Below are 54,560 nucleotides of genomic sequence, written 5' to 3'. Positions count from 1 at the left end.
CACTCGCGCCACGTCACCGCGGTGAGCTGCCTCGCGTCCTGCGCGTCCCGGCCTCCGCGGCATTCCGCTCTGCGCCCACCCGAGCCATCCCCGCGGCGGGCGCCAAGCAACCGGACACTCGCCCCGCACCACCGCGCCGAGCTGCCTCACCGTCCGCGCTGCCCCGCCTCCGGCATCCCCGGCGCTTACCCGAGCCGCCCCTGTGGCGGGCGCCAAGCAACTGCACACTCGCCCCGCGCCACAGCGCTGAGCTGCCTCGCGTCCCGCGCGTGCCCGGTCACCGCGTCGAGCTGCCTCACGGAACGCGCTGCCTGGTCGCGGCGGCATTCGGTCTGCGCCTACCCGAGCCGACCCGTGGCGGCGCCAAGCAATCGCACCCCTACTCCGCGCCGACGCGGAGTTCCTGCTCGTCTCGCGGGCTCGGGTTCATGACACCGCGCGGAGTTGGCCCACACCTCGCGCTGGTTCGGCCGGGGACACCGCGCCGAGCTTCCGCACGCAGGCAGGAGCTGCCCTGCGCGGCACCTGGCTGTGCTGGCCAAGGAATGCTGACGCGGTGCGTGGGCGGTACGGCCCCGCCCAGCGCGACGACGACGGCTCCCGCGCCAGTACGGCGTACCGCCCCATCCCGAGCCGATCGGCCTGGTGCAGACCCGGCTGCATCGGTCAGGTTGGGGTCGCGCGGAGACCGTCGGTGATGACCGCGGCGACCTGTTGTGCTGAGACTCCGTCGCGTGAGGCCGACGCACTCGCCGCGGAGACGAGCGCGAGCAGATCCTCCAGGCCGAGGTCGCCTCGTACGGCGCCGGTCTCCTGTGCTCGTGCGAGTAGATCGCCGATGCGCTGCCGGAACCGGGTCGAGGCTTCGGAGATGTCGTCCGCGCTCGTGTAGCCGGCTGCTTCGAGCGCGACGACGAGGTCGTGTTTGCGGCGGGATCCCGTGATCGCGTCTCTGACGAATCGCAGGACCGCCTCGGCGGCATCGCCGTCGCTCTCCACGGGTTGCGTCGCGAGCTCGTCGAGTTGCTGGGCGACCAGTGCGCTGAGCAGGGCCGTCTTGGTCGGGAAGTTCCGGTAGAACGTCCCGGTCCCGACGCCGGCCCGGGCGGCGGCCTCATCGACCGAGAACGCGGCCCCTTTCTCCTCGAAGAGCTGCGCCGCGGCCGCCAGCAGTCGCTCGCGATTTCTGCGCGCGTCGATCCGCAGGGCCGGACTGGGCGTCGACAAGCGGAACCCTCCCTCCGTATGGTGATGCGGAACCAGCGTTCCGCTACTGATCCTAGGAGTTCTTCATGTCCGAAGCCACCGAAGCCGCGCAGCGCTTCATCGAGGCGACCGTGACCGATCTGAACCGGCTCGCCGATGTCTACGCGGACCGGGTGGTGATCGAGATGCCGTTCGCGGCTCCGCTCTTCCCCGTTGTGCGTGAGATGACCCGCGATGAGTTGCGCACCCAGTTCACTCGCGCGGGCAGGCCGCGGTATACGGGAGTGAGCGACGTCCGCCTCCATGAGACCGCCGCGGCCAACACCGCCGTTCTGGAGTACCGCCTGCACGGTGTCACGGCTGAAGACGAACGGGAGTTCACGCTCGACTACGTCATGGTGATCACGACGCGCGACGGTCAGATCGTGCACTCTCGCGACTACTCGAACCTCGTCCAGGCTGCGCAGGCCATGGGAACGACCGAGCAGCTGATCGCGGCCCTCAGCTCCACCAACTGACTACCTTGCAACCGCGTGAACGCAACTGTTGACCGCAACGCGACCGCTACCAGCAAGAGACTAGTCAGAGCAACGCCCAACCCGCGCCGCCGTGCCAGTGGCGGCCGGCGTTCAGGTGGTCGGCGATGGCTCGTTCGAGGGTTGTACGGCGGGGGAGATCACCGCGATCGGCGCGCGGCCCACCCACCACGAACCTCAGCATCGTCTCGTTGTCGGGCTCCGGTTGGTAGGCCACCTGGAAACGCCGCTGGAACTGGAGGATGTTCGCGTCGGCGGGCAGATACTCGCCGAGTTGCTCGTCCAGCAGCCAGGAATTGCAGACCGCGACGCGGTAGGTCTCCTCGGGGAAGTGGCGCGCGAAGAATTCCCGGGCGGCGGCGAAGGATCGCGAGCACGCCTCAGGGCTCAAAGGCCCGTGGCGCCCGGGGACATGGACCGACAGCGCCGGGTCGCCTGGTCCGTAGGGATGCCCCGCGGCGGACACCGCGCGGCCGGTGCGGTTGCCCAGTCGGGCCCGCTGAAATTGCAGCCGGCCCAGCTGATAGATCTCCCCGCTGAAGTGCAGCGTCAGCCAGGACGTCAGCTCGGCATCGAGACCGCCTTCGCCGTGCCGACCGCGGTGGTCGGCGAGGACTCGGCCCAAATCGGTCAAGGTGTGCCAGGAGATTTCGTCGGAGACTCCGCGTGCGTGGTGGAACGCCGTGACGTGGGGGTACGCCGCCAAGAAGACGTAGACGGGGAAACAGGCCGGCGGGATGGTCGACCCGGCCGGCAGCTCGGGCCGGACCGGAGGGCCGGCGACCTGGCCAAGGTTCTGCACCAGCAACCGGGTGCACCGCTCCAGTTCGCGCCACGACGGAGAATCCCTGGCCGGCAGGTGCGCGATCAGCGGATCGATGTCCTCGTGCGACACCGCCAGCTTCAGCAACAGCGCCGGAAGCTCCTCGGGCGTGGGGAGTACGACGTCCAGCTCTTCAGCGGCCATCAGCCGAGTATGGCGTTGATCGCGCACCGCTGAGCGGATCGGTGACGGTACCGAGTCCATTGCGCGTGGGGCAGCGGCAGCAAGAAGCCCCCGACCGGAGTGGTCGGGGGCTTCTCGGGGGATCAGCGCAGGGCGTCGACGGTGAAGTCGATGGCCTGGGTGAGCTTTTCCACGTCGTCGGGGTCGACGGCGGGGAACATGGCGACGCGGAGCTGGTTGCGGCCGAGCTTGCGGTAGGGCTCGGTGTCGACGATGCCGTTGGCGCGCAGGGTCTTGGCGACCGCGGCGGCGTCGATGGAGTCGTCGAGGTCGATGGTGCCGATCACCAGCGAGCGGGCGTCGGCGTCCTCGACGTACGGCGTGGCGTAGTCGGACTTCTCGGCCCAGGTGTACAGCCGGTTGCTGGAGTCGGTGGTGCGGGCGACGCTCCACTCCAGGCCGCCCTGGCTGTTGATCCAGTCGGTCTGCTCGGCCATCAGGAACAGCGTGGACAGCGACGGCGTGTTGTAGGTCTGGTTCTTGCTGGAGTTGTCGATCGCGGTGGCCAGGTCCAGGAACGCCGGGATCCAGCGGCCGCTCGCGGTGATCTCCTCGACCCGGGCCAGCGCGGCCGGCGACAGGATCGCGATCCACAGGCCGCCGTCGGAGGCGAAGCACTTCTGCGGGGCGAAGTAGTACGCGTCGACCTCGTTCAGGTCGACCGGCAGACCGCCCGCGCCGGAGGTCGCGTCGATGGCGACCAGCGCGCCCTCGTCGGCACCCTCGACCCGCTTGACCGGCGCCATCACACCGGTGGAGGTCTCGTTGTGCGGCCAGGCGTACAGGTCGACGCCGGCCTCGGCGACCGCGACCGGACGGGTGCCCGGGTCGGCCTTGATCACCGACGGCTCGCCCAGGTGCGGCGCCTGCTGGGACGCCTTGGCGAACTTCGAGGAGAACTCACCGAAGCTCAGGTGCTGGCTCTTCTCCCGGATCAGCGCGAACGTCGCGATGTCCCAGAACGCGGTCGAGCCGCCGTTGCCGAGCACCACCTGGTACCCGTCGGGCAGCTGGAACAGGTCGGCCACGCCGTCCTGCACGCGCTTGACCAGGTTCTTCACCGGGGCCTGGCGGTGCGAGGTGCCGAGCAGCTTCGCGCCCTCGGTCGCCAGCGCGGCGACAGCCTCGGGGCGGACCTTCGACGGCCCGGCGCCGAACCGTCCGTCGGCGGGCTTGAGCTCTGCGGGAATGACAATGTCGCTGGTCACCAGCGGTGTCCCTTCGTCGTCTGGCTGGTTCTCGCCGACGACGCTGTCAGCACTTTCCAGTGTTCCACACCGCCGACACGCGCCTCCACCCACCCCAGATCCCGGACAGCTCACTTCGTCGTACGCCGAAACAACCGCGGCTTACCGTGCAGGCATGAGACAAGAGGCGGTACGACGGCGGTATCTGGAGATCAACGGCACCCACCCGATGACGGAAACGGACGACGCGTACGTCACCCGCCAGTACAGGGTGCTGGATGAGCTGTGCCACGAGACCGGCCGCGACGTGGACGAGGTTCGCGGCTGGATGCTGGACGGGCGGCTGCCGATGCCGAGCTACCTGCGCTCGGACGGCGCGGAGATGGTGCCGGCGGATCTGTTCGAGCCGGCGGCCAAGTTCGGGCTCGACCACGTGCGCGAGTGGTTCGTGGCGCACTGGCAGGATCCCGCCGCGGGCCAGGAGGAGTGGGAGTCGTACCTCAGCGGCCAGTACGTGTGTCTGCACTCGGTCACGCCGGCGACGATCCAGCGCAAGGCCGAGCTCGTCCAGGCCATCGACCGGACGACCGATCCGATCCAGCTCGCGCCGCTGGTGGAAGAGCTGGATGCGCTGGAGCCGGAGTTCACCGGCTACGACCGCCTGCGATTCGGCGGTCCGGTCTCCCGGGACACCCACATCACCGCCGTACGGCAACGCCTGGCGTGACCCGCTGCGGAGCGGTCCATGAGGGCTCCGCGCCCTAGAGTTGGTGGATGGTGTTCTTCGGTGGGCTGCTCGCGTTGATCGGGCTGGTGACGCTGGTCTTCAGGGACGGCGACGTCGCCGGCGTACCGGCGGTCGGCCTCGGGGTCGCGCTGCTGGTGATCGGCGCGGTTGCGGTGGGGCTCGGGGTGTGGCGGAAGAAGGTCGTACGGCGACGCCGGCGCGAGCGTGGTGAGCCGGAGCCGGTGGGGGACGTGTTCGAGCGGGCGAAGGCGTTGCCGCGGTTGATCCGGGCGGCTCGGCGAGGGGAGTACCCCGGGCTGCCGACGAGCCGGATGGCGCTCTGGGGATTCGCGCTGCTGTACCTGGTGTCGCCGATCGACGTACTGCCTGAGCTGCTGCCGATCATCGGGGTGGCCGACGACGCCGGTGTTGCCGCGTGGTTGTTCACCAGCGTGTCGACGGCCGCCGGCCTGTACCTGCGGCACGAGCGGGATCAGCAGAAGGGCCTTCGTCCCTGACCTACTCGTGCTTGCGGCTGATCGACTCGGTGCCCGTCAGTACGGCGACCGGCCCGTCGTCGGTCTCGATCCACTCGCCGCAGGAGCCGCCGCCTTCCGAGACGCCGAGCTCCAGCGCCGTACCGTCCATCCGCAGCGCCGGGTGGTAGTACTCCGCGACCTGCTCGGCCTCGCCCTGGATGTAGTGGCCGATCAACGCGCGGCGGAAGCGGTCCTCGGTGACGTTCGGCGCGCTGCCGTGGACGAGCGCGCCGTGGAAGAACAGCACGTCGCCCGGCTCCATCTCGACCGGTATGGCGGCGTCCGGCGCGGGCAGCGGCACGGTGACGTCGGTGAAGCTGACCTTCGTGTCCGCCTTCTCCGTGCACAGGATCGGCCAGCGGTGACTGCCGGGCACGACCTGCAGGCACCCGTTCGCGACGTCGACGCGGTCGAGCGCCATCCACGCCGCGACACACGTCCCCGGCTCGGCCTTGAGGTAGAAGTTGTCCTGGTGCAGGGCTTGCCCGCGCGAGCCGGGCGGCTTGAAGTAGATCATCGTCTGCACCGCGTACGGCGACCGCCCGAGGATCGCGGTCATCACCCGGTCGAGCCGGTCGTCGATCATCCACTGCAGCGAGAGCTCGTCCCAGCGGTGCATCTGCGCCATCCGCGGGTACCGCTTCAGCGGGTCGCGGCTGCCGGCGTCCACGCCGACGACGTCGTTGGCGTACCGGTCGCGCTTGCGCAGGACCATGTAGTGCTCGCGCAGCTGCTCGACCTCCGCGGCGCCGAACAGCCCGCGGGCCAGCGTGTACCCGTCGCGCTCGAACTCGTCCTTGAACGAATCGCTCATCCCAACCTCCTCGGTTGCCTTTAGTCTGTAAACCGGTAACGCGAACGGCGATGCACGAACGACGCAAGAGGTTGAACTTTTGACGCAACCGATCGGGCTCAGGAGCAGCGTGCGTCTGCTGTCGCCGCCGACCTTCTGGCGGTGCGAGCCGAGCTGGACGTGGGTGTCGCGACCCCTGGGCGACCACCTGCTGTGGTGCGTGCTGGACGGGATCGGCCGGCTGGAGCTGGACGGCCGGGTGAAGGAGCTGACGCCGGGAAGCTGCGCGGTGTTCGCGCCGGGCGACGCACCGACAGCCGGCCACGACCCGAAGCGCCGGCTGCTGGTCTTCGGCATGCACTTCGAGCCAGTGGACAAGGCCTGGCGTACGGCGGACGTCGTGCCGGTAATCCGATGGGGAGAGGTGCAGGACCGAGTACTGCTCGGCGCACTCGCCAAAGCCGCTGATGCGGCGTACAGACGGCAGGACGCTCTGGGCACCCGGCAAGCGGAACTTTGCCTGGAGCAACTACTCGCCACCGTCTGGGAAGCCGCGCACGACAGCGGACGGACAGCCGGCGACCAGACGGTCGACGACGTCGCGCAGGCGATTCGCCAGGACCCCGGAAAGGACTGGTCGGTCGCCGAGATGGCGCAGGCAGCGGCTTTGTCACGCGCGCAGTTCACCCGCCGGTTCGTCGCGAGGCACGGCAGGGCGCCGGCGCAGTTCCTGATCCAGGCGAGGATCGACCGCGCTCACCAGTTGCTGGCCGAGAGCGGGATGACCGTTACGCAGACCGCCGCAGCGCTGGGCTACACGGACGTTCCGTACTTCAGCAGGCAGTATAAGCAACGCACCGGCCGGTCGCCGAGCGACGACCGACCGGTGCGATGAACGACTGTGCGGACGACCGGGTCCTAGCGGCCAGCAGGCTGCTGTGGCTGATCGAGCTGGCTGACGGGGAAACTGCGCCGCCGCCCGCCGCCCCGTTCTTCCATGTTGAGGATACAAGCGGTGGGCTGCTGACGACCGAAGTTATCCACAGGCGTCCCCGGAGCCAGCGTGCGCGAATGCAACTGCTGTCGTCAGCAGGAACTGCTAGGCGTCACGCCGCGAGTTCACTCAGGCCCAGTTGTTGTTCCAGCCTTCGATTTCTGTGGCGGGGCGGGTGGCCGGGCCCGAGTAGATCGCCGACGGGCGGATCAGGCGGCCGGTGCGCTTCTGCTCGAGGACGTGGGCGCTCCAGCCTGCCGTCCGGGCGCAGGTGAACATCGACGTGAACATGTGCGGCGGGACCTCTGCGAAGTCGAGGACGATCGCGGCCCAGAACTCCACGTTCGTCTCGAGGACGCGGTCGGGGCGGCGTTCGCGGAGTTCGGCGAGGGCGGCCTTCTCCAGGGCCTCGGCGACCTCGTAGCGGGGCGCGTCGAGCTCGCGGGCGGTACGGCGAAGTACGCGGGCGCGCGGGTCCTCGGCGCGGTAGACGCGGTGGCCGAAGCCCATCAGGCGTTCGCCGTCGTCGAGCAGGCCCTTCACGTACGCGCGGGCGTCGCCGCTCTTCTCGACGCCCTCGATCATCGTCAGCACCCGGGCCGGCGCGCCGCCGTGCAGCGGGCCGGACATGGCGCCGACCGCGCCGGACAGTGCCGCGGCCACGTCCGCACCAGTGGACGCGATCACGCGGGCGGTGAACGTCGAGGCGTTCATGCCGTGCTCGGCGGCAGAGGTCCAGTACGCGTCGACGGCCTTGACGTGCTTGGGGTCGGGCTCGCCGCGCCAGCGGATCATGAACCGCTCGGTGATCGTCGTGGCCTTGTCGACCTCGCGCTGCGGGACCATCGGCTGGCCGATGCCGCGCGCGGCCTGTGCGACGTACGACAGCGCCATCACCGCGGCGCGGGACAGGTCGTCGCGGGCCTGGACGTCGTCGATGTCGTACAGCGGCCGCAGGCCCCAGGCGGGAGCGAGCATCGCCAGCGCGGACTGGACGTCGACGCGGACGTCACCGGTGTGCACCGGCAGCGGGAACGGCTCGGCCGGCGGCAGGCCGGGCGTGAAGGCGCCGTCGACCAGCAGGCCCCAGACGTTCTCGAACGGCACCCGGCCGACCAGATCCTCGATGTCCACGCCGCGGTAGCGCAGCGCCGACCCTTCCTTGTCCGGCTCGGCGATCTGAGTGTCGAACGCGACGACTCCCTCGAGGCCGTGCTGGACTTCGGTCTTCGGATCTGACATCAGCCTGTGACTCCCTTGTCTCGATAGGCGCTCCGGCAGCATAGTTCGCCGCCTCGCCGCGCGGACAGATCTGTGACCGGTTCGGCGCCTAGGCTCGAAAGATGAACCCCAAGGCGTTGATCGGCGTGGTGGCCGGGATCCTGCTCGGCTGGTTGATGGTGGCACTCGGCTCGTACGCCGGGACCGAGCTGTACACGCGGCGGCTGCAACGGTTCGACGACGCGCAGTCCGAGACGCTGCCCTGGCTGCTCCTGCTGATCGCGATCGGGTTGGTGCTGGGCGGCCTGATGGCGATCCGGTCGTTCGGCGCGGGCGTGATGGCCGGCACGGGTCTGCTGATGACGGTCGCCGGGGTCGCGGTCCAGGTGCTGCCGATCAGGTCGGTGATCGACCTGATCAAGCTGTTCGAGCTGCCGGGCGTGAGATACCGCGGCGGAGGGGGTCTCCTGCTGGTGGACGGCGCGCTGGTGGTGCTCGGGATCGTGCTGCTTGTGGTCGGCGTACGGCGGATGGCGACCGACTCCAAGCGGGAGATGCCGCGGGCCTACCTGGACAGCCAGGCTCGGCCAGGCCTCCACCCGGGCCAGTACCAGCCAGGTCAGTACCAGCCCGGCCAGCAGCCGCAGGGCCAGTACCACCCCGGCCAGCAGCCACCGAGCGAGTACCAACCCGGCCAGTACCACCCGGGCCAGCAGCCCCCGGGCCAGACCTTCCCGAGCCAGCAGGACCGCCCGCACTAGTCTCAGCTGTGTGGACCTAGCAGAGATGCGGCAGACCTACGGCCTCGGTGAACTGATCGAGGACCAGGTCGACGCCGATCCGATCAAGCAGTTCGGCCTCTGGCTCGCCCAGGCGACCGAGGCCGGGCTGGCCGAGCCCAACGCGATGGTGCTCGCCACAGTCAGCGGTGACGGCCGTCCGTCGGCGCGGACCGTGCTGCTGAAGGGCCTGGACGAGCGCGGCTTCGTCTTCTACACCAACCAGCAGTCCCGCAAGGCCGACGACCTCGCCGCCAACCCGGCCTGCGCGCTGGTCTTCCCGTGGCACGCGATGGAGCGCCAGGTCCGCGTCGAGGGCACTGCGACCAAGCTCCCCGCCGAAGAAGTCGACCCGTACTTCGCCAGCCGCCCGCGCGGCTCGCAGCTCGGGGCCTGGGCCTCCCAGCAGTCGCAGCCGGTCGAGTCCCGCGAGGAGCTGGACCTGCAGTACGCGTCGTACGAGCGGCAGTGGCCCGAGGGCACCGAGATCGCCACCCCGTACTTCTGGGGCGGCTACCGGATCGAGCCGACCGCCTTCGAGTTCTGGCAGGGCCGGACCGGTCGCCTGCACGACCGCCTGGCCTACCGCCGGAACGAACAGACCTGGGACCTGGTCCGGCTCCAGCCCTGACAGCGGAGTCGGCGGCGCCGAGCTCGGTCTCGGGCTGAGCCGCGCTACCGGTTGGCGAACTCCGGCTGGGCCGGCTCAACAGCAGCCGGTTCCTCCCGGAAGCCGTGCCGCTGCCACCACCTGGCCAGCGGCGCCGGCGCCCACCAGTTCGCCTTGCCCAGCAGGCGCATCGTGGCCGGCACCAGCAAAGCCCGGACGACGGTCGCGTCCAGCAGGATCGCGATCACCAGCCCGACGCCGATCATTTTGACGAACACGATCCCCGACGTCGCGAACGCCGCGACCACGATGATCAGCAGCAGCGCGGCGCTGGTGATGATCCCGCCGGTGCGCTGCAGCCCGAGCGCGACCGCCTGCGTGTTGTCACCGGTCCGGTCGTACTCCTCCCGGATCCGGCTCAGCAGGAACACCTCGTAGTCCATCGACAGCCCGAACAGTACGGCGAACAGCAGCACCGGGTTGGTCGCGTCGAGGAAGCCCGCCGGGGTGAAGTCGAGCAGCCCCGACAGGTTGCCGTCCTGGAAGATCCAGACCATCGCGCCGAACGACGCCGACAGCGACAGCACGTTCATCAGCAGCGCCTTGGCCGGCAGCACCAAGGAGCCGAAGGCAACGAACAGCAGCACGAACGTGACCAGCACGATGAACCCGGCCATCCACGGCGCCCGCTCGGCCAACACGTCCAGCAGGTCAACCAGCGCAGCGGTCTCGCCACCAACCTCCACCGACGTACCCGGCGGCGCGGCGACAGCACGAACCCCGTGCACCACGTCCCGAGCCGGCAGCTCCTGAGCCGTGTAGTGCGTGTGCACCACCACCGATGCCACCCCGTCGGCGTACCCGCCGACCCGGGCACTGTCCACGTCATCGATCTGCTGCAACGAGGAGACATACCCACTCAGCGCGGCAGCAGGATCGGCAGGCGGCGAAGCGAACCGCACAGCCACCAGTACGTCGGACCCGCCGGCCCCCGCGAAGTCGCGCTGCAGGGTCTCCGTCACCTCGCGGCTCGACGCGCCGTCCGGCAGCGCCCGGTGGTCGACCCCGCCCAGTTGCGCCTGCAGGAAGGGAATCCCGAGCACCAGCATCAGCGGCACCAGGACGACGACGTACCGCACCGGACGCCGCATCACGCTCCGCGCGAGCCGGTACCAGGCGCCGTGGTCCGAGACGCCGACGTGGCGACGGAAGATCGGCAGCCGCAACTTGTTCACCCGATGTCCCAGTACGCCGAGCAGCGCGGGCAACGCGGTCAGCGCCGCGATCATCGCGACCGCGACGGCCGCCGCGCCGCCGTACGCCATCGAGCGCAGGAACATCACCGGGAACAGCACCAGGCTCGAGATCGCCACTCCCACGGTGATCCCGGAGAACGCGACCGTCCGCCCGGCCGTGCCCATCGTCCGGACCAGCGCCGCCTCGACGTCGTCACCGGCCGCGAGCTGCTCGCGGAACCGCGTCACCACGAACAACGCGTAGTCGATCGCGAGCCCGAAGCCGATCATCGTCACGATGTTGATCGAGAACACCGACACGTCGGTGACCAGGCTCAGCCCGCGCAGCACCACGAACGCGCCGAGGATCGACAGCCCGCCGACGAACAGCGGCAGGCTCGCCGCGACCAGACCGCCGAAGACCACCACCAGCAGCACCAGCACGATCGGCAGCGAGATGGTCTCGGCCTGGACGATGTCGTGCTCGGTCTGGGTGTTCACCTCGTCGAACACCGCGGTCTCGCCGCCGACCTGCACGTCCAGCCCGGCCGGAGCCGTCCGGACCGCGGCGGCGATCTTGTGGAAGGACTCGAGTCGCTGCTCGGGATCCGCCCCGGCCAGCGTCAGTACGGCGTACGTCGTCCGCCGGTCTGATGCGACGAAGGCCGGTGAACGAGTCGACCAGTACGTCGCACTGCTGACCACGTCCTCCCGCGGCAGCCCGTTCAGGTGCTTCTCGACGCTCTGCCGGTACGCCGGGTCGGCGACCGTCAGGTCAGCGCTGCGGTAGAGCACGATCACGTCGGTCCCGGTCCGCCCGACGGTCTGCTCGATCGTCTTCACCGCCCGGGCCGCCTCGGTGTCCGGGGCCTCGAACCCGCCGTTGGCCAGCGAGCCGAAGACGCCGGTGCCCCAGACCAGGGCCGCCAGCACGAACACGCTGGTCAGCGCCAGGATCAGGCGGCGGCGCCGATACGTGAGCCGTCCGAGCGTCTCGAACACAGGACCCCTCCCGAGGGCGTACATTGAACAGTGGTCGCGATGGTGAACACCGTTAACTGTTAACGGTGTTAGCTGCGTTGTCAAGGGAGTCGGGTGTGGAAACGAGACGGGATCGCCAGCGGGCCGCGACGGTCGCCGAGATCAAGGCGGCCGCCCGCAAGCTGCTGGTCGCCGGTGGCGTGAGCGCGGTCGGCCTGCGCGCGGTCGCCCGCGAACTGGGCCTCAGCGCGCCGGCCCTCTACCGGTACTTCGCGAGCCACGAGGACCTGATCTCGGCCGTCGTCGCCGACCTGTACGACGAGCTGACGGCGTACCTGGTCGCCGAACGCGACACCAGCGGCGACCTCGGCGAGCAGCTGTTCCTGGTCGCGGGCGGGCTCCGGACCTGGGCGCTCGAGCACCCGGCCGAGTTCGGGCTGCTGTTCGGGGCGCCGGTCCCGAACCCGAACGCCGACGACCACGAGCTGACGCCCGGTCACCAGGCGGCGATGCGGTTCGGGGCCGTGTTCAAGGACCTGGTCGCGAAGGTCTACCGGCAGCAGCCGTTCCCGAGTCCGCCGGAGGAGTTGCTCGGTGCGGAGCTGGTCGCGCAGCTGACCCAGAAGTCGGAGTTCTTCGACGGGATGCCGCCGGGCGCGGTCTACTTGTCGCTGACCTACTGGACCAGGCTGTACGGCCTGATCTGCATGGAGGTCTTCGGCCAGCTGCACTGGGCGCTGGACGACGCCGGAGCGTACTTCGACGCGCAGCTCCGGGAGATCGGCGAAGCGCTGGGGCTCGACTGCCCGCCCGCAGAATGAAAAAGACCCGCAGACACTTCCGAACGACCCGACCGGGTGGCCGGACGCTGGGCCAGGCGGACTTTCCTGGCTGTCTGCGGGTCCGGTGGCAGGCGTTGGATTGCCTGACCACATAGCCCACGTACTGCTAGTGGTTGACGGTCAGACCGCCGCCACCTCACGAGTCCGGTTGCAATTCATGCGTTGGACCACCTCCCTTCGCGTGTACTCAGAACCTACGTCGCGATCGACCGCCGTTCAACCACTTTTCGTGATCCCATGAGGGCATGGTTTTCAGGCTCGGACTGCCCGTACTGATCCTGCTCGTCGGAACCGCCTGGTTCGCCTGGGCGTCGTACCGCCGGGCCACCCTCGCGGAGCGCTCCGTGATCGAACTGACCGGCGAGACCAAGGCGCTGGTGCAGGAGGTCCGGGCGCTCGAGAAGGCGGTCGCGGCGGCGGAGCAGGGCCTGCGTACGCTCAGCTCCCACCCGTCGGTGCCGCGCGATGTCGCGGTCACCGCAGACCTGACGCTCGCCGACATCCGGCGGCTGACCGAACGCAAGGAGCTCGACACCTGATGGCCAAGCTGGGGACCACCACCGTCACGAAGAAGGGCGGCGTCGCGGGCAAGCTGGTCGGCGGAGGCATCGTCCTCGTCCTGCTGATCATCGTGCTCGCCAACCTGTTCAACTTCGCCGACACCGACGCCAACAAGATCGGTCTGCACTACGGCGGCGGCGTGGTCGAGGACAAGAAGTTCAAGTCGATCATCCCGCCGGGTGCGACGAACAAGCTGATCGGCCCCGGCGACACGGTCTACAGCTACCCGATCGACCAGCGCTCGTACATCATCGGCGGGGCCGGCGCGGACACCGACAACGCCGACGAGGTGACCGTCGTCAGCAAGGACAACGTCCGGCTCGGCGTCCGGGTCCAGGTCTACTTCACGCTGAACCGCGAGCAGGCGGTCCTGCAGTCGTTCCACGAGCGGATCGGCCTGAAGACCGAGGCGTACGAGGACCACGGCTGGAACGACATGCTGCAGTCGTACTTCCGGCCCCAGATCGACCGGGCGCTGGCCGCGGTCGGCACGAACTACAACTGGGCCGAGCTGTACAACAACGAGGCGAAGAAGTCCGCCTTCCAGACCGCCGCGGCCAAGGAGTTCACCCGGCTGCTGCCGGCCGCCGTCGGGGGCGACTACTTCTGCGGCCCGTCGTACACCGGCAACAACGCCTGCGGCGAGCTGTCGTTCACGATCCAGAAGCCGAACCCGCTGGACAAGGGCATCATCGACGGCCTCGAGGCCAAGCAGCGCGCCGAGCTGGCCAAGCAGGCCCAGGAGCAGAAGAACCAGCAGGTCAACGTCGAGCTGCAGTCGGTCAAGCAGCAGGTCGCGATGCTGGGATCGAACGGCTACCTGCTGAAAACCGCGATCGAATCGGGCAAGATCCAGTTCATGGTGATCCCGCAGAACGGCAACGTCAGCATCCCGGTGCCGACGCCGACCGCGCCGACCCCGCGCTGACCCGATGTCCGCGCTGCCGTCCCACCTCGAGCTCGTCCAGGGCGTCGTACTGCCGAAACCGGTCGGTGCGGATCCCGTCCTGGACTTCCTCAACACGCGGTCGGACTGGACCGACCGGGGGCCGGCCCGCACGGAGTGGCTGACCAGCTTCGAGACGCTGGTGATCTGGACCGGGTACGTCGGCCTGCTCTCCGACGCCGGAGTGTTCCGGCTGATCGAGCAGGCCGCCGGCCGCCCGACCGACGCGGCCCGGCGGTTCGACGCGGCCCTGGAGTTCAGGGCCGACCTGTACGACGTACTGACCGACTCCACCGCGACGTCGTCGTTCGCCGCGGTGGAGCGGGTGATCGCCCGGGCCGCCGCGCACCGGCGGCTGCTGCCGATGCCGACCCTGCACGGCCTCAGCGCGAACTGGGACCTCCCGGAGGATCTCAACCTCCCGCTGGATCACCTGGCCCTGCTGGCCGCCGACCTGCTCACCGGCTCGTCGCGGGCCCACGTCCGGCGTTGCCCGGGCGACGCGTGCGGCTGGCTGTTCCTCGACGCCCGCGGCCGCCGCCGGTGGTGCTCGATGGCCACCTGCGGCAACCGCGCCAAGGTCCGCGCGCACGCCGCCCGCACGCGCTAGGGACGCCCGTAGGTCTCCAGCAGGCGCAGCCAGATCTCGTTCACCGTCGGGTACGCCGGTACGGCGTGCCAGAGCCGGTCCAGCGGGACCTCGCCGACCACCGCGACCGTCGCGGCCTGCAGCAGGTCGCTGACCTCGGGCCCGACGAACGTGACGCCGAGGATCACCTTGCGGTTCTCGTCGACGATCATCCGCGCCTTGCCCTTGTAGCCGTCCTGCCGGACGCTCGCGCCGGCCACGTTGCCGATGTCGTAGTCGACCGTCCGGGTGGTGTAGCCGGCCTCGCGCGCGGACTTCTCGGTGTGCCCGATCGACGCGACCTCGGGGTCGGTGAACGTCACCTGCGGCACCGCCTCGTGGTCGGCCGTCGAGACGTGGGTGCCCCACGGCTTGTCCGACACCGGCTTGCCGTTGGCCCGGGCCGCGATCACGTCGCCGGCGGCGCGCGCCTGGTACTTGCCCTGGTGCGTGAGCAGCGCGCGGTGGGTCACGTCGCCGACCGCGTAGAGCCAGTCGAACCCCTCGACCAGCATCGTGTCGTCGGTCGTCAGCCAGTCGCCGGGCTTCAGCCCGATCGTGTCGATGCCCAGGTCGTCGGTCCGCGGCTTGCGCCCGGTCGCGACGACGATCTCGTCGGCCTCGATCGTCTTGCCGTCCGCGGTCTCCACGGTCACCGTGTCGCCGGACCGCGTGACCTTGCTGGTGGTGGTGTCGAGCAGCACGGTCGCACCGAGCTCCCGCAACGACTCCACGACCATCTCGCCCGCGAACGGCTCCAGCTGGGACAGCACCTTCCCGCGCACGATCACCGTCACCTCGGAGCCGAACCCGGCGTACGCGGTCGCCATCTCCACGGCGACCGTTCCACCGCCGATGATCACCAGCCGGTCGGGCACCGACTTCGCGCTGGTGACCTCGCGGCTGGCCCACGGGTTCGCCTCGGCCAGGCCCTCGATGTCCGGGATCACCGGGTCGGACCCGGTCGCCACGGTCACCGCGTGCCGGGCCGTCAGCACCGTCGTCCCGCCGTCGGGTCCGGTCACCGTGACCTGCTTGGGCCCGCTGAACCGCGCGTGGCCGCGGACCAGCGTGATGCCGGCCCCCTCGACCCACTCGACCTGCCCGGCGTCGTCCCAGTTGCTCGCGAACGAGTTCCGGCGGTCCAGCACCGCCTGGACGTCGAGCTTGCCGGTCACCGCCTGAGCCGCGCCCGCGACGTTCTGCGCGGCGCGCAGCGCCTGGCCCGGCCGAAGCAGCGCCTTCGACGGCATACAGGCCCAGTACGAGCACTCGCCCCCGACCAGCTCACTCTCGACCAGCGCGACCGTCAGCCCACCCTGCACGGCGCGGTCCGCCACGTTCTCGCCCACAGCTCCGGCGCCCAGCACGATCAGGTCGTAGTCCGTCGTCTCCATGGCTCCTGCATATCACCCGCCCGCAGCGCCGATCGGTAACTTCCGCCTGCCCGGCTGCATCTAGTTCGTAACCGGTAATCCAAGAGGGGTGTGTCCCGTGAGAAGTGTCGCCACGGCCGTAGTGGCCGGACTGGTCCTGACGCTCGGCCTGGCGAGTCCCGCGGCCGCCGCCGACCCCGCACCGACGAACGTGAAGGTGGCGTGGTCCAGCACCGCGCACACCCACGTCCGGGTCACCTGGAACGAGGTGGGGTCGCTGCCCAACCGGGTGTTCCCGCAGTACCCGTCCGGCCTCGGCACCGAGACGGCGAGCACCGCGGCCGCACCGAACCAGGTGGACCTGCCGGTCGGGCTGTTCAGCAGCCAGCCGTCGGTCCGGATCGCGGTGTACGCCGGTACGGCGGCCGGGGGCTCCACCAGCCCGGCCGGCCTGTCGGTTCCCTTCGACACCCTGGCCACGAACGCCCCGGTGGTCGACCAGGTCATCGCCGGAGCGGACAACCACTTCGCCATGACGTGGCACGCCGGCCCCGCCAAGACGGACCCCAACGCCGGTGACCCGCTCGACCTGCCCACCGCGCCGCACACCTTCCAGGTCTACGCGAGCCTGGCGACCGTGACGATCTGGGACGTCGTGGTGCCCTGGACGACCGCGACCACGGTGACCTTCCGGACCACCGACAAGCCGCCGATCACCGTCAACGTGTACGAGCGCAACGAGTGGATGGTGACGTCGCCCGGAACCTCGCTCGCCTTCGACACCGAGCGGTTCGGCGCCGTGACCGTCCCCGCCTCGACTACGTACGGGCAGCCGACGGTGATCAGCGGCGTGATCGAGCGGCTGAGCCGGTTCTGCGACCCGGGGCCGTGCTGGGCGGACCGTGTTGGTGAGGCGCCTCGGCCGGTCGTCCTGCAGGCGCGGGCGAACGCCGCTTCGCCCTGGTACGCCGTCGGCACGGTCCAGAGCGGGACAGACGGCCGGTTCCGGTTCGCGCCGGTGGCCTACGGAACGCGGGACTACCGGATCGCCGTACCGGACAAGCTCGGCGCCGACAGCTTCGGTCTCGGCGTCATCGGTCCGGCGTACACCACGCTCACCCGGCCGAAGGTGCTCGCTTCGTTCGCCGATCCGACCGTGACGCTCGGTCAGCCGGCCCGGGCGCGGATCTCCGTCTCGCCCGCGGCGAACGTCAGAACCACCCTGCAGCGCTGGGACGGCACGGCCTGGCGTGACCTCAAGTGGGTCGACCTGACGAGCGGCTGGGGCGACTACACGTTCGTCGCGACCCAGCGCGGCTCACACGCGTACCGGTTCCTCGTGCCGTCCTTCACGTACGGCGGCCGCCCCTTGGCCTGGCAGGTGTCGCCGACCTTCGTCCTGACTGCTAGTTGAACAAGGCCGGGTCGACAGCGATCCAGGTGTGCCGGGCGCGGGCCAGGATGCGGCCGTCGGAGTCGTACAGCGTGGTCGCGGTGAAGGTCTTGCGGCCGGACTCGCCGAGGTTGCGGCCCATGATCACGCACGGTTCACCGAGCTGCGGCTGGGCGTCGACGCAGGCGGTCATCCGGCCCAGCACCGAAGGCCGCCCGTCGAGGTCGATGCTCCAGCCGCCCGGACAGTCGAGGGCCGCCCACAGGTGCACGGGCGCCACCAGGTCGTCCTCGGCCGCGGCCAGGTCGGCGGCAGGCGTCCACGTGCACGCCGTCCGGCCGTCCTCAAGCGCACCCGGCCGGAGCCGCAGCCCGGCTTCGTTCTCCGGCCCGCACACGAAGCATCCGGGGAACGGGTGGTTCCGCAGCCCCCGGTACGACGACTCGGCGGCGCGCGCTTCGTCGTACCGGACCGGGTCGATCGCCGCGTCGCCCAGGACGTCGGCGGGCACCGGCTCGGCCTCCGCGACCACGGTGTCGCCCGGCGCTCGCAGGAACGCGCTGCCGTCGCCGGTGCTCAGGCCGAGGTCGGTCTCGAGCGGCGGCGGCATCCGCAGGGTCACCTGCGGGACGGTCTCACCGGATCCGCCCAGTCGAGTCCCGACCAGACCGGCCGTGTAGCCGCCGTTCGCGGACTTGTCCGGACCCCGGAACCGCCGCTCGATCCGCAGCAACTCGTGCGTCGTCATGCCCACCGATCCTACGTGCGGCACCGCGCCGCCCGACCGCGGCCGGGTCGGCACCCGCCGCACACCGAAGCGTCCTGACGGGTCAGGAAACGTAGCGCCGGGCCTTGCTGTGCAGCTGCATCTCCTCCAGCAGGCGGTATCCGCGCTCGACGTCGTCCGGTACGACGTCCCGCTCGCGCAGCACCCAGGGCACACCCCGGACGGCGTCGGCGAGCGCCAGGGCGGTGACGCGGTCCCGCGGCAACTGTCGGACGAGCCGCACCGTACGGCGGGTCGCGCTGCCGGCCGGCCGCCGCAGCCAGGTGAACCAGAGCGTGTTGCGGATCCCGTGCCGTCGCCGGAGGTGGGGATCGCGCAGCGTCGAGGCCCGGTGGTGCGCGACGACCTCGGGCACGTACGCCATCCGCCAGCCCCGGCGGGCGAGGTCCGAGGCCAGCAACTCCTCCTCGCCGCCCAGCCACAGCCGTTCCGAGAACCCGCCGACCTCGACGAAGGCACTCCGGCGGACGATCGACACTCCGGCCAGGAAGCTGAGCAGCGGATGCCCGGGCAGACCGTCCGGCCGGTCCAGCGGGCTGGCTGCCATCTCCTCGCAGATCGCGTCGAGCGTTCCGCGCGGTTCCACCACGATGCCGGCGTTGACCACGGCCAGCGTGGGGTGGCGGTCGAGCAGGTCCGCGGCCAGCGACAGCGCGCCCTCGTCGTACCAGGTGTCGTCGTCGCAGAACGCGACGTACTTGGTCGTCGTCGCGCGGACGCCGAGGTTGCGGCCGACCGCGCCCAGGTTCCGGCCTGGTGAGATCAGCGTGGCGGCGGGGTGCCGCTCCCGGACCATCGCCGACGTGCCGTCGACCGAACCGTTGTCGACGGCAACAATCGGTGGCTTCTCCGGCAAGCGTTCCAGCGCGGTCAGTGAGCGGTCCAGCTCGGCGCACCGGTTGTAGCTGATCACGACCACGGAGATCCGGTCGTCCCCGGCCGCGGGTGAGCGGTTCATGCCTGCCACCACTCGAGCAGTCGGAGCTGGGTCTCCACCTCGGCGGGCACCCGGCGCCGGGCCTGCAGTGCGGCAGGGATGCGTGGCAGCGCCGACGCGACGGCGCCGGCACCACCGGGCGCCGTCAATGTGCCCGTGGCCTGCTTCAGTACGACGGGCCAAGGACGCCGCATCACCGCGGTCAGGATCGCGTTCCGCGCGATCAAGGCCGTCCGGCCGTTGCGGCGCCGCTGGGTGGACGGGTGGTGATGCACCACCAGTTCGGGCACGTACCGCATCGCCCAGCCCTCGGCCGCGAGGTCCAGCGCCACCCTGGCTTCCTCGCCGGCGAAGAAGATCACCTCGTCGAAGCCGCCGACGGCCAGGAACGTCTCCCGCCGTACGACGGCGCCGCAGGCCGCGAACCCGAGGATCGGCCGCCCCGGCAGCTCGTCGTCCCCGGCGAGCGGGGACAGCGCCATCACCGCGCAGAGCGGGTCCTCGACCTCTTCCGCGCGCAGCAGGATCCGCCCGGCCAGCAACCCGATCCTCGGGTGCGTGTCGAGGATCTGCTGGGCGGTTGCCAACGCGCCGGGCGCCCACCACGAGTCGTCGTCGGCGAACGCGACGTACGGCGTCCGCGCCCGCTCGACGCCGAGGTTGCGCGCCTGCGCGCCGGCGTTGGCGGGCAGCGCGACCAGGTCGACGTCCGGGTGGTCACGAGCCACCATCTCGGCCGTGCCGTCGGTCGACCCGTTGTCGACCAGCACGACCGGCCGCTGGTGGCGCGGCAGGCTCGCGCGCAGTTCCTCCTTGCGGTTACGGCTGATCACGACGGTCGTCACCGCCGCCGCCTTCGCCGGATCTGAAATGGCCATGGGAAGAGGTACCCGAGCACCGGGGGCAGCAATCGGCCGCGAGAACCCTGGACCGCCGCTGCGATCACCGGCCGTACGCATGGCGTGACCCTTCCGGTGGGTACCGGGGGAACACCTCAACAGCGCGTACCGAAGGAGTTGCCATGAAGAGCCGGGCTCGCGCGATGGGCCACGCGGTCCATCCGGTGATGATCGTCTTTCCGCTGGGACTGCTGAGCACCGCCGTGGTCTTCGACATCCTGCACCTGATCACCGATCGGGCCGGCTTCGCGCTGGCGTCGGGGTACCTGATCGCCGCCGGCGTCATCGGTGGACTCCTGGCCGCGCTGCCGGGCACCGTCGACTATCTCGCGATCCCGTCGGGCACCCGCGCCAAGCGCGTCGGCGCGCTGCACGGGATCGGCAACGTCGTGGTGCTGCTGCTCTTCGCCGTCAGTTGGCTGCTGCGCAAGGGCGCCGACCAGTGGGATCCGCCGGTCTTCGCCGTCGTGCTCGGGTTCGCCGGTGTCGCGCTGGCCGGTGCCACCGGTTGGCTCGGCGGTGAGCTGGTCGAACGCCTGGGGATCGGCGTCGACGAAGGCGCTCATCCTGACGCTCCCAGCTCGCTGTCGCGGTCCGAGGTCCGCCCGACGAGCTGAAAACACGTCCGCAGAACTGCACCATCAAGGGTTTTCCCGCGTTCCCAGAGATTTACTGCTCCGAGCACTCTCATTCAAACGTCCGTTTGAACTATGCTGACTGCAGGCTACGGCGCGTAAGCAGGTGGGGTGCCTGCGCGAGCGGTGGCCGGGGGGAAGGAGAACTCTGTGGAAACACCACCCGTGGAATCGACCCGGGAGCGGTTGCTCAACATCGCCGAGCAGCGGTTCGGCGAGGGCGGCTACGAAGGGACCTCGCTGCGCGCGATCACGGTCGCGGCAGCCGCCAACATCGCGGCGGTGAACTACCACTTCGGCTCGAAGGAGGCACTGCTCCGGGCCGCGGTGGCGCGCGCGATGGCACCGGTCAACACCGAACGCCGGCGCCGGCTCGACCAGCTGGAGGCGGCCGGGCAGCCGACCGCCGAGCAGCTGATCAGGGCGTTCATCGAGCCCGGGCTGGACCTCGTCCTGCGCCGGGGGGAGCGGGGCGCGATCGTGGCCCGGTTCATCGGCCGGGTCGCGTTCGACCCGAGCCGGCGGATCCGCGAGCTGTACGCCGCGGAGGCGGACCCGGTCGAGGCCCGCTACCTGGCGGCGCTGCAGCAGGCGCTGCCGAGAGCGGCACCGGAGTCGGTCGCGTTCGGCTACGTCAACATGCTCGGTCTGCTCGCGCTGCACCAGTCGCAGGCGCTGTCGCGGGCCCCGGGCACCGAGGACGTCGACGACGCCAGTAGGTTGGCCGAGAACCTGATCGCCTTCCTGGTGGCCGCTTTCGACCGCGGCCTGCGCGCCTGACGCGACGTACCGTGTCCGACAGGCCCGTCGCAGCCTTCGAAGCGGCGGGCCAGTAGGTCAACTGGTCTGGCGAATACTGTCCACCGATTGCTCACGGATGTTCGAACCCCTGGGTAACGCTGCATAATGGCGCTCCGTGGAGCCCTGTGAAGTCGTGGTTGCCGTCGATCTCGGTGGAACCCGGATGAAGTGCGGCCTGGTCGCCGCCGACGGTGCCGTGCTGCACCGCGAGACCAGGTCGACGCCCCGGGCTCTGCCGCCCTCCGGAGGCGGTGGCCGCGCGGTGCTGGACGCGCTGCTGGAGACCGTCGTCGAGCTGAGCCAGAAGGCCGCTGCCGACGGGCACCGGGTCCGCGCGGTCGGCGTCGTCGTACCGGGCATCATCGACGCCGAGCAGGGCACGGTCAGCGCCGAGAACCTGCTCTGGGTGAACACCCCGGTCCGCGCCGAGATCCAGGCCGCGCTCGGCCCCGACCACCAGGTCCACCTCGCCCACGACGTCCGCGCCGGCGGTTACGCCGAGCTGCGCCAGGGCGCCCTGCGCGGCACCACGAACTCGCTCTTCCTCCCGCTCGGCACCGGCATCGCGGCCGCGATGGTCGTCGACGGTTCCCTGGTCAGCGGCGACGGGTACGCCGGTGAGCTCGGCCACACCCGCTTCGTGCACGGCGAGGCCGCCGAGCTGTGCGCCTGCGGCCAGTACGGCTGCCTGGAGACGGTCGCCTCCGCGGCCGCGCTCGCCCGCCGGTACGGCGCTCGCACCGGTCGCGTCGTCGACGGCGCCCGCGAGGTCCTGGAGCTGCTGGCCGAAGGCGACGCCGACGCCGCGATCGTGTGGGACGAGGCGCTGACCGCGCTGATCGACGCGCTGGTGCTCTACACGACGCTGGTCGCGCCGACCCGGATCGCGATCGGCGGCGGACTGGTCGGAGCCGGGGAGACCCTGCTCGCGCCGTTGCGCGCCGGCGTGCACGAGCGGCTGACGTTCCAGCGCGAGCCGGAGATCGTCGCCGCGGAGCTCGGCGAGGAGGCCGGCTGTCTGGGCGCCGCCTTGCTGGCGTGGGATCGGGTGACTGTGGACGAGAGCGGAGAGCAGACCGAATGACGACGTACAAGGTGGGCCGGCTGGTGACGCCGGACGACGTCCTGGAGAGCGCCTGGCTCCAGATCGAGGACGGCGACATCCTCGCCTTCGGCCGCCGGTCCGAGGGGATGCCGGCCGACGGGCAGCGCCCGCAGGACCTCGGCGACGCCACCGTCGTCCCCGGGTTCGTCGACATCCACACCCACGGTGGCGGCGGTTCGACGTACTCGACGACCGACCCCGAGGAGGCGCGCAAGGTCGCGGCCTTCCACGCCCGGCACGGGACCACGACGACGATGGCCAGCCTGGTCACCGGGCCGCTCGACGAGCTCGTGTCGCAGACCGCGTGCCTGGCCGACCTGGTCACCGACGGCGTGATCGCGGGCGTCCACCTGGAGGGCCCGTTCCTGTCCGAGGCGCGCTGCGGGGCGCACGAGCCGACCTTGCTGCGCGACCCGGTCGAGGGTGACGTCGCCAAGGTGCTCAGCGACGCGGTGAAGATGGTGACGATCGCGCCGGAGCTGGAGCACGGGCTGGACGCGATCCGTCAGGTCGTCGACGCCGGCGTGGTCGCCGCGCTCGGGCACACCGACGCGACGTACGAGCAGATGATCGCGGGGGCGGACGCCGGGGCGACGGTCGCGACCCACCTGTTCAACGGGATGCGGCCGTTCCACCACCGCGACCCCGGTCCGGTCGGTGCCGCGCTCAACGATCCGCGGCTGCTGCTCGAGGTGATCAACGACGGCATGCACCTGGACCCGCAGGTGGTCCGGGTCGCGCTGGCCGCCGCCGGGGTGAACCGGATCGCACTGATCACCGACGCGATGGTCGCCACCGGCATGCCGAACGGGCGGTACAACCTCGGCAGCCTCGAGGTCGACGTGAAGGACGGGCTGGCCACGCTCGCCCACGGCTCGCACTCGATCGCGGGCAGCACGCTGACCATGGATGTTGCCTATCGCAACGCCGTGAACGCCGGAGTCTCGCTGGTGGACGCGTCGCGGATGGCGTCGACGACGCCGGCCGAGGCGTTCGGGTGGTACAACGTCGGGGGCATCGAGACCGGCAAGCGTGCCGACCTGGTCGTGCTCGACGACGACTACACCGTCCAGAAGGTGATGCGCCGCGGCGAGTGGCTCGAGACGTCGTGATCGGCACCGTCACGCTCAACCTCGCGCTCGACGTCACGTACGCCGTCGACGAGCTCGTGGTCGGCGCCAGTCACCGGGTCGACGCCGTGCGGACACGGGCCGGCGGCAAGGGAGTCAACGTCGCCAGGGTCGCCGCCACGCTCGGCCACCAGGTGCTGGTGCTCGGCTTCGTCGGCGGAGTCACCGGCGAGCAGGTCGCCGAGGAACTCTTCGACGCCGGACTGACCTCGCTGCTCACCCCGATCAAGGGCGAGACCCGGCGCACCGTTGCCATCGTCAACGGTGTCGACGGCGACGCGACGATCTTCAACGAGACCGGCCCGGCGGTCGCGGCCGACGAGTGGCGCGCGCTGACCGAGCGGATGCCGTGGCAGCGGCTCGGCGTACTGGCCTGCTCGGGCAGTTTGCCGCCCGGTCTGCCGGCCAACGCCTACTCGGAGCTCGCGACGCTCGCCTGGCAACGCGACGTACGGACCGTCATCGACACCGGTGGGCAGGCCTTGCTCGCCGCGGCCGAGGCCGGCGCGGTCGTCCGGTCGAACGCGGCCGAGCTGCACGAAGCCCTCGGCGACGACATGACCGTCGAGGACGGCGCGCGCCGGCTGGTCGACTTCGGCGCCACCGCCGCCGTGATCACCGACGGCCCGCGCGGCATGGTCGCCGCGAGCCGGACCGGCGTCTGGCGCGCCGACCCGGTCGAGCGGGTGGCCGGAAACCCGACCGGTGCAGGGGATGCGTGCACCGCCGTCGTCGCCGCCGCGATCGCCGAGTCGGCCCAGCCGGACTGGTCGCTGGTGCTCAAGTCCGCGGTGGCCGCGTCGGCCGCCGCCGTCCTCACACCGGTTGCCGGTGACATCGATCTTGCGGCGTACCGGCGGTGGCAGCCGCAGGTCGTCGTCCGATAAGGAGAAGCTCATGCCGTTGGTGTCCGGAGCCGAGGTCGTGCTGGCCGCAGCCCAGGCGGGCCGTGGAGTCGGCGCGTTCAACGTGATCCAGCTGGAGCACGCGACCGCGCTGATCGCCGGGGCCGAGCAGGTCGGCGCACCGGTGATCCTGCAGATCAGCGAGAACGCCGTGAAGTACCACGGCGCGCTCAAGCCGATCGGCGTCGCCACCCTGGCGGCCGCGGCCGCGGCGAGCGTGCCGGTCGTCGTGCACCTCGATCACGCGATGGACCGCGACCTGGTCACCGAGGCGGTGTCGCTCGGCTTCACCTCGGTGATGTTCGACGCGTCCAAGCTCGAGTACGCCGACAACGTCACCGCGACCAGCGAGGTGACCGCGTACTGCCACGAGCACGGCGTGTTCGTCGAGGCCGAGATCGGTGAGGTCGGCGGCAAGGACGGCGTGCATGCGCCCGGCGCCCGGACCAGGCCCGACGAGGCGCTCGCCTTCGCCGAGGCGACCGGCGTCGACGCGCTCGCGGTGGCGGTCGGCTCGTCGCACGCGATGACCGAGCGGACCGCGGAGCTGGACTTCACGCTGATCGGTGAGCTGCGGGCCGCCGTACCGGTTCCCCTGGTGCTGCACGGTTCGTCCGGTGTCGCCGACGAGGACCTGACCCGCGCGGTCGAGGCCGGGATGACCAAGGTGAACATCGCGACGCACCTCAACAACGTGTTCACCGGGGTCGTCCGCGAGATCCTCGCCGACCAGCCGACGCTCGTCGACACCCGCAAGTACCTCGGCCCCGCCCGTACGGCGGTCGCGTCCGAGGTCGCGCGGCTGCTGACGATCCTGAAGGCGGTCTAGCCAGGTCGCGGCGGCGCTCGCCTTCCATCGCCCGGGCTCAGAGCGAGGCGTTGCCGCGGACCCAGCCACGGCGGAGTTCGTCGTGCGCGGTCTGGGCGCGGGCGCGGGCCGCCGGGTCCGGGACCTCGAAGTCCTCGAGCAATCGGCGCAGCGCGAGCTCGAGCGCCGCCACCACGGCCTGCTCCTCGGTCACCGGGGACTCGCAGACGCCGGCCACGCCTTCCGCCAGCGCCGCCAGCGCGGTCGCCTCCGGCCCGGTGAGCTGGAGCCGGACCTCGGTTCGTGATTCCACCTGGACCTCCTGGTGCCTTGGTACAGTCATCGTGGATGCAACGCCGGCGTTTCACAAGGGGCCCGGTAGTGAGGAGTGCGGCGCGATGACGGTCACGGTCGACGAGACGCTGCGGGCGGCGACGGTCGCGGTGCTGGCCGAGCACGGCTGGGACGGTGTCACGCTGGAGCGCGTGGCCGAGCAGGTCGGCCGGTCCCGGGTCACGCTGTGGCGGCAGGGCTTCACGGTGGAGGCGCTGCTGAACTCGCTGCTCGACGCGCTGGCGACCGACTACCGCGACGCGATGTGGCCGGTGCTGACCGCCACCGGGTCCGGCCGGCAAGGCCTGGTCAAGGCGCTGAACGCCTTGTTCGACGTACTGGATCGGCATCTTCCGCTGATGATGTCGTCGGACCTGGTCTTCCACCGGGAGCAGGAACGCAACGGCTCGGTGGTCTACCTGGAACCGTTCGAGCGGTTCCTGCGCGAGGGCGCGGACGACGGTTCGCTGCACCCGCGGGGCCGGGTCGACGACGTCGCGGAGATCGTGATGGTGAGCGCGACGACCACCTACGTGCACATGCGCGGCCGGCACCACTGGTCCAAGGCGCGGGTCCGCGGACTGACCCTGGACCTGATCCTGCGCGGCCTGGTCGAACCGTGAGCGTGCAACAAGGCTGTTGCAATTTCTGCAACAGAGGCGTTACATGGAGATCGACCTGACCATGCTGCCGAGGGGAACCGCCATGACACTGCCGTACGCCGAACCGCTCACCCGGCTGACGCCCGGACCGCGGGTGATCCCCGAGCCGCCGCGCGTCGGTGAGCCCGGCGGAGCTCCCTGCGGGCTCTGCGCCTGGATCGCCGACCCGGCCGCGTCCGGCCATGAACCGCCGTTGTGGCAGAACGACGACTGGGTGCTGTGCCGGGCGACCGAGGTCACCATCCCGGGCATCGTCTGGCTGACCACGCGGGAGCACCACGACTCGTTCGCCGATCTGCCCGACCGGGTCGCCGCCGGGTACGGCGGTGTGGTCGCCCGGATCGAGCGGGCCATCCTCGCGCTCGGCGACATCGCGCGGGTGCACGTCTACCGCTGGGGCGACGGCTCGTCGCACTTCCACATCTGGTTCTACCCCCGCCCGCTCGGGATGCTCGAAGCCCGTCGCGAGATGCTTCCGCTCTGGGCGGACCTGATGCCGGCGGCCCCGGCTGCTGTCGCGGCCGAGGCCGAACAGAAGATCGCCGCGGCCTTGAGAGCGGGCGACCCGCAGACATGAAGTCCACGGAGCAGCAGGTATGAACCCGGACGAGCCGACGCCGAGCGCGGGTGACCCGCAGCCGGGCCTGGTGCGCGGGCTCGGGGTGACGGACGCGGTGGTCATCGGGCTGGGCTCGATGGTGGGCGCCGGCGTGTTCGCCGTCTGGGCGCCGGCTGCCCAGGCCGCCGGCGGCGCGCTGCTCGTCGGCCTGGTGATCGCCGCGATCGTTGCCTACTGCAACGCGGCGTCCTCGGCCCAGCTGGCGGCGCAGTACCCGGTGTCCGGTGGTGCCTACGTCTACGGCCGCGAGCGGCTCTCACCCACCGTCGGCTTCCTGGCGGGCTCCTGCTTCGTCCTCGGGAAGACCGCTTCGTGCGCGGCCATGGCGCTGACCTTCGCCACCTACGCGGTCCCGGATCCCGGCTGGCTGCGCCGCGGCGTCGCGCTGCTCGCGGTGATCCTGCTGGCGGCGGTGAACTACCGCGGCGTCACCCGGACAGCGCGCCTGACCCGCGTCCTGGTCGTCTGCTCGTTGGCCGTCCTCGCCCTGGTCCTGGTGCTCCTGCAAGCCTCGGCCGGCACCGATCCGCTTCCGTCGGTGTGGCCCGGGGGAACCAGTGTGTACGGCGTGCTCCAGGCGGCCGGCCTGCTGTTCTTCGCCTTCGCCGGGTACGCACGGATCGCGACGATGGGGGAGGAGGTCCGCGACCCGGCCCGGACCATCCCGCGCGCCGTCTCGATCGCGCTGCTGATTGCCGTAGGCATCTACTTCGTGATCGGCCTGATGCTGCTGAGGTCCGTCGGAGCCCCCGGCCTGGCGGCTTCCGGCGCGCCGCTGACGACAGCGGTCCGCGCCGCCGAGGCCGCGTGGGCGGTCCCGATCGTCCGGGTCGGCGCCGCGCTGGCCAGCCTGGGTGCGTTGCTGGCGTTGATCGCCGGGATCAGCCGGACCGCCTTGGCGATGGCTCGCAACGGCGACCTACCGGGCTGGCTCGCGGCAGTTCATCCACGCTTCCGTGTCCCGCACCACGCCGAGGTGGCGCTCGCCGTCGTGGTCGGCGTCCTGGTGCTGACCGTCGACTTGCGCGGCGTGATCGGCTTCTCGTCGTTCGGTGTCCTGCTGTACTACGCGGTCGCCAACGCGGCCGCTTTCACCCAGACCCGGGACCAGCGTCGCTGGCCCCGGGCTGTCAATGTCCTCGGACTGCTGGGATGTGTCGTACTCGCCTTCACCTTGCCGCCCGCCTCGGCGATCGCCGCCGCCGTCGTACTGGCGGTGGCGCTGCTGGCGCGGTGGCTGATCAGGTCAGGTCGCGTCGGATCCGCCAGAAGCTGAAGCCGGTCAGGCCGAGCGCGAGCAGCAGGAACAGCCCGAACTCGCGCCACTGCAGGCCCCAGAAGTGACTGGCCGGGTGGTAGCTGATCTGCTGCCGGTACCCGTCGTCCGCGAGGCGCTGGAAGCAGGCACTCAACGGCTGCCGGCTCCTGGCTTCCTCCTCGGTGGCGTTCGGTGGAGGCGGCCCGCACTCGGCGACGTAGCTGGGCAGGGTCTTCTGGACCTGCCCGGCCGAGTTGACCGTGTTCTCGGACAGCTTCCAGTTGCCCTCGCCGGGGATCTTTGCCTCGACGCGCATCACGACCGCGTTCTCCTCCGGACCTGACAGCTGCAGCCCGCGCATGTTCTCCGGCGTGACGACGACGGTGGTCTCGACCGGCGTCATCAGGTGCGGCCGGATCAGGATCGGCGACAGGATCTGGATCGCGATCACCCCGGCCAGGGTGATCGCGATCGCGACCACACTGCGCCGGACGAGCAGGCCGACCGCGACCCCGAGCGCGAAGGCGAACGCCGCGTAGCCGATCGGCACGACCCCTCGCGCGCCGAAGACCGCGGGCAGCAGCCGGGGAACGTTGTAGACGCCGGCCGCCTGGCCCGTGTCGATCGCGTCGTCGATCGGGTCGGACCACCACGAGACCGCGAGGCTGAGCAGGCCGGTGACGACCATCGCGCCGACCCCGGTGATCAGCAGTTTCGCGACCAGCCAGCGGGTCCGGGTGATGCTCTGGTTCCAGACCAGCCGATGGGTTCCCGCCTCCAGCTCACGGGCGATCAGGGGCGCGCCCCAGAAGGCGCCGATCACCGGCGGAGCGGCGTACACGAGTGCTTGGCCGGCGATGTACAGGTACTGGTTGATCCGGTCGAACTGGATCTGCTTGAGGAACTCGTCGGGCCTGAGCTTGTAGGTGTCCAGCAGCCCGGGCCCGGTCACGGCCAGGAAGACGCCGAGCAGCACGATCGCGCCGACGACCACCAGCGCCTGCAGGCGGAACTGCCGCCAGGTCAGCCAGATCATCGCTGCACCTCCAGGACGGGTCGGTCGTTGGACTTGTGCTTCGTCGCCGCCGAGCGGCCCATGTAGGCCAGGACGATGTCCTCGAGGGTGAGCTGCGAGACCGACCAGGCCGGGTCGAGGACCGGTTCGTCGGTCCGGATCAGGAACGTGGACTGGCGATCGGTGTGACTCGCCGAGATCACGTACTGGTTCTGCGGCATCGACTTCTCGTCGCGCCGCGGACCGACCAGCCGGTAGTGCGTGGCCAGCAGGGTCTCGATGTCACCGCTGATCTGCACCCGCGAGTCGACCAGGACGACCAGGTAGTCGCAGGACCGTTCGACGTCGGAGACCAGGTGCGAGGACAGGACGACGCTCAGCTCCTGCTCGGTGACGGCCTCCATCAGGTCCTGCAGGAACTCGCGCCGCGCGAGCGGGTCGAGTGCCGCGACGGGCTCGTCGAGGATCAGCAGCTCGGGTCGTTTCGCGATGCCCAGCGTGAGTGCGAGCTGTGCCCGCTGACCGCCGGACAGCCGGCCCGCCCGCTGCTTCGGGTCGAGGCCGAGGCGCTCGATCCGCTGCTGTGCAAGGGAGTCGTCCCAGCCCGGGTTGAGGTGCTTGCCGAGCTTGAGGTGGTCCGCGATCGACAACCGGCTGTACGTCGGGGTGTCCTGGGCGACGAACCCGATCCTGGCGAGCTGGGGCCCGCCGGTCGGCGCGTCCAGCACCTCGATGCTGCCGGTGGTCGGCGTCAGCATGCCGACGGCGAGGTTCAGCAAGGTGCTCTTGCCGGCGCCGTTCGGGCCGACCAGGCCGACGACGCGTCCGGCCGGGAGGTCGAGCGTGCAGTCGGTGAGCGCCCAGCGGCGCCCGTACTTCTTGCCCAGTCCCTGGGCTCTCAACGCGGCGGTCATGCTATGTCCTCCTGAGCGGCGGACCGAAACGTGGCCTTGAACAACGCCTCGATGCTCTCGTCGTCCAGTCCCGCTTTACGGGCCTTCGACAACCATCGCTGCAGGTCCGCACGCAGTGGACCGTGAGCGGCGAGGCTGTGGTCGGTCAACGTCCGCGTCACGAACGTCCCCCGCCCCGGCCGCGCCGCGACCAGTCCTTCGTGCTCCAGCTCGCGGTAGGCCTTCAGCACCGTGTTCGGGTTGATCGCGAGACTCGCCACCACGTCCTTCACCGTCGGCAGCTGATCCCCTTCGCGCAGCAGCCCGAGCCGCAACGCGTTGCGGACCTGCTGCACGACCTGCTGGTACGGCGAGACCCCCGACCGCCCGTCCAGATGGAACTCAATCATCTGTCACCCCATTGATCTAGTTACCTAGCACTATAGGGGTACAGGAGATCCGGCGGTCAAGGCCTTGGCGAACTACTTGATCGCGGCGTAGCGGCGCAGCGACTCCTGCCGGGCCTCGGCGTGGTCGACGATCGGCGCCGGGTAGCCCGCGGGCGGGTCCGGCAGCAGCCACGGCTCGTGGACCGCTTTCCCGGCGATCTCGGCCAGCTCGGGGACCCAGCGCCGGACGTACGCGCCGTCGGGGTCGAACTTCTTGCCCTGCGTCGTCGGGTTGAAGATCCGGAAGTACGGCGACGCGTCGGCGCCGCAGCCGGCGACCCACTGCCAGTTCAGGCTGTTCGACGCGAGGTCGCCGTCGCGCAGCCGCTGCATGAACCAGCGGGCGCCGTACTTCCAGTGGACGTGCAGATCCTTGACCAGGAAGGACGCGACGACCATCCGGATCCGGTTGTGCATGAAGCCGGACTCCGCGAGCTGGTGCATCCCGGCGTCGACGATCGGATAGCCGGTCCGGCCCTCGCGCCAGGCCGTGAAGGCGTCGCCCGGTTCGTCGTACGCCATCGTGGTGAACTCCTGGCGCAGCGGGTTCCAGGCCGCTTCCGGGTAGCGGGCCAGGAGGTCCGCGCAGAACTCGCGCCAGGCCAGCTCGCGCCGGTACGCCTCGGCGCCCTTGCTGCGCAGCCGGGCCAGGTCGGCCAGCATCGTGCGCGGGTGGATCTCGCCGTACTTCAGCGGGACCGACATCCGGGACGTGCTGTCCAGGTCCGGCCGGTCGCGCTCGTCGTCGTACGCCGCGACGCCCTCGAGCCACTCCTGCCAGTGCGCCCGGGCCGCGGCCTCGCCGGCCTCCTCGACGAGCGAGACCTTCGGCAGCGCGTCGCTCCGCTTGCCGACCCAGTCGACCTTCGCCGGCGCGTCGACCGGCTGCCGCCAGCCGTGCTCGAGCCAGGCCCGGAAGTACGGCGTGAACACCTGGTACGGATTGCCCTGTCCGTTCAGGACGCGGCCCGGCGCCACGGCGTACGGCGAACCGGTCGCCACCAGCGGGCAGTCGAGGGCCTTCTCCACCGCGGCGTCGCGGCGTCCGCCGTACGGGCCGTGGTCGGCCGAGACGTGCACGCTCGCCGCGTCGATCTCGGCGGCCAGGGCGGGTACGACGTCCGCCGGGTCGCCACGGCGTACGACGAGCTTGCCGCCCATCGCGTCGGACAGGCTCTTCAGCGAGCTGACCAGGTGGTCGCGCCGCGGGTCGCCGGCCGCGTCCCACAGCGCCGGGTCGAGCACGAACAGCCCAGCGACCTTGCCGTCGCCCGCCGCCACCGCGTCGAGCAGCGCGGGGTTGTCCGTCAGCCTCAGATCACGTCTGAACCACATCACCGCAGTCATCCGGCCCAGTCTTGCCGATGAACAACTTCGAAGTGAGCTCGAACCCTCAACGACCAGATCGGCCCGCCGATTGGGTAAGGCTTGCCTGAGTAGGCGAGAATGGTTGTCGTGAGCGAGCTGATCGATACCACCGAGATGTACCTGCGGACCATCTACGAACTGGAAGAAGAGGGCATCCTGCCCCTGCGCGCGCGGATCGCCGAGCGCCTGCACCAGTCCGGACCGACGGTCAGCCAGACGGTGGCGCGGATGGAACGCGACGGCCTGGTCACGGTCGAGGGCGACCGCCACCTCGAGCTCACCGACGTCGGCCGGATGCAGGCCACCCGCGTGATGCGCAAGCACCGGCTGGCCGAGCGGCTGCTGGTCGACGTGATCGGCCTCGAGTGGGAGGACGTGCACGCCGAGGCCTGCCGCTGGGAGCACGTGATGAGCGACGCCGTCGAGCTCCGGCTGATGAAGATCCTGGACAACCCGACCGAGTCGCCGTACGGCAACCCGATCCCGGGCCTGGAGGAGTTGCAGAAGGACAGCCTGGCGACGCCGATCGGCGAGTTCCGCGACGGGGTCGAGCCGCTGGACAAGGTGCTCGACCAGTCGACCGGCACGGCCGTGCGGGTCCTGGTCCGGCGGATCGCCGAGCCGGTGCAGACCGACGACTTCGCGATGTCCGTACTGCGCCGGGCCGGCGCGCTGCCGGGCCGCGAGGTGGACTCGATGCTGGACGCCGAGGGGGTCCTGGTCGGCAGCCGAGACGCCGGCGGTGTGATCAGCGACGAGACCGCGGGCCACATCTTCGTCAGCCTGGTCTGAATCCGGGCACGCCGGATCAGTTTCGCGTCAAGTTTGCGGCCACTGCCTGCGCTCGATGATGTACGGGCAGTGGCCACGGGGTAACGTCTGTCCGCGATGTCAGAGAACCAGATCGACTGGCCCGGGTACCTGCGGGAGTTCCACTCCGCCACCCCGGGCAGTACCGAAGCCCTGCTGTCCCGGGCGGTAGCAGGCGACCACACGCCGTACCGCTGGCTTGTCCGTGCCGTCTCCGGCGAGGCCAAGCGGGTGCTGGACCTCGCCTGCGGCAACGGCCCGGTCGCCCGCGAGCTGTACGGGCGCTGGGTGGTCGGCGTCGACAGCAACGCGATCCAGCTCGACGGCGCACCCGGTCCGAAGGTGCAGGCGGACGCGCTGCACCTGCCGTTCGCGAACGAGGCCTTCGACGTCGTCACCTGCTCGATGGGCCTGATGGTGCTGCAGCCGTTGCCCGACGTACTGGCCGAGGCTGCTCGCGTTCTACGGCGTGGGGGAGTGCTGGCCGCGACGATCCCGGCGGTGCGCCCGCTGCGTCGTGGCGACCTGCGGACGCTGACCGGGCTCACCACGCGGCTGCGGTCGCGGCCGCAGTTCCCGGCCGGTGGGGAGATCACCGGACTGAAGGAGCAGTTGCGCGGGGCCGGCTTCATCGTGATGGAGAGCCAGCGCGAGCGGTACGTCTACACGGTCCGCAGCATCGACGACGCCCGGCGGATGGTCGGCGCGCTCTACCTGCCCGGTACGTCGGAGAAGCGGCGCGAGCACGCCGCCGCCTGGATGGCGCAGCGCGCCCACGACCGCGACGGCCTGGAGGTCGCGATCCCGATCCGCCGCATCACCGCGATGCGCACCACGCTCGCGCTGAGCTGAGAGCTCCGCCCGCGCCCCCGCGTCCGCCCGGGCATCTCCGCGGCGAGACCGGGCCGCGGTCGGCCGGGCGAGTAGGTACCGTTCTGCTGTGCCCGCTCTGACCTGGTCCGTTCGCTCGGTCGACCACGCGCTCGGTGGCGAGTCGGTCTACCGGGAGCTGTTCGCCGCCGAGCCGGTGGCGTTCTGGCTCGACGGGAGCCTCACCGACCGGTCGCTGCGGCGGATCTCCGTGCTCGGGACGAGCGCCGGGCCGGACGCCGAGGTGATCGTCCGGGACGTCGACGACGGTGACTTGTTCGCCGAGCTCCAGGCCCGTCTCGCCGCCCGCCGGACCGATGGACCGGCCGAGCTCGCCGAGGTCTTCAACGGCGGCTATGTCGGCTACTTCGGCTACGAGCTCAAATCCCTCACCGGCGGCGTCGCGGCTCACGCAGCGCAGACTCCGGACGCCTTGTGGATCTGGGCCAACCGGTTCGTGGTGATCGACCACGACCAGGATCGCTCGTACCTGGTCGCCGTCCACACCGCTGACGACACCGGTGCGCTCAACTGGCTCGACGAGGCAGAAGCGACGACGGCGTCGTGGTGGATGGGCTGGGTGGATCCGCCGGCAATCTCGCTGCTGGACGTCGAGCAGCACCTGGAGCAGGACCGCGCGACGTACCTGGCCGGCATCGACGCCTGCATGGCCGCGCTCGAGGCCGGCGAGACCTACGAGGTCTGCCTGACGAACCGGGTCCGCCTCCCACCGGTCCCGGAGCCGCTCGACTTCTACCTGTGGCAGCGCGCGACCAACCCCGCGCCGTACTCGGCCTTCCTGCGGTACGGCGAGCTCGCGATCGCCAGTTCGTCGCCGGAGCGGTTCCTCGCGGTCGACGGTGACGGGTGGGCCGAGTGCCGGCCGATCAAGGGCACCGCGCCGCGGTCCGACGACCCCGCGCAGGACAAGCTGGTCGCGAAGGCGCTGGCCGAGGACGAGAAGACCCGCGCCGAGAACCTGATGATCGTCGACCTGATTCGCAACGACCTCGGCCGGGTCAGCGAACCGGGGACGGTCCAGGTCCCGCGGCTGATGGTTGTCGAGAGCTACCAAACCGTGCACCAGCTCGTCACCACCGTGCGCGGGAAGCTGCGCGACGGCGTGGACGCGGTGGCCGCCGTGCGGGCGTGCTTCCCGCCGGGATCGATGACCGGGGCACCGAAGATCCGCACGATGGAGATCCTCGACGCCTTGGAGTCGAGTGCGCGCGGGGTCTACTCGGGCGCGCTGGGCTACCTGACCGTCGACGGTCGCGCGGACCTGAGCGTGGTGATCCGGACCGCCGTCCTGACGCCGCACGAGACCGTGATCGGCGCGGGCGGGGCGATCGTGCTCGACTCGGATCCCGCCGACGAGTACGACGAGATGGTGCTGAAGGCCGCTGCAACGCTGGGAAGGTCGGGGTGAACTCCGTGCTGGTCGCCGATTCGTTTCTCGTGCACAACGGGCAGGTCCGGGGTCTGGAACTGCACCGGGAGCGGTTCACCGCGTCGTGCGCCGCGCTGGGGGCGTCCGGAGCGGGAGCGTTCTTCGACGACCACGTCGGCCGGTTCCCCGGCTTCGGGCGGTGGTTCCCTCGCTTCGAGCTGTCCGGCTCCGGCCTGTCCGTGCAGTTGCGCCCGGCCCCTACCCAAGGCGGCCGGATCCGCGTCGCCGTCCACAGCGGTGCTGATCCGCGCACGCAGCCGTTCGTCAAAGGGCCCGACCTGGAAGCCCTCGGGGCCCTGAAGGCCGAGGCCGCAGCCGACTGCGGAGCCGATGAGGTGCTGCTGATGGACGCCGACGGCATCGCCGTCGAAGCGGCGTACTCGGCACTGGCCTGGTGGGAAGGTGACACCCTGCACTTCCCGCCGTCCGGCCGGCCGTTCCTCCCCTCGGTCACCGCTCGCCTGATCCGGCAGTTGGCCGCGACCCGAGGCGTCGAGGTGGCCGAAACCGCCCGCCGCCCCGAGGACCTCGCCGAGGTCGACGAGCTCTGGCTCCTCAACGCGCTGCACGGCATCCGCCCCGTCCACGCCTGGCACGACGGCCCGATCGACCCGCTCCCGGCGTCGGTCGCCGGCGACTGGCAACAAGCCCTCACGGGGTTGGCCCGCCCGATCAGCTGACCCCGCCCCTCACGTAGTCCCTCTCGCAGCCTCGTCGGTCCGATCCGTGCTTTCAAAAACTGATATCACTATGCTACCTTCGAGACATCGAATCCCGGAGGAGCTGGATGATGACTGCTGACGTTGACGTGATGGTGGAGATGCCCAAGCCGAAGGTGACCGAGCGGTCGGCCCGGGACCTGAACGGCTGGCCCGTCCTGGGGCTGTCGCTGGTGCTGGTGATCGCCGCGGTGGTGCTGTTCATCGTGGGAGTCACCCAGGAGAACCTCGCGCTGATCATCGTGTCGTCGGTCCTGTTCGTCGCCGGCGTGATCCTCGCGGCGGGGCTGACGCCGGTGTCGCCCGGACGGGCGCGGGTGCTGCAGGTCCTCGGCCGGTACGCCGGAACGATCCGCACCGACGGCCTGCGCTGGGTGAACCCGATCTCCGTCCGGCAGCCGGTCTCGACCCGGATCCGCAACCACGAGACGGCCGTTGCCAAGGTCAACGATGCCGACGGCAACCCGATCGAGATCGCCGCGGTGGTGGTCTGGCAGGTCGAGGACACCGCGCAGGCGCTGTTCGAGGTGGACGACTTCGTCGAGTTCGTCGCGATCCAGACCGAGACCGCGGTCCGGCACATCGCCAACTCCTACCCGTACGACGTGCACACCGACGAGGGTGGCCTGTCGCTGCGGGACAGTACGGACGAGATCACCGAGACCCTGTCGGCCGAGATCGGCGTCCGGGTGCAGGCGGCCGGCGTGCACGTGATCGAGTCGCGGATCACCCACCTGGCGTACGCGCCGGAGATCGCCCAGGCGATGCTGCGCCGCCAGCAGGCCGGCGCGGTCGTCGCCGCCCGGCAGCGGATCGTCGAAGGTGCGGTCGGCATGGTCGAGCTGGCGCTGGACCGGCTGTCGGAGAACAACGTCGTCGACCTCGACGAGGAGCGCAAGGCGACCATGGTCAGCAACCTGCTGGTGGTGCTGTGCGGTGACCGTGACGCGCAGCCGGTCGTGAACACCGGCTCCCTGTACCAGTAACTCCGATGGCCACCGAACGCAAGAAGATCCTGCTCCGGCTGGATCCCGTGGTGCACGACGCGCTGGCTCGTTGGGCCTCCGACGAGCTGCGCAGCACCAACGCCCAGATCGAGTTCCTGCTCCGGCGTGCGCTCGCGGACGCCGGCCGGCTGCCCGGGGAGGTCGGCAAGATGCGCCGCCCGGGCCGCCCCCGCAAGGAGGAATCATGAACGCTCGCCTCGACCGCCGTCCCGGTACGCCGGCTGCCGGCACCCCTCGCCCTCGCCCCGAGCGACCCCGTGCGGTCGTTGCCCTCAGCAAGGGTGCACCGCCCGAAGGTCTGCCCGAACGCCTTTACCTGCTGGCTTTCGACCCCACCACCGGCAAGCTGGGCAGCCGTTCGCGCCTCGGTCTCACGCTCCGCGCCGCGGCCCTCGCCGACCTCCACCTCGCCGGCCGCCTCACCGACGACGACGGCCGCGTGGTCGCCACCGTCGGCCCGACCCGGTCCCCGCTCGCCGAGCACGTCCTCACCGAGATCGACACCGGTCCCCGCAAGCGCTGGAAGTACTGGATCGAACGCCGTGCCCGCCACGCGCTCCCGATGGTCCGCGACGAGCTCGAGCGCAACCACCTGATCAAGGTCGAGCCCTACCGCCGCTTCCTCGTCTTCCCCGCCGAGCGGATCACCCTGCGCCAGCCGCTCGTACGCCGTCAACTGCTGCAGGCCGCCACCGACACCCTCCGCCCGGCCCGCCTGGTCACCCGCGTCGACCTCCGCGACGCCGCGCTCGTCGTTCTGGCCGCGACCGGCGAGCTCAAGCCGGTGCTGTCCAAGGACCAGCGCAAGCAGCACAAGGACCGCCTCGCCCAGCTCACCATCCGCGTCGGTCCGGTCGGCCCGGCCCTGCGCAAGGCGGTCCAGGCGCAGAACGCCGCCGCGAGCTCGGGCGGCTAGCCGGACGGGGGCTCGACCTCAGGGCTTGACGTCAGGGGGTTCGTCGGTGCTACGGTTCATTAGTTAAGTAATGAACCTACGAACCGCGCTACCCTGACGTTCGCCCACGACCCGGAGAGATGAGGGACCACGATGTTCGACGATCGCAGCCCGATCTACCTCCAGATCGCGGAGCAGATCAAGAACGACATCGTCACGGGTGCCCTCGCCGAGGACGAGCAGGTCATGTCGACGAACCAGTACGCCGCGTTCTACCGGATCAATCCCGCCACCGCCGCCAAGGGTTTCGCCCAGCTGGTCGACGAGGGCGTGCTCTACAAGAAGCGCGGGATCGGGATGTTCGTCAGCCCGAACGCCCGCGACCTGCTGCGCGGCGGCCGCCGGGAGGCGTTCTTCTCCGACGTGGTCGACCCGATGATCGCCGAGGCCAAGGCGATCGGCGTCCCGCTCCCCGAGATCGTCCGGCACATCCAGAAGGAGGAGCAGTGAACGCCCTGGAATTGCGGACCGAGAACCTCACCGTCCGGTTCGGCGGAGTTCCCGCCGTGGACGGCCTCGACCTCCGGCTGGCGCCGGGCAAGATCCACGGGCTGCTGGGCCGGAACGGATCCGGCAAGAGCACGCTGGCCGCCCTCCTGGCCGGCTTCCGCAAGCCCGACGAGGGCCGGGTGCTGATCAGCGGCGGCGACCTCGGCGCGGCACGTACGCCGTACGAGGACGCTGTCGTGACGAGCCGCATCTGCCTGATCCGGGAGTCCGGCGACCTGGTCGACCAGGTCCGGGTCAAGCAGGTCCTGGACTACGCCGCGAGCCTGCGGCCGTACTGGGACCACGACCTGGCGGGCGAGCTGCTGGACAAGTTCGAGGTACCGACCGGCAAGAAGGTGCAGAAGCTGTCCCGGGGCAAGCGGTCCGCGCTGGGCGTCGTGCTCGGCATGGCCAGCCGGGCGCCGCTGACGATCTTCGACGAGAGCTACCTGGGGATGGACGTCCCGTCCCGGGAACTGTTCTACGACGTCCTGCTGGCCGACTACACCGAGGTCCCGCGGACGATCCTGCTGTCCACCCATCTGGTCAGCGAGGTCAGTGCGCTGCTCGAGGAGGTCGTGATCCTCGATCGCGGCCGGCTCGTCACCCAGGCGCCGGTCGACACGCTGCGCGGACGGGGAGCGTCGCTGGTCGGTCCGGCGGCCGTGGTCGACGAGCTCACCGCGGGCCTCGACGTACTGGCCGAGCAGCGGCTGGGCGGGACCAAGTCGGTCACCGTGCTCGGAGACCTCGACGAGGCCCTGCTCACCAAGGCTCGCTCGGCCGGACTGGACGTCGGCCAGGTCGGCCTGCAGGACCTGTTCGTCCACCTGACCACACCGGCTCCGTCGAAGGAGGCACGGCGATGAGCGCCACCACCAGCCCGGCCGCGACCCTGCCGAACGGGGTCACCTCCGGACAGCGCCTGCGCCGGGTGCTGCAGGCGATGCGCGTCGGGCTGACGCCGATGCTCGGCGGCTACTGGGTGATCATGGTGCTCGGGTTCCTGGTGGCCGGCCTGGTCATCCAGTTCCTCACCGACGGCGACAGCCACTCGATCTGGGACTACGGCACGCAGTCGCCGAAGTACTTCTCACTGGCCGTCGGCATCACGATCGGGCCGGCGTTCTTCACGCTGATGGTCTCGCTCGGCATCACCCGGCGGATGTTCTCGCTGGCCGCGACCATCTTCCTGGTCGGCGCCGCGACCGGTACGGCGCTGCTCTGGGTGCTGGTCTACCAGATCGAGCACGTCGTCTACGCCTGGCAGGGCTGGACGCAGACCCTGGCCAATCCGCACCTGTTCACCAAGACCTCGCAGGTCGGACTGATCTTCCTCGAGTTCTTCCTGCTGGTCCTGTCGCACGAGGTCGCCGGCTGGCTGACCGGCCTCGCCTTCATGCGGTTCGGTGCCTGGAAAGGACTCCTGCTGCTGCCGGTGACGTTGCTGCCGGCCGCCGCCGCGGAGTTCCTGCTGGTCGCGCAGTGGCTCGCCGAAGCGCTCGCCAACACCGGCTACCACCGTCCGGCCCTGGCCGTCGCGGTCCCGGGAGTGCTGGCGGTCAGCGCCCTCGGCCTGTACTTCGGCTACCTGATGATCCGCTCGTTCGGCGTCCGGCCGACCAAGGGCTGATCCCTCCGCACCCCTTCACCTCACCTCCACCTGTACGACGGAAGGCTTCGCCATGCCCGAAAACGCTGCTGCCGACGACCTGGTCGTGGTCCGCAACCTCCGCAAGACCTACGGCGCGACGGTCGCCGTCGACGACGTCTCGCTGACCGTCCACCCGGGGGAGATCTTCGGCATCCTCGGCCCGAACGGCGCCGGCAAGACCACCACGGTCGAGTCGATCGCCGGACTCCGTACGCCGGACGCCGGTTCCGTCCGCGTCGCCGGCCTCGACCCGCACACCAACCGCGGCGAGATCACCTCGCTGGTCGGCGTACAACTGCAGTCGAGCGAGCTGCCCGACAAGATCAAGGCCCGCGAGGCTCTGGAGCTGTACGCGTCGTTCTACCCGGCGCCGCGCGACCCGGCCGAACTGCTCGCGGAGCTCGGCCTGACGAAGGTGCAGAACACCGCCTTCGCGAAGCTGTCCGGCGGGCAGAAGCAGCGGCTCTCGATCGCGCTCGCCCTGGTCGGCAACCCGAAGGTCGCGATCCTCGACGAGCTCACCACCGGTCTGGACCCGCAGGCCCGGCGCGACACCTGGGAGCTGGTCCGCAAGATCCGCGACACCGGCGTGACGATCATCCTGGTCACCCACTTCATGGAGGAGGCCGAGCACCTCTGCGACCGGATCGCCATCATCGACGGCGGTCGCGTGGTCGCACTGGACACCCCGGCCGGGCTGGTCGAGGCAGCGCGGTCCGAGCAGCGGATCACCTTCCGGCTGCCCGCGCCGCTGACCGACCACGCGGTGCTGACCGCGCTGCCGGCGGTCAAGACCGTCGCCGTCGACAACGACCGGTTCGTTGTCACCGGCAACGACGACGTCCTGGTCGCCGTGGTCACCGAACTGGCCGCCCGCGGGCTGGCCCCGATCGACCTGCACACCGAGCAGACCACGCTGGACGACGCCTTCCTGCTGCTCGCCGGCAAGAACTTCGAAGGAGCGAACTGATGAGCCAGACCCTGACCCTGACCCGGATCGAGACCAAGCTGTTCGTCCGCGACCCCGCCGGGCTGTTCTTCGTCTTCGTGCTGCCGCTCGGGCTGCTGACGATCTTCTCGCTGATCAACGGCGACGACGCCCCCGGGGACGGGATCCCGGTCAGCTTCCTGCCCACGATGGCGATCGGGATCGGCATCGGGCTGCTCGGGTTCGCGACGCTGCCGATGATCCTGGCGGGCTACCGTGAGAAGGGCGTGCTGCGGCGGATGTCGACCACGCCGGTGAAACCGGTCAAGCTGCTGGTCGCGCAGCTGCTGCTGCACCTGATCGCCGCGGCGCTGGTGATCGGCCTGATCCTCGGAGCCGGCGCGGTGTTCTTCGACGCCGCCCTGCCGAGCGCGCCGTTGCCCTTCGCGGTCGCCGCGCTGCTCTACTCGATCGCTCAGTTGAGCATCGGACTGTTGATCGCCGGACTGGTCCCGACCGCGAAGGCGGCCAGCATCGTCGGGAACCTGCTGATCTTCCCGAGCATGTTCTTCGCGGGCGTCTGGACCCCCGGCGACCTGATGCCGGAGTCGATCCGCTGGCTGCGCGACGTCACGCCGATGGGCGCGGGGATGACCAGCCTGCAGGACGCGTGGTCCGGGCAGTGGCCCGGAACGGTCAGCCTGATCGCGCTCGTCGTCGCGATCGTCGCCTGTGTCGCCGCGGCCGCCCGGTTCTTCCGCTGGGAGTGACTTATGCACAGGGGGTGTGCATAACCGCAACGGTTTCTGTGGACGGGCGAGCACTCACTGTGGACGACACGCGGCAACTCGCGAACTCGCCGTACCAGCTTTCGGGAAAGGGTTGTGCCGCACGTGGTCGCGGCGGTAGAAAGGTCGACACGCTGTTCCATCCGGAACGGCGGGTCGAACGGAAACCGAGGCCCCTTGCGGTGGGGATCCCCACCGAGGTAGACCGGTGACGGGGTCTGCCGGACTCCACGGATCCGCTTCGGGAAGCTGGAGACGTCACCTTCCTTCAGCTCTGCTGGGCCCCTCCGACTCATACTCTGAGGGGCCCAGCTTCACGTTCTGCCTTACTTCACCGTGATTCTCACACTGGTCGAGGAGCCGTGGGCCGCGACCCTGACCTCGGTCCCGCGACTCGTGGTCACCACCTGGTACGAAGTGCTCCGGCCGTCGACCGAGACCTTCGCGACCTTCGCCCCGGCCGGCAGCACGGCGCCGATCGTGACGTCGGCGCGGACGCCCCTGACCTTCACATCGGTCCACAAGTCCTTGTGCACAAGGCGTGCGGACACGTCGACCGACCCGCGACCGACCTTGATGTTGCTGCCGGCCACTTTCTGCTGCCCGCCGGGAATCTGCGGTACGACGGCCAGCTTGCCGTGACCCAGGTCGGGGTCGACCCCGAGCTGCTGGTGCACGACCGGCCAGAGCACGCCGTACGCGCCCCAGGCCTGGAGCGCCATCGAGCGGTCGGTGAACGGCCGGTCGATGTTCGCCGGCGCGTCCGGCGACGGCGCGATCTCCGGCATCGCGCCGGGGGTCTCCCACACCTTCGGGTCGAGCTGGATCCGGGCGTTGCCGGTGGTGTAGACCTGCTGCTGGTTCCGGCCCAGCCGACCGAAGTTGCCCTCGGCAACGGCCATGATCGAGGTGTTGAGCGAGAAGATCGCGCGCTCGCTCTTCACCGCCGAGACGACGCTGTCGCAGGACGGCCCGGGGTTGCCGGCCGGGTCCGCGGTCGGACCGGTACCGGTGTGGAACAGGCCGAATTCGCCGGTGTAGCAGGCCTTCTCGCGCTGGTCGAGCGCGATCTTCGCGTGCTCGGGGGAGGCCAGGGGAGCGTCCGGCTTGCCCGGCTTCGTGAGCACGGCCTCCATCGGCGTGACGCCGGTCCAATGCCGCTGGAAGATCGGCTTGTTGTCGTTCGCGGGATCCGCCGGGTCGTCGATCGAGTCGGCGTACCCGAAGGCCTGCTGGACCCACCACTGGGACTCGAACCGCTTCTCGAGGTCCTCGGCCTTCGTGGTCGCCCACTGCTGCGTCTGCTGGTCGCGCTTCGACGCGGCCAGGTCGGCGAGGTCACGCAGCCCGCGAGCCAGGTAGACGGTGCTGTCCAGCTTCTCGGCGCCCATGCCGTTGCGCTCGACGTTGGCCAGGCCCTCGAGCCAGCCGTCGTTGTCCTTGTCGAGCTCGCGGTACACGTACTTCAGGTTGCGCACGCTGAAGTCGTACAGCTGGTCGCGGAACCGGTCGTCGCCGGTCCAGCGCCACAGCAGCGCGACGATGCTCGGGAACTTCACCGTCTCGTCGGTGTTGCCCGCGCTCTGGTTCGAGCCGAAGTAGACGTCACCGGTCGGCATCACCTCGTGCGCGACCTTGCCGCTGCGGTGGTTCAGGATGTCGCTGATCTCCTGCAGGGACTTCAGGTGCGCCTTGACCGTGTCGAACTGGCCGGCCGCGACCGCGGCGTACGCGGTGTACTCGCCGTCCGTCGCGAACAGCCAGGGATAGTCCGGGAAGCCGGCGCCGAACCAGCGGGCGCTGTCGACCGTGCCGGCCGGGGCGGGGTAGTCCTTGCCCTCGTTGACGTCGCGGATCTGCAGGTCGCGGGCTTCCTGGACGGAGTCGGCGAGGTTCTGCTTGCTCCACTCGACGCTCTGCTGCAGCAGCTTGTCGCCGGGAAGGTTGACGGCGGACTGGCCGGCGATCTGCTCGCGTGCCCTGGTCTTTGCCTTCAGCAACTTCTCCGGGTTGCCGATGGCGCGGCGGTACTCGCGGTACGCTGCCGCGGGGCCTTCGTCGGAGCCGGCCATGGCGAACCAGACCGTGGTCTGCTGGTTGGCCTTCAGCTTCACGCTGTACGTCAGGCGCCCGCCGGTGCCCTTGCCGACCGCCGAGTCGTCACAGCGCGCCGGGGGAGTGCCGTCCATCGGGCACACCACGGCGGGGTCCTGAGGGCCGCGGTGGTTGGCACCGAGTGCGTGCGCGGTCGGTCGGAGTGACGAGCCGACGAGCGCGTTGTAGTCGTGCTTCGTCGCGTTGGGGATGGGCGACGTGCCCTGGTCGCGGAACCGGAGCGTGCCGTCGGCGTACGAGCCGGTGTCCGGCAGGTTCGCCTGGCCGGCGTTGGGCGTGGTCCCGCCCCACGGGTAGGCCGGCATCAGCTCGGAGTGAGCGTCGACGTCGAGCTTGACGGTCTTGTCCTGCGGGCTCTTGAAGGTCAGCCCGACAACGGTCGCGCGGATCCCGTCCGGCACGAAGTCCGTCCGCTGAATCCCGTTCCCGTAGTCGATCCGCTGGTACCCGTGCCCACTGGTGTACTTGCTCGCCGGAAGCTGCTTCCCGAGCCAGCCCCCGTCGACCCCGAACCAGATCCCGTCCAGTAGCTTGATCGGCTGCGACCAGATCCCACCCATCTCGCCCCGGGTGTGCCACCCGGTCGCGGGGTAGAGCCCGTTCTCGTCGCCCATCGCGTAGGCCCGATCGCCGACCACCAGCGAACGCCGATCGGAGAGACGGGTGGTCTCGGAGAGTTCAGTCGCGCCGGCTCCGCGGGCCGCACTGCTTGCGGTGGAGCTGCGGTCCGCGCCGCTCGCGGTGGGTGGGGCGCCGGAGGCTTGGGTCGCCACACTCACCAGGAGAGCTGCGGCGATCAGTCCGGCGCCCGCCGTACGGGTTCGACGGCGGCCGGGTGGTTGGGAGGTTGTCGGGCGGGGTTCCATGACAGGATTCCTCCTTCTCGCGGCACTCTCGCGCACCGCGTCATCAGCCGGGGGCTGAGCTGCCCCTGACGATCAGTTCGGGTTGCAGCAGGCGTTCGGCCGGCGCCTCGGACTCGGCCGGACCAGTCAGGATGTCGATCAGTTCGTGGGCGATCAGGTCGATCGGCTGGCGCACCGTGGTCAGCGCGGGAGAAACGACCGAAGCCAGCGGCGAGTCGTCGAACCCGGTCACCGCGACATCCGTCCCGGCGGCCAGGCCACGCCGGTTCAGTTCCCGCATCGCACCCAGCGCCAGTACGTCGCTCAGGGCAACGATCGCGTCGACCGGTTCGGATGCGTCGAGCAACGAAGCGGCCCCCCGCGCACCCTCGTCGAAGGTGTCCTCGACGCAGTGCACCGCGAGCCCGTCCACCGGCAGTCCCAGCTCGACGCAGGTGTCACGCCACCCGGTGAGCCGGTCCTCCGCCAGCCCCGACGTCCGCGGCCACCCGAGGAACCCGATCCGCCGCCGCCCACCGTCGTACAGGTGCCGCGTCGCCATCGCACACCCACCGGCGCCGTCGACATCGACGTACGGGCCCGGCTGCGTGGACTCCTTCCACACCCGCCCGAACGACACGAACGGGATCGCCTGCTCCTTCAACCACCCGTGCCGCGGATCGTGCGTCTCGGTCTGCGACAGCACGAACCCGTCCACCAACCGCCGCGCGTGCAGGTCGTCGTACACCGACATCCCGTCGGCGCCGGAAGGGGCCGTGAACAACAAGATGTGCCGTCCGGTCGTCTCCGCCGCCGCGCACAAGGCGTGCAGGAACTGGTCCATCACCAGATGCGCCTGCCCACCGTGCCAGCTCGGCACGCAGTACCCGATCAGCTCGACCGCGCTGGTCCGCAACGACCGGGCGTTACGATTGGGCCGGTAGTTGAGCAGCTCGATCGACCGTGTCACCCGCTCGAGCGTGTCCGGCCGCAGCCGGTGCGGAGCGTTCAACGCATTGGAAACGGTCTGCACCGACACATCAGCATGCGCCGCCACCTGCTTGAGCGTAGCCACCAGGACCCCCTCACCAGCCGACCGTTTGAACGTTAAAATTCCCCCGCAGTCTCACCCGCCCGAACCTGAGTTGTCAACAGGTCACCGCCTGGAGACAGCTCGGCCGGGTCAGAGCTGTGGAGGGCCGGCGCGGAGGATCTGTTCGGCTTCGGCGAGCGGGCCGGGGGCGATCCAGCGGCCCCACCAGGTGGCGCCGGCTTCGGCGAAAGCCGCAGGATCGCCGCCGCTGACCTTGATGGCGAAGTCGTTGCCTCGTTCGGCCCTCAGGGCGCGGACGTCCTCGGGGAGGATCGGGAGCGAGGCCGTGGTCGGGCCTTTGTAGGCGCAGGAGCCGTCCCAGCGCAGGATTCTTCGGCGTACGGCGGGCAGCAGCAAGTTGCCGCCGATCCAGATCGGGATCCTGGGGCGCTGGATCGGGCGGGCGGTGAGTTGGGCGCCGTCGAGTTGGTAGTGCTTTCCCTGGTGGTGAACGGGCTCGCCCGACCACAGCGCGTCGATCACCTGCAGGCCTTCGTCGAGCATCTCGGCGAGCACCCGCGGATCGATCGTCTCCCCGACGCCGCCGAGGAACGGGCCCGCGGGATCGCCGATCCCGACGCCGAGGATCATTCGCCCGCCCGACAGGTGATCCAGCGCGACCGCCTCGGCCGCAACCTTCCACGGCCGCCGGCGGGGGAGCGGCGTCACCGTCGTACCCAATCGCACGCGGCTCGTCGCACAAGCCATCGCCGCCAGACAGATCCACGGGTCGTACGTCGGCAGCGAGGTGCCTTGGTAGGCGAGATAGTCCTCGAGAAACACCCCGTCCCACCCGGAGTCCTCGGCAATCCGGGCGAGATCCGCCAACCCCCGCGGATCCCGCCCGTCGCCCACCGCCCCGAAGGTCACCGAGAACTTCATCCGGTCACCGTAGACGGCTTCACCGACAGAGCGACCTCATGCAGCGTGGCCGCCGTCGATGGTGAGTTCGGTGCCGGTGATGTACGCCGCGCTGGGTCCGGCTAGATAAACGATCAAGGCCGCCACCTCCTCCGGAGTCCCGAAGCGCGGCAGTGCGAGCGCACCCCGCTGCGCTTCGGCGTACGGACCATCGGCCGGGTTCATCGCCGTGTCCGTCGGGCCAGGCTGTACGACGTTCGACGTGATCCCGCGCGGCCCCAGGTCCCGGGCGAGCCCCTTGCTCATCCCCACGACGGCCGACTTGCTCAGCGCGTACAGCGTCATCCCCGGCCCGGCGTTTCGCTCGGCGATCGTGCTGCCGACGTGGATCATCCGCCCGCCGTCCGCCAACCGCGCGGCAGCAGCCCGGGCAGCGACGTACGCCCCACGCACGTTGACCGCGATCACCCGATCCACCTCGTCCAGAGCAACCTCCGAGATCAGACCGCTCGTCCCGACGCCCGCGTTGTTCACCAGCACATCGAGCCCGCCCAGCGCGTCAACGGCTCGCCCGACCATCTCCTCAACCGCCGCGGCATCCCCAGCATCAGCCTGGAAGGCAAACCCCCGCCGCCCGGCCGCCTCGATCTGCTTCACCACATCCGCCGCGTCCGAAGCCGCGCTCTGGTAGGTGATCGCCACATCAGCCCCGGCCGCAGCGAGCGCGATCGCCGTAGCAGCGCCGATCCCGCGGCTCCCACCGGTCACCAGCGCCAGCTTGCCCGTCAGGTCGTTCATGATTCTCCTTCGTCGGAAGTCCTGTACGACGTCCACTCCACCGCCCCGCACCCCCGCCCGGCTGGCGAGAAAACGGCACCAGGACCTCACGTCGTTTTCCCGCCACACCTCGATGGCGCAAATCCGCTAGAAACTGTCGGCGCCGCCCGCGATGCTGGTCTGCGTGTACGAATGTGTCGAGCGGTGCGTGCGAGCGGTCCAGTCCAAGGACGCGCGGTTCGACGGCTGGTTCTTCACCGCCGTGCTGACCACGAAGATCTACTGCCGCCCGAGCTGCCCGGTGGTCCCGCCCAAGGTCGAGAACATGCGGTTCTACCCGAGCGCCGCCGCGGCCCAGCAGGCCGGCTTCCGCGCCTGCAAGCGCTGCCGCCCCGACGCCAGCCCGGGCTCCCCGGAGTGGAACGACCGCGCCGATCTGGTCGCTCGCGCGATGCGCCTGATCAGCGACGGCGTCGTCGACCGCGACGGCGTGCCAGGCCTCGCCACCCACCTCGGGTACAGCGTGCGCCAGGTGCAGCGTCAGCTCCAGGCCGAGCTCGGGGCCGGCCCGCTCGCCCTCGCGCGGGCGCAGCGGGCGCAGACCGCGCGGATGCTGATCGAGACCAGCGACCTGCAGATGGCCGACGTCGCGTTCGCCTCGGGGTTCTCCAGCGTCCGCACGTTCAACGAGACCGTCCAGGAAGTCTTCGCGCTGTCGCCGAGCGAGCTGCGCGGCCGGGCCAAGCGCGGCTCGCACCCGACCGCCCCGGGCACGATCTCGCTGCGACTGCCGTTCCGCGCGCCGCTCACCCCGGACAACCTGTTCGGCCACCTGATCGCCACCGGCGTACCGGGTGTCGAGGAGTGGTACGGCGGCGCCTACCGCCGGACCCTGCGACTTCCGCACGGCCACGGCGTCGTGTCGCTGCGGCCGATGCCCGACCACATCGCCTGCCAGCTGTCGCTGACCGACCAGCGCGACCTCGCGATCGCGATCAGCCGCTGCCGCCGGATGCTGGACCTGGACGCCGACCCGATCGCCGTCGACGAGCTGCTCGCCGAGGACCCGTTCCTCGCGCCGCTGATCGCGAAGGCGCCGGGCCGCCGCGTGCCGCGGACGGTCGACGGCGAGGAGTTCGCCGTCCGGGCGGTGCTCGGTCAGCAGGTGTCGACGGCCGCCGCGCGGACGCACGCGAGCCGTCTCGTCCAGGCGTACGGCGAACCGATCGACGACCCGGCCGGCGGCCTGACCCACCTGTTCCCGACGATGCAGGCGCTGGCCGGGCTCGACCCGGAGACGCTGGCGTTCCCGAAGTCACGCCGTACGACGTTGACCACGCTGATCGCGACCCTCGCGGCCGGCGAGATCGACCTCGGCGCGGGCAGCGACTGGGACCAGGCCCGCGCGCAGCTGGCCGCGCTGCCCGGCATCGGCCCGTGGACGGTCGAGTCGATCGCGATGCGCGCGCTCGGTGACCCGGACGCCTTCGTGGCTAGCGATCTGGGCATCCGGTACGCCGCCCGCGACCTCGGGTTGCCCGAGGCCCCCAAACCGCTGATCGAGCACGCCCGGGCCTGGCGGCCGTGGCGCGCGTACGCCGTCCAGTACCTGTGGGCGACCGGAGACCATGCCATCAACAAGATCCCGACGGAGTGAGATGACCGAGACCCTGAAGACCGACCGGCTCCTGCTCAGGCCCTTTCGCGACGCCGACCGCGAGCCGTTCGCGGCGCTGAACGCCGACCCGGCGGTGATGGAGCACTTCCCCGCGCCGATGACGCGCGAGGAGAGCGACGGGCTGGTCGACCGGATCATGACCCAGTACGACGCCTGGGGCTTCTGCCTGTGGGCCGTGGAGATCCAGGAGACCGGGAAGTTCATCGGCTTCACCGGGTTGTCCCGGCCGTCGTTCGACGCGCACTTCATGCCCGCGGTCGAGATCGGCTGGCGGCTGTCGAAGGATGCCTGGGGCAACGGTTACGCGACCGAGGCGGCGTTCGCCGCGCTCGACCACGGCTTCGGCCCGGCCGGGCTGGACGAGATCGTCTCCTTCACGGCGACGACGAACCTCCCGTCCCAGCGGGTGATGCAGAAGATCGGCATGACGCACGACGAGGCCGGCGACTTCGACCACCCGCGCCTGCCCGACGGCCACCGCCTGCAGCGGCACGTCCTCTACCGCATCGCCCGGCCCTGACATGCCGTACGCCGTACTGGAGAGCCCGATCGGCGACCTCACCCTCGTCGGCTCACCCGCCGACGAGCTGGTCGGCCTCTACCTGGAGCAGCACCGCCACCGCCCGGCCCTGGAAACGTTCGGCCTCCGCGACGACACGATCCTGCCCAAGGTCGTCGACCAGCTCACCGAGTACTTCGCCGGCGAGCGCACCACCTTCGACGTCCCGCTCGCTCCGGTCGGAACGCCTTTCCAGCAAGAGGTCTGGACCGCGCTGCTCGACATCCCGTACGGCACCACCACGACGTACGGCGAACTGGCCCTTGCCCTGGGCAAGCCGCTGACCGCGTCGAGGGCCGTCGGCCTCGCCAACGGCAAGAACCCGATCAGCATCATCGTCCCGTGCCACCGAGTCGTCGGCTCCACCGGCAGCCTCACCGGCTACGGCGGCGGCCTGCCCCGCAAACAGCAACTCCTCGACCTCGAACGCGGCGACGCCCTCTTCTAGGCGTATCTCCCTAGGCCCACGACTCGCTGAACAAGAGCGTCCCCTCCGGCACGCCGACCTCGTCGACCATCGCCTCGGCGGACACGTCGTCGTCCTCGCCGTCCTCGGCGCTGTCGACGAGGTCGCCCGGCTGCTCGTAGTCGTCCGGTGCGACGTAGAGGCGGGTCGCCGCGAGCAGGCCGGTGCCCGGCAGATCCAGCCACGGCTCGCCCGCCTCGTGCAGCAACGCGTACACCGCCTGGGCCTCGTCGTTGACTGCGACGAGCGCGTCCGCCGCGTTCTCCTCCGGCTGCAGCCTCCGATGCGCCGCCCGCCCGGCGGTCAGCAGCTCCTCGGTGTCGCGCACGCCGAGATCGACCCGAGTGACCAGCGTCAGTACGGCGACAGGCCCGTCGTCCTCCGGCTCGTCGTCGAAGTCGTCCTCGTCGTCACCGTCGGGCGACACCAAGGTGCCGGTGTGATCGAGGACGGCGTGGTCCCACGCGCCGAGCAGCTTGCCGAGGGCAGCGTTCTCGGTGAACAGGTCCTCCCTCTCGGCGCTGCCACCGCGCAGACCGAGCAGCACGTCGGCGTGCGCCCGCAGGCCCTCGATCAACTCGTCGGTGCGCAGCCGCAGCGCCGCGCGGCTCTCGTCGGAGTACTGCTCGACGTACTGCTCGCTGTCCGGTGTCTCATCCATGGCACCGATCATCCTCCGAAATAAGTGCTCATTGGGTGAGCACTTATCTGCGCGACAGTGGAATCAGACGGCAAGCGAGAGGACCCCGGAGATGAGCAGCACGGTGGCGAAGGTGGACATGTCGGACACGCTGGCGGTGCGGCCGGCGGACGTCGACGAGTGGCGGGCCTGGCTGGCGGCCCACGGCGAGACCGAGCGGTCGGTCTGGTTGGTCGTGGGGCGCGGCGCGGCGGACGTGGTCGACTACGTCGCGGCGGTCGAGCACGCGTTGTGCTTCGGGTGGGTGGACAGCAAGACGATCAAGCGCGACGACTCCACGACGTACCAGTGCTTCACCCCGCGGAACCCGCGCAGCACCTGGAGCAAGGTGAATCGTGAGCGCGTCGCCCGGCTCACGGCGGAAGGCCTGATGGCACCCGCCGGCGCCGCGGTGATCGAGCGGGCGAAGCAGACCGGCGTGTGGGACGTCCTCGCCGAGGCGCAGAACCTGGTCGTCCCAGCCGACCTCCAGACGGAGCTCGACCGGAACGACCAGGCAGGCAAGCACTTCGCCAAGTTCCCGCCGTCGTCCAAGCGCCTGATCCTCGAGTGGATCGCCCTCGCGAAGCGCCCCGACACCCGCGCCCGGCGCATCCAGCAGACGGTCGAGCTCGCCGAGCTCAACCAGCGCGCCAACCACCCGAGATAGTCAGCTCCCGGTGTTGGCCGGGTCGTCGAGACGCTCTTGGGCCGGCACCGCCGGGGAAGGCGCCGTCTTCCGCCGGCTCGACAGCTTCTTCGCGACCGGCTCGGTGTACCGCGCGGCGACCGGCCCGAGGATCACCAGGATCAGCACGTACGCCGTAGCCAACGGACCCAGCCGCGGCTCGACCCCGACGGCCAGCCCCGCGATCACGATCGAGAACTCACCGCGCGCGACCAACGTCCCGCCGGCTCGCCACCGCCCGGCGGTCTTGATTCCGGCGCGCCTGGCGGCGTACCAGCCGGTGAGGATCTTGGTCAGTCCGGTGAACACTGCCAGCGCCAGCGCGACGCCGAGCACCGGCGGGATGTCCGCCGGGTCCGTGCTCAACCCGAAGAACACGAAGAACACCGCCGCGAACAGGTCGCGCAGCGGACTCAGCAGGTTCCGCGCGCCGTGCGCGACCTCGCCCGAGAGCGCGATCCCGACCAGGAACGCACCGACCGCCGCCGAGACCTGCAGCTTCGCCGCGATGCCCGCGACGAGCAGCGTCAGCCCCAGTACGACGAGCAGCAGCATCTCCGGGTTGTCCGAGGAGACCGCCCGGCTGATCATCCGCCCGTACCGCAGTGCGACGAACAGCACGATGCTCACCGTGCCGAGCGAGATCAGCAGCGTGATGCTCCCACCGGCCAGCCCGACGCCGGCCAGCAGCGCGGTCAGGATCGGCAGGTAGACCGCCATCGACAGGTCCTCGAGCACCAGGATCCCGAGAATCACCGGCGTCTCGCGGTTGCCCAGCCGACCCAGATCGCCGACCACCTTCGCGATCACGCCCGACGACGAGATCCAGGTGACACCGGCCAGCGCGACCGCCGCGACCGGACCCCAGCCGAGCATCAGCGCCACCGCCGCGCCCGGCAGGGCGTTCAGGACGAAGTCGACGACGCCGGACAGGTACTGCGTCTTCAGCGTGCTGACCAGATCGGCGGCCGTGTACTCCAGCCCGAGCAGCAACAGCAGCAGGATCACGCCGATCTCGGCGCCGGTGGCAACGAACTCCTCGCTCGCGTCGAGCGGCAGGAGGCCGCCGTGGCCGAAGGCGAGCCCGGCCAGCAGGTAGAGCGGGATCGGCGAGAAGCCGACCCGCCCGGCGATCCGGCCGAGGATGCCCAGGGCAAGGATCACCGCACCGAGCTCGATCAACAGCATCGTCATGTCATGCACGTCAGCCTCCCGAGATCAGGTCGGCGACGGCGTCCACACCTTCACGCGTACCGACCACGACGAGCGTGTCGCCGACGGTGAACCGGAAGTCCGGTGTCGGCGACGGCGTCGCGCCGGTCCGCCGCAGCACGGCCACGATCGAGGCGCCGGTCCGGCTGCGGGCCTGGGTGTCGCCGAGCGTGCGGCCGGAGTACGGCGAACGGCCGGTGATCGGGATCTGCTCGGTGACCAGGTCGATCTCGAGGTCGTTGCGCAGCGGGTCGATCGGCGTCGGGATCAGCAACTGGGCCAGCGCGCCGGCCTCGGCCGCGTCGAGCGGGACCGAGTTCGTGCAGTTGTCGTCGTCGTCGGGATCGTGGAAGCCCAGGAACCGCCGGCCGTCCTCGTGGACGACGATCGACACGTGCTTGCCGCCCTCAGTGACGAGGTCGTAGCGGGTGCCGATCCCGGGCAGCGTGGTCCGGGTCGGGTGGGCGTGGTCCATCGCGGGGTCCTTCGGCTCGAGAGAGGGATCGGTAGTGACAACCATTCTTTCGTACCGGGTGTTCCGCCGCTGTGACGTGTGCTGCAATCAGGTGCAGTGCAACCAGTTGCATAGATACGCTGGCGGAGTCAGGAGGTGGTCGCGATGGCGCTCGAGCACGCGCTGCTGGTCTCGCTCAGCGAGCGGGAGGGGTCCGGGTACGAGCTGGCCCGCCGGTTCGACCGGTCGATCGGGTTCTTCTGGGCGGCGACGCACCAGCAGATCTACCGGGTGCTGCGGCGGATGGAAGAGGCCGGCTGGGTCACCCACACCGACGTCGCGCAGGAGGGCCGGCCCGACAAGAAGGTCTACCGGGTCGCCGACGCCGGGCGCGCCGAGCTCACCCGCTGGCTGGCCGAGCCGGTCGAGCCGACCATGCTGCGCGACGAGCTGGGCGTGAAGCTGCGCGGCGCGTCCCTGGGCGACCTGGACGCCGTACGGCGTGAGGTCGAGCGGCACCGCGACGAGCACGCCGCGCGGCTGGCGGCGTACCAGGCGATCCAGCGGCGTGACTTCCCGAAGCCCTCGACGCTGTCGGGGCGTGAACTGCATCAGTACCTCGTGCTTCGCGGTGGAATCCGCGCCGAGCAGTCGTTCACCGACTGGTGCGACGAGGTCCTCCAGGCCCTGCGATCGGAAGGCCCCCGATGAACGACTCCGCGTACCCGACGTTGCTGGCGCCGCTCGATCTCGGCCACGTGACGCTGCCCAACCGGGTGATCATGGGCTCGATGCACACCGGTCTCGAGGACCGGGCGCGCGACCTGCCGAAGCTCGCGGCGTACTTCGCCGAACGCGCGCGCGGCGGCGTCGGCCTGATCGTCACCGGCGGCTACGCCCCGAACCGGACCGGCTGGCTCACGCCCTTCGGCTCCCGGCTGACCTCGCGCCGGCAAGCGCGCAAGCACCGGATCGTGACCGACGCCGTGCACGCCGAGGGCGGCCGGATCGCGCTGCAGATCCTGCACGCCGGGCGCTACGCGTACCACCCGTTCAGCGTCTCCGCGTCCGCGCTGAAGGCGCCGATCAACCCGTTCCGCCCGCGCGCGCTGTCCGACCGCGGCGTCCGGAAGCAGATCGACGCGTACGTCGAGTGCGCGGCGCTCGCGCAGGAGGCCGGGTACGACGGCGTCGAGATCATGGGCTCCGAGGGCTACTTCATCAACCAGTTCCTTGCCGAGCGCACCAATCGGCGGACCGACCGCTGGGGCGGCTCGCCCGAGAACCGTCGCCGGCTGG

The 54,560-nt window shown here is 70.4% G+C and carries 60 protein-coding genes (1 of these 60 only partly in view); 38 read left to right on the top strand and 22 right to left on the bottom strand.

Annotation, left to right across the window (positions count from 1 at the left end; translation table 11 throughout):
• Positions 1–666: 666 nt before the first annotated feature.
• The gene (locus ABD235_RS32095; RefSeq protein WP_344181012.1) at positions 667–1,227 is read right to left on the bottom strand and encodes a TetR/AcrR family transcriptional regulator; all 561 of its coding nucleotides are present in this window, start codon (positions 1,225–1,227) and stop codon (positions 667–669) included.
• Positions 1,228–1,292: 65 nt separating this feature from the next.
• Between ABD235_RS32095 and ABD235_RS32090 the strand changes: the two genes are divergently transcribed.
• Complete coding sequence (locus tag ABD235_RS32090; protein WP_344181010.1) at positions 1,293–1,724, top strand: nuclear transport factor 2 family protein; 432 nt, start codon at positions 1,293–1,295, stop codon at positions 1,722–1,724.
• A gap of 64 nt (positions 1,725–1,788) precedes the next feature.
• Here ABD235_RS32090 and ABD235_RS32085 read toward each other — a convergent pair whose 3' ends face one another.
• Together ABD235_RS32085 and serC are read right to left on the bottom strand one after the other, a co-directional pair.
• Positions 1,789–2,709 (bottom strand): acyltransferase domain-containing protein, encoded by a 921-nt coding sequence (locus ABD235_RS32085; protein WP_344181008.1) that lies wholly within the window; start codon positions 2,707–2,709, stop codon positions 1,789–1,791.
• A gap of 122 nt (positions 2,710–2,831) precedes the next feature.
• Complete coding sequence (gene serC / locus ABD235_RS32080) at positions 2,832–3,956, bottom strand: phosphoserine transaminase (protein ID WP_344181006.1); 1,125 nt, start codon at positions 3,954–3,956, stop codon at positions 2,832–2,834.
• Positions 3,957–4,110: 154 nt separating this feature from the next.
• Here serC and ABD235_RS32075 point away from each other — a divergent pair, with 154 nt between their 5' ends.
• Together ABD235_RS32075 and ABD235_RS32070 are read left to right on the top strand one after the other, a co-directional pair.
• Complete coding sequence (locus ABD235_RS32075) at positions 4,111–4,662, top strand: DUF6058 family natural product biosynthesis protein (protein WP_344181004.1); 552 nt, start codon at positions 4,111–4,113, stop codon at positions 4,660–4,662.
• Positions 4,663–4,709: 47 nt separating this feature from the next.
• The gene (locus ABD235_RS32070; RefSeq protein WP_344181002.1) at positions 4,710–5,180 is read left to right on the top strand and encodes a YkvA family protein; all 471 of its coding nucleotides are present in this window, start codon (positions 4,710–4,712) and stop codon (positions 5,178–5,180) included.
• Between the two features lies 1 nt (position 5,181).
• On the opposite strand, the gene ABD235_RS32065 is transcribed toward ABD235_RS32070, so the two are convergent.
• Positions 5,182–6,015, bottom strand: coding sequence for a phytanoyl-CoA dioxygenase family protein (locus ABD235_RS32065; RefSeq protein WP_344181000.1), 834 nt, complete (start codon positions 6,013–6,015; stop codon positions 5,182–5,184).
• Positions 6,016–6,124: 109 nt separating this feature from the next.
• Here ABD235_RS32065 and ABD235_RS32060 point away from each other — a divergent pair, with 109 nt between their 5' ends.
• Positions 6,125–6,889 carry a helix-turn-helix domain-containing protein gene (locus tag ABD235_RS32060; RefSeq protein ID WP_344180998.1) on the top strand — a complete coding sequence of 255 codons (765 nt, stop codon included), beginning with the start codon at positions 6,125–6,127 and terminating at the stop codon, positions 6,887–6,889.
• Positions 6,890–7,117: 228 nt separating this feature from the next.
• On the opposite strand, the gene ABD235_RS32055 is transcribed toward ABD235_RS32060, so the two are convergent.
• Complete coding sequence (locus tag ABD235_RS32055) at positions 7,118–8,230, bottom strand: citrate synthase 2 (protein ID WP_344180997.1); 1,113 nt, start codon at positions 8,228–8,230, stop codon at positions 7,118–7,120.
• Positions 8,231–8,331: 101 nt separating this feature from the next.
• Here ABD235_RS32055 and ABD235_RS32050 point away from each other — a divergent pair, with 101 nt between their 5' ends.
• Positions 8,332–8,970, top strand: coding sequence for a hypothetical protein (locus tag ABD235_RS32050; RefSeq protein WP_344180996.1), 639 nt, complete (start codon positions 8,332–8,334; stop codon positions 8,968–8,970).
• A gap of 25 nt (positions 8,971–8,995) precedes the next feature.
• On the top strand, positions 8,996–9,619 hold the full coding sequence (gene pdxH / locus ABD235_RS32045; protein ID WP_425553209.1) for a pyridoxamine 5'-phosphate oxidase: 624 nt from the start codon (positions 8,996–8,998) through the stop codon (positions 9,617–9,619).
• Positions 9,620–9,663: 44 nt separating this feature from the next.
• On the opposite strand, the gene ABD235_RS32040 is transcribed toward pdxH, so the two are convergent.
• Positions 9,664–11,835 carry an MMPL family transporter gene (locus ABD235_RS32040; protein ID WP_344180992.1) on the bottom strand — a complete coding sequence of 724 codons (2,172 nt, stop codon included), beginning with the start codon at positions 11,833–11,835 and terminating at the stop codon, positions 9,664–9,666.
• A 95-nt stretch (positions 11,836–11,930) separates the two neighbouring features.
• Here ABD235_RS32040 and ABD235_RS32035 point away from each other — a divergent pair, with 95 nt between their 5' ends.
• The 4 genes from ABD235_RS32035 to ABD235_RS32020 all read left to right on the top strand — a co-directional run bounded on the left by ABD235_RS32035 (position 11,931) and on the right by ABD235_RS32020 (position 14,773).
• The gene (locus tag ABD235_RS32035) at positions 11,931–12,635 is read left to right on the top strand and encodes a TetR/AcrR family transcriptional regulator (protein ID WP_344180990.1); all 705 of its coding nucleotides are present in this window, start codon (positions 11,931–11,933) and stop codon (positions 12,633–12,635) included.
• A gap of 266 nt (positions 12,636–12,901) precedes the next feature.
• Positions 12,902–13,195 carry a hypothetical protein gene (locus ABD235_RS32030; protein WP_344180988.1) on the top strand — a complete coding sequence of 98 codons (294 nt, stop codon included), beginning with the start codon at positions 12,902–12,904 and terminating at the stop codon, positions 13,193–13,195.
• Positions 13,195–14,145 (top strand): SPFH domain-containing protein, encoded by a 951-nt coding sequence (locus ABD235_RS32025; RefSeq protein WP_344180986.1) that lies wholly within the window; start codon positions 13,195–13,197, stop codon positions 14,143–14,145. The genes ABD235_RS32030 and ABD235_RS32025 overlap by 1 nt, the downstream gene beginning before the upstream one ends.
• A 4-nt stretch (positions 14,146–14,149) precedes the next feature.
• Positions 14,150–14,773 (top strand): CGNR zinc finger domain-containing protein, encoded by a 624-nt coding sequence (locus ABD235_RS32020; RefSeq protein ID WP_344180984.1) that lies wholly within the window; start codon positions 14,150–14,152, stop codon positions 14,771–14,773.
• Here the strand turns inward: ABD235_RS32020 and ABD235_RS32015 are convergent.
• On the bottom strand, positions 14,770–16,188 hold the full coding sequence (locus tag ABD235_RS32015) for a dihydrolipoyl dehydrogenase family protein (RefSeq protein ID WP_344180982.1): 1,419 nt from the start codon (positions 16,186–16,188) through the stop codon (positions 14,770–14,772). The two genes, ABD235_RS32020 and ABD235_RS32015, sit on opposite strands and share 4 nt — an antisense overlap.
• 97 nt (positions 16,189–16,285) lie before the next feature.
• Between ABD235_RS32015 and ABD235_RS32010 the strand changes: the two genes are divergently transcribed.
• Positions 16,286–17,581 carry a hypothetical protein gene (locus ABD235_RS32010; protein WP_344180980.1) on the top strand — a complete coding sequence of 432 codons (1,296 nt, stop codon included), beginning with the start codon at positions 16,286–16,288 and terminating at the stop codon, positions 17,579–17,581.
• Here ABD235_RS32010 and ABD235_RS32005 read toward each other — a convergent pair.
• The 3 genes from ABD235_RS32005 to ABD235_RS31995 form a co-directional block, all read right to left on the bottom strand.
• Complete coding sequence (locus ABD235_RS32005; RefSeq protein ID WP_344180978.1) at positions 17,574–18,308, bottom strand: hypothetical protein; 735 nt, start codon at positions 18,306–18,308, stop codon at positions 17,574–17,576. The two genes, ABD235_RS32010 and ABD235_RS32005, sit on opposite strands and share 8 nt — an antisense overlap.
• Positions 18,309–18,390: 82 nt before the next feature.
• Entirely contained in the window at positions 18,391–19,305 is a 915-nt protein-coding gene (locus ABD235_RS32000) for a glycosyltransferase family 2 protein (RefSeq protein WP_344180976.1), read from the bottom strand.
• Positions 19,302–20,162 carry a glycosyltransferase family 2 protein gene (locus ABD235_RS31995; RefSeq protein WP_344180974.1) on the bottom strand — a complete coding sequence of 287 codons (861 nt, stop codon included), beginning with the start codon at positions 20,160–20,162 and terminating at the stop codon, positions 19,302–19,304. The genes ABD235_RS32000 and ABD235_RS31995 overlap by 4 nt, the downstream gene beginning before the upstream one ends.
• Positions 20,163–20,305: 143 nt before the next feature.
• Here ABD235_RS31995 and ABD235_RS31990 point away from each other — a divergent pair, with 143 nt between their 5' ends.
• From ABD235_RS31990 to ABD235_RS31965, 6 genes are all read left to right on the top strand, one after another.
• Positions 20,306–20,800 (top strand): DUF2231 domain-containing protein, encoded by a 495-nt coding sequence (locus tag ABD235_RS31990; RefSeq protein ID WP_344180972.1) that lies wholly within the window; start codon positions 20,306–20,308, stop codon positions 20,798–20,800.
• A gap of 168 nt (positions 20,801–20,968) precedes the next feature.
• On the top strand, positions 20,969–21,598 hold the full coding sequence (locus ABD235_RS31985) for a TetR family transcriptional regulator (protein WP_344180970.1): 630 nt from the start codon (positions 20,969–20,971) through the stop codon (positions 21,596–21,598).
• Positions 21,599–21,734: 136 nt separating this feature from the next.
• Positions 21,735–22,703, top strand: coding sequence for an ROK family protein (locus ABD235_RS31980; protein ID WP_344180968.1), 969 nt, complete (start codon positions 21,735–21,737; stop codon positions 22,701–22,703).
• Positions 22,700–23,836, top strand: a complete 1,137-nt coding sequence (nagA, locus tag ABD235_RS31975) for an N-acetylglucosamine-6-phosphate deacetylase (protein ID WP_344180966.1) — start codon at positions 22,700–22,702, stop codon at positions 23,834–23,836. The genes ABD235_RS31980 and nagA overlap by 4 nt, the downstream gene beginning before the upstream one ends.
• Positions 23,818–24,741 (top strand): 1-phosphofructokinase family hexose kinase, encoded by a 924-nt coding sequence (locus tag ABD235_RS31970; protein WP_344180964.1) that lies wholly within the window; start codon positions 23,818–23,820, stop codon positions 24,739–24,741. Before nagA ends, ABD235_RS31970 begins: the two co-directional genes overlap by 19 nt.
• Positions 24,742–24,751: 10 nt before the next feature.
• On the top strand, positions 24,752–25,588 hold the full coding sequence (locus ABD235_RS31965) for a class II fructose-bisphosphate aldolase (RefSeq protein WP_344180962.1): 837 nt from the start codon (positions 24,752–24,754) through the stop codon (positions 25,586–25,588).
• 37 nt (positions 25,589–25,625) lie between these two features.
• Here ABD235_RS31965 and ABD235_RS31960 read toward each other — a convergent pair whose 3' ends face one another.
• Positions 25,626–25,880, bottom strand: a complete 255-nt coding sequence (locus tag ABD235_RS31960) for a hypothetical protein (protein WP_344180960.1) — start codon at positions 25,878–25,880, stop codon at positions 25,626–25,628.
• An 85-nt stretch (positions 25,881–25,965) separates the two neighbouring features.
• Here ABD235_RS31960 and ABD235_RS31955 point away from each other — a divergent pair, with 85 nt between their 5' ends.
• From ABD235_RS31955 to ABD235_RS31945, 3 genes are read left to right on the top strand one after another with little or no spacing between them, the layout of a single operon-like run.
• Positions 25,966–26,523, top strand: coding sequence for a TetR/AcrR family transcriptional regulator (locus ABD235_RS31955; RefSeq protein ID WP_344180958.1), 558 nt, complete (start codon positions 25,966–25,968; stop codon positions 26,521–26,523).
• Positions 26,524–26,566: 43 nt separating this feature from the next.
• Entirely contained in the window at positions 26,567–27,139 is a 573-nt protein-coding gene (locus tag ABD235_RS31950; RefSeq protein WP_344180956.1) for an HIT family protein, read from the top strand.
• A gap of 19 nt (positions 27,140–27,158) precedes the next feature.
• Entirely contained in the window at positions 27,159–28,457 is a 1,299-nt protein-coding gene (locus ABD235_RS31945; RefSeq protein WP_344180954.1) for an APC family permease, read from the top strand.
• On the opposite strand, the gene ABD235_RS31940 is transcribed toward ABD235_RS31945, so the two are convergent.
• The 4 genes from ABD235_RS31940 to ABD235_RS31925 form a co-directional block, all read right to left on the bottom strand.
• Positions 28,423–29,475 (bottom strand): ABC transporter permease, encoded by a 1,053-nt coding sequence (locus ABD235_RS31940; protein ID WP_344180952.1) that lies wholly within the window; start codon positions 29,473–29,475, stop codon positions 28,423–28,425. The genes ABD235_RS31945 and ABD235_RS31940 overlap by 35 nt on opposite strands.
• Positions 29,472–30,368: an ABC transporter ATP-binding protein gene (locus ABD235_RS31935; protein ID WP_344180950.1), complete on the bottom strand. Its 897-nt coding sequence runs from the start codon at positions 30,366–30,368 to the stop codon at positions 29,472–29,474. Before ABD235_RS31935 ends, ABD235_RS31940 begins: the two co-directional genes overlap by 4 nt.
• Positions 30,365–30,757, bottom strand: a complete 393-nt coding sequence (locus tag ABD235_RS31930) for a GntR family transcriptional regulator (protein ID WP_344180948.1) — start codon at positions 30,755–30,757, stop codon at positions 30,365–30,367. The genes ABD235_RS31935 and ABD235_RS31930 overlap by 4 nt, the downstream gene beginning before the upstream one ends.
• 72 nt (positions 30,758–30,829) lie before the next feature.
• Positions 30,830–32,143: a cryptochrome/photolyase family protein gene (locus tag ABD235_RS31925; RefSeq protein WP_344180946.1), complete on the bottom strand. Its 1,314-nt coding sequence runs from the start codon at positions 32,141–32,143 to the stop codon at positions 30,830–30,832.
• 99 nt (positions 32,144–32,242) lie between these two features.
• Here ABD235_RS31925 and ABD235_RS31920 point away from each other — a divergent pair, with 99 nt between their 5' ends.
• The 12 genes from ABD235_RS31920 to ABD235_RS31865 all read left to right on the top strand — a co-directional run bounded on the left by ABD235_RS31920 (position 32,243) and on the right by ABD235_RS31865 (position 41,816).
• Positions 32,243–32,956 carry an iron-dependent transcriptional repressor DtxR gene (locus ABD235_RS31920; protein ID WP_425553203.1) on the top strand — a complete coding sequence of 238 codons (714 nt, stop codon included), beginning with the start codon at positions 32,243–32,245 and terminating at the stop codon, positions 32,954–32,956.
• Positions 32,957–33,052: 96 nt separating this feature from the next.
• Positions 33,053–33,826: a class I SAM-dependent methyltransferase gene (locus ABD235_RS31915; protein WP_344180942.1), complete on the top strand. Its 774-nt coding sequence runs from the start codon at positions 33,053–33,055 to the stop codon at positions 33,824–33,826.
• A gap of 88 nt (positions 33,827–33,914) precedes the next feature.
• Complete coding sequence (gene pabB, locus ABD235_RS31910) at positions 33,915–35,273, top strand: aminodeoxychorismate synthase component I (protein WP_344180940.1); 1,359 nt, start codon at positions 33,915–33,917, stop codon at positions 35,271–35,273.
• Positions 35,270–35,974 (top strand): aminotransferase class IV, encoded by a 705-nt coding sequence (locus ABD235_RS31905; protein WP_344180938.1) that lies wholly within the window; start codon positions 35,270–35,272, stop codon positions 35,972–35,974. Before pabB ends, ABD235_RS31905 begins: the two co-directional genes overlap by 4 nt.
• Before the next feature lie 110 nt (positions 35,975–36,084).
• Entirely contained in the window at positions 36,085–36,999 is a 915-nt protein-coding gene (locus ABD235_RS31900) for an SPFH domain-containing protein (protein ID WP_344180936.1), read from the top strand.
• 5 nt (positions 37,000–37,004) lie between these two features.
• Complete coding sequence (locus ABD235_RS31895; RefSeq protein WP_344180934.1) at positions 37,005–37,208, top strand: type II toxin-antitoxin system antitoxin; 204 nt, start codon at positions 37,005–37,007, stop codon at positions 37,206–37,208.
• Positions 37,205–37,936, top strand: a complete 732-nt coding sequence (locus ABD235_RS31890; RefSeq protein WP_344180932.1) for a GOLPH3/VPS74 family protein — start codon at positions 37,205–37,207, stop codon at positions 37,934–37,936. Before ABD235_RS31895 ends, ABD235_RS31890 begins: the two co-directional genes overlap by 4 nt.
• Before the next feature lie 132 nt (positions 37,937–38,068).
• Positions 38,069–38,425, top strand: a complete 357-nt coding sequence (locus ABD235_RS31885) for a GntR family transcriptional regulator (RefSeq protein WP_344180930.1) — start codon at positions 38,069–38,071, stop codon at positions 38,423–38,425.
• Positions 38,422–39,333 carry an ATP-binding cassette domain-containing protein gene (locus ABD235_RS31880; RefSeq protein ID WP_344180928.1) on the top strand — a complete coding sequence of 304 codons (912 nt, stop codon included), beginning with the start codon at positions 38,422–38,424 and terminating at the stop codon, positions 39,331–39,333. Before ABD235_RS31885 ends, ABD235_RS31880 begins: the two co-directional genes overlap by 4 nt.
• A complete protein-coding gene (locus ABD235_RS31875) occupies positions 39,330–40,097 on the top strand; it encodes a hypothetical protein (protein ID WP_344180926.1) in 768 nt (255 codons plus the stop codon). Before ABD235_RS31880 ends, ABD235_RS31875 begins: the two co-directional genes overlap by 4 nt.
• A gap of 52 nt (positions 40,098–40,149) precedes the next feature.
• The gene (locus ABD235_RS31870) at positions 40,150–41,088 is read left to right on the top strand and encodes an ABC transporter ATP-binding protein (RefSeq protein WP_344180925.1); all 939 of its coding nucleotides are present in this window, start codon (positions 40,150–40,152) and stop codon (positions 41,086–41,088) included.
• Entirely contained in the window at positions 41,088–41,816 is a 729-nt protein-coding gene (locus ABD235_RS31865) for an ABC transporter permease (RefSeq protein ID WP_344180923.1), read from the top strand. The genes ABD235_RS31870 and ABD235_RS31865 overlap by 1 nt, the downstream gene beginning before the upstream one ends.
• 344 nt (positions 41,817–42,160) lie before the next feature.
• Here the strand turns inward: ABD235_RS31865 and ABD235_RS31860 are convergent, their stop codons facing one another.
• The 4 genes from ABD235_RS31860 to ABD235_RS31845 all read right to left on the bottom strand — a co-directional run bounded on the left by ABD235_RS31860 (position 42,161) and on the right by ABD235_RS31845 (position 47,546).
• A complete protein-coding gene (locus ABD235_RS31860; protein ID WP_344180921.1) occupies positions 42,161–44,815 on the bottom strand; it encodes a glucosidase family protein in 2,655 nt (884 codons plus the stop codon).
• A gap of 43 nt (positions 44,816–44,858) precedes the next feature.
• Positions 44,859–45,869 carry a LacI family DNA-binding transcriptional regulator gene (locus ABD235_RS31855; protein ID WP_344180919.1) on the bottom strand — a complete coding sequence of 337 codons (1,011 nt, stop codon included), beginning with the start codon at positions 45,867–45,869 and terminating at the stop codon, positions 44,859–44,861.
• Between the two features lie 108 nt (positions 45,870–45,977).
• On the bottom strand, positions 45,978–46,769 hold the full coding sequence (locus ABD235_RS31850; protein WP_344180917.1) for an LLM class flavin-dependent oxidoreductase: 792 nt from the start codon (positions 46,767–46,769) through the stop codon (positions 45,978–45,980).
• 36 nt (positions 46,770–46,805) lie between these two features.
• Complete coding sequence (locus ABD235_RS31845; protein WP_344180915.1) at positions 46,806–47,546, bottom strand: SDR family oxidoreductase; 741 nt, start codon at positions 47,544–47,546, stop codon at positions 46,806–46,808.
• Between the two features lie 163 nt (positions 47,547–47,709).
• On the opposite strand from ABD235_RS31845, the gene ABD235_RS31840 reads away from it, so the two are divergent.
• Genes ABD235_RS31840 through ABD235_RS31830 form a run of 3 tightly spaced genes read left to right on the top strand, consistent with a single transcriptional unit; the run spans position 47,710 to position 50,210 of the window.
• The gene (locus tag ABD235_RS31840; protein ID WP_344180913.1) at positions 47,710–49,182 is read left to right on the top strand and encodes an AlkA N-terminal domain-containing protein; all 1,473 of its coding nucleotides are present in this window, start codon (positions 47,710–47,712) and stop codon (positions 49,180–49,182) included.
• 1 nt (position 49,183) lies between these two features.
• Positions 49,184–49,723 (top strand): GNAT family N-acetyltransferase, encoded by a 540-nt coding sequence (locus ABD235_RS31835; RefSeq protein ID WP_344180911.1) that lies wholly within the window; start codon positions 49,184–49,186, stop codon positions 49,721–49,723.
• A gap of 1 nt (position 49,724) precedes the next feature.
• Positions 49,725–50,210: a methylated-DNA--[protein]-cysteine S-methyltransferase gene (locus ABD235_RS31830; RefSeq protein WP_344180909.1), complete on the top strand. Its 486-nt coding sequence runs from the start codon at positions 49,725–49,727 to the stop codon at positions 50,208–50,210.
• A gap of 10 nt (positions 50,211–50,220) precedes the next feature.
• Here ABD235_RS31830 and ABD235_RS31825 read toward each other — a convergent pair whose 3' ends face one another.
• Positions 50,221–50,889 (bottom strand): hypothetical protein, encoded by a 669-nt coding sequence (locus tag ABD235_RS31825; RefSeq protein WP_344180907.1) that lies wholly within the window; start codon positions 50,887–50,889, stop codon positions 50,221–50,223.
• 91 nt (positions 50,890–50,980) lie between these two features.
• Between ABD235_RS31825 and ABD235_RS31820 the strand changes: the two genes are divergently transcribed.
• Positions 50,981–51,577, top strand: coding sequence for a YdeI/OmpD-associated family protein (locus ABD235_RS31820; protein ID WP_344180905.1), 597 nt, complete (start codon positions 50,981–50,983; stop codon positions 51,575–51,577).
• Here the strand turns inward: ABD235_RS31820 and ABD235_RS31815 are convergent, their stop codons facing one another.
• Positions 51,578–52,789: a cation:proton antiporter gene (locus tag ABD235_RS31815; RefSeq protein WP_344180903.1), complete on the bottom strand. Its 1,212-nt coding sequence runs from the start codon at positions 52,787–52,789 to the stop codon at positions 51,578–51,580. It lies immediately after the preceding gene.
• Positions 52,790–52,799: 10 nt separating this feature from the next.
• On the bottom strand, positions 52,800–53,282 hold the full coding sequence (locus tag ABD235_RS31810; protein ID WP_344180901.1) for a cation:proton antiporter regulatory subunit: 483 nt from the start codon (positions 53,280–53,282) through the stop codon (positions 52,800–52,802).
• A 144-nt stretch (positions 53,283–53,426) separates the two neighbouring features.
• On the opposite strand from ABD235_RS31810, the gene ABD235_RS31805 reads away from it, so the two are divergent.
• Positions 53,427–53,972 (top strand): PadR family transcriptional regulator, encoded by a 546-nt coding sequence (locus ABD235_RS31805; RefSeq protein WP_344180899.1) that lies wholly within the window; start codon positions 53,427–53,429, stop codon positions 53,970–53,972.
• Positions 53,969–54,560, top strand: partial view of an oxidoreductase gene (locus ABD235_RS31800; protein WP_344180897.1) — the beginning only. 1,436 nt of this gene lie beyond the right edge of the window; only the first 592 of its 2,028 coding nucleotides appear in the window; the start codon lies at positions 53,969–53,971; its stop codon lies beyond the right edge, outside the window. The genes ABD235_RS31805 and ABD235_RS31800 overlap by 4 nt, the downstream gene beginning before the upstream one ends.

It is taken from the genome of Kribbella lupini (assembly GCF_039529595.1).
GTDB lineage: Bacteria > Actinomycetota > Actinomycetes > Propionibacteriales > Kribbellaceae > Kribbella > Kribbella lupini.
Note: the sequence above shows the minus strand (reverse complement) of the source record. Positions and strands in the feature narration are given on the sequence as shown.

Bases quoted from the DNA above. Each gene is read 5' to 3' on its own strand.
- ABD235_RS32090 (WP_344181010.1), top strand. From the start codon at position 1,293: ATGTCCGAAGCCACCGAAGCCGCGCAGCGCTTCATCGAGGCGACCGTG.
- ABD235_RS32085 (WP_344181008.1), bottom strand. From the start codon at position 2,709: ATGGCCGCTGAAGAGCTGGACGTCGTACTCCCCACGCCCGAGGAGCTT.
- ABD235_RS32075 (WP_344181004.1), top strand. From the start codon at position 4,111: ATGAGACAAGAGGCGGTACGACGGCGGTATCTGGAGATCAACGGCACC.
- ABD235_RS32070 (WP_344181002.1), top strand. From the start codon at position 4,710: ATGGTGTTCTTCGGTGGGCTGCTCGCGTTGATCGGGCTGGTGACGCTG.
- ABD235_RS32065 (WP_344181000.1), bottom strand. From the start codon at position 6,015: ATGAGCGATTCGTTCAAGGACGAGTTCGAGCGCGACGGGTACACGCTG.
- ABD235_RS32055 (WP_344180997.1), bottom strand. From the start codon at position 8,230: ATGTCAGATCCGAAGACCGAAGTCCAGCACGGCCTCGAGGGAGTCGTC.
- ABD235_RS32050 (WP_344180996.1), top strand. From the start codon at position 8,332: ATGAACCCCAAGGCGTTGATCGGCGTGGTGGCCGGGATCCTGCTCGGC.
- pdxH (WP_425553209.1), top strand. From the start codon at position 8,996: ATGCGGCAGACCTACGGCCTCGGTGAACTGATCGAGGACCAGGTCGAC.
- ABD235_RS32030 (WP_344180988.1), top strand. From the start codon at position 12,902: ATGGTTTTCAGGCTCGGACTGCCCGTACTGATCCTGCTCGTCGGAACC.
- ABD235_RS32025 (WP_344180986.1), top strand. From the start codon at position 13,195: ATGGCCAAGCTGGGGACCACCACCGTCACGAAGAAGGGCGGCGTCGCG.
- ABD235_RS32020 (WP_344180984.1), top strand. From the start codon at position 14,150: ATGTCCGCGCTGCCGTCCCACCTCGAGCTCGTCCAGGGCGTCGTACTG.
- ABD235_RS32015 (WP_344180982.1), bottom strand. From the start codon at position 16,188: ATGGAGACGACGGACTACGACCTGATCGTGCTGGGCGCCGGAGCTGTG.
- ABD235_RS32005 (WP_344180978.1), bottom strand. From the start codon at position 18,308: ATGACGACGCACGAGTTGCTGCGGATCGAGCGGCGGTTCCGGGGTCCG.
- ABD235_RS32000 (WP_344180976.1), bottom strand. From the start codon at position 19,305: ATGAACCGCTCACCCGCGGCCGGGGACGACCGGATCTCCGTGGTCGTG.
- ABD235_RS31995 (WP_344180974.1), bottom strand. From the start codon at position 20,162: ATGGCCATTTCAGATCCGGCGAAGGCGGCGGCGGTGACGACCGTCGTG.
- ABD235_RS31990 (WP_344180972.1), top strand. From the start codon at position 20,306: ATGAAGAGCCGGGCTCGCGCGATGGGCCACGCGGTCCATCCGGTGATG.
- nagA (WP_344180966.1), top strand. From the start codon at position 22,700: ATGACGACGTACAAGGTGGGCCGGCTGGTGACGCCGGACGACGTCCTG.
- ABD235_RS31965 (WP_344180962.1), top strand. From the start codon at position 24,752: ATGCCGTTGGTGTCCGGAGCCGAGGTCGTGCTGGCCGCAGCCCAGGCG.
- ABD235_RS31955 (WP_344180958.1), top strand. From the start codon at position 25,966: ATGACGGTCACGGTCGACGAGACGCTGCGGGCGGCGACGGTCGCGGTG.
- ABD235_RS31950 (WP_344180956.1), top strand. From the start codon at position 26,567: ATGGAGATCGACCTGACCATGCTGCCGAGGGGAACCGCCATGACACTG.
- ABD235_RS31945 (WP_344180954.1), top strand. From the start codon at position 27,159: ATGAACCCGGACGAGCCGACGCCGAGCGCGGGTGACCCGCAGCCGGGC.
- ABD235_RS31940 (WP_344180952.1), bottom strand. From the start codon at position 29,475: ATGATCTGGCTGACCTGGCGGCAGTTCCGCCTGCAGGCGCTGGTGGTC.
- ABD235_RS31935 (WP_344180950.1), bottom strand. From the start codon at position 30,368: ATGACCGCCGCGTTGAGAGCCCAGGGACTGGGCAAGAAGTACGGGCGC.
- ABD235_RS31930 (WP_344180948.1), bottom strand. From the start codon at position 30,757: ATGATTGAGTTCCATCTGGACGGGCGGTCGGGGGTCTCGCCGTACCAG.
- ABD235_RS31925 (WP_344180946.1), bottom strand. From the start codon at position 32,143: ATGACTGCGGTGATGTGGTTCAGACGTGATCTGAGGCTGACGGACAAC.
- ABD235_RS31920 (WP_425553203.1), top strand. From the start codon at position 32,243: ATGGTTGTCGTGAGCGAGCTGATCGATACCACCGAGATGTACCTGCGG.
- ABD235_RS31915 (WP_344180942.1), top strand. From the start codon at position 33,053: ATGTCAGAGAACCAGATCGACTGGCCCGGGTACCTGCGGGAGTTCCAC.
- ABD235_RS31900 (WP_344180936.1), top strand. From the start codon at position 36,085: ATGACTGCTGACGTTGACGTGATGGTGGAGATGCCCAAGCCGAAGGTG.
- ABD235_RS31895 (WP_344180934.1), top strand. From the start codon at position 37,005: ATGGCCACCGAACGCAAGAAGATCCTGCTCCGGCTGGATCCCGTGGTG.
- ABD235_RS31890 (WP_344180932.1), top strand. From the start codon at position 37,205: ATGAACGCTCGCCTCGACCGCCGTCCCGGTACGCCGGCTGCCGGCACC.
- ABD235_RS31885 (WP_344180930.1), top strand. From the start codon at position 38,069: ATGTTCGACGATCGCAGCCCGATCTACCTCCAGATCGCGGAGCAGATC.
- ABD235_RS31875 (WP_344180926.1), top strand. From the start codon at position 39,330: ATGAGCGCCACCACCAGCCCGGCCGCGACCCTGCCGAACGGGGTCACC.
- ABD235_RS31870 (WP_344180925.1), top strand. From the start codon at position 40,150: ATGCCCGAAAACGCTGCTGCCGACGACCTGGTCGTGGTCCGCAACCTC.
- ABD235_RS31865 (WP_344180923.1), top strand. From the start codon at position 41,088: ATGAGCCAGACCCTGACCCTGACCCGGATCGAGACCAAGCTGTTCGTC.
- ABD235_RS31860 (WP_344180921.1), bottom strand. From the start codon at position 44,815: ATGGAACCCCGCCCGACAACCTCCCAACCACCCGGCCGCCGTCGAACC.
- ABD235_RS31850 (WP_344180917.1), bottom strand. From the start codon at position 46,769: ATGAAGTTCTCGGTGACCTTCGGGGCGGTGGGCGACGGGCGGGATCCG.
- ABD235_RS31845 (WP_344180915.1), bottom strand. From the start codon at position 47,546: ATGAACGACCTGACGGGCAAGCTGGCGCTGGTGACCGGTGGGAGCCGC.
- ABD235_RS31835 (WP_344180911.1), top strand. From the start codon at position 49,184: ATGACCGAGACCCTGAAGACCGACCGGCTCCTGCTCAGGCCCTTTCGC.
- ABD235_RS31830 (WP_344180909.1), top strand. From the start codon at position 49,725: ATGCCGTACGCCGTACTGGAGAGCCCGATCGGCGACCTCACCCTCGTC.
- ABD235_RS31825 (WP_344180907.1), bottom strand. From the start codon at position 50,889: ATGGATGAGACACCGGACAGCGAGCAGTACGTCGAGCAGTACTCCGAC.
- ABD235_RS31820 (WP_344180905.1), top strand. From the start codon at position 50,981: ATGAGCAGCACGGTGGCGAAGGTGGACATGTCGGACACGCTGGCGGTG.
- ABD235_RS31815 (WP_344180903.1), bottom strand. From the start codon at position 52,789: ATGACGATGCTGTTGATCGAGCTCGGTGCGGTGATCCTTGCCCTGGGC.
- ABD235_RS31810 (WP_344180901.1), bottom strand. From the start codon at position 53,282: ATGGACCACGCCCACCCGACCCGGACCACGCTGCCCGGGATCGGCACC.
- ABD235_RS31805 (WP_344180899.1), top strand. From the start codon at position 53,427: ATGGCGCTCGAGCACGCGCTGCTGGTCTCGCTCAGCGAGCGGGAGGGG.